The following is a 55,569-nucleotide window of genomic DNA, read 5'->3' as shown; positions in this document are numbered from 1 at the left end:
TCGCGACGCAGGCCGGGGAGCACAAATCCGGCTTCGAGCTGTACTACTCCAGCGCCTACGACCGGTGGGTCTTCAACCAGTACATCTCCGACACCCCCGACTCCAACGCCATCCGTGCCATGCAGGCCGAGGGCAGAACCGCGCGCGGGGGCGAGTGGACCCACCTGGTCGGCGTCCACGACACCGTCGCCAACCAACTGACGCTCTACGTCAACGGCGTCGAGGCAGGCCGCGCGACCGTCTCCGAAACCTGGTACGCCGGAGGCCAGGTCCAGATCGGCGCCGGCTCCTACGAGGGCGCGCCGGATTCGTTCTTCCCCGGCCAGATCGACGAGGTGAAGATCTTCGACCGGCCGGTCTCGGCGGACGAGGTACGGCAGTTGTTCAAGCAGAGCCCGGTGATCAAGGGCCGCTGGAACTTCGAGGAGGCATCGAGCGGCACCCCGAAGACGTCGCCTGATCTGTCCGAAGAACAGAATCCGATGAGTCTGCTCGGCGGGGCGAAGCTGGGCGCTGGGATGATCGGCGCCACCGGGCTGGAACTGGACGGTGTCGACGACTACGCCGCTACCAGCACGGTCCCCATCGACACCGGCGCGAGTTTTACCGTCACCGCGTGGGCCCAAGGAGCAGCGGTTCCCAAGGGATCGGCGGCAGTGGTGAGCAGCGAAGGCACCACCCAGAGCGCGTTCACCCTCCGCTTCGTACCGGATGCGAAGAACCCTGAGGGCCTCGGCCGGTGGGAATTGGCACTTCCGGACGAGGACATCGCCAAGGCCTCCGTGAAGCAGATGGGCAACACCGAATTTTATGATGCTCGCGACTGGAACCATCTGGCGGTGGTGTACGACGGCTTCGCCAAGGAAGCCCGCCTGTACGTCAACGGCCTGCTCCAAGAGGTGGCGTGTGCTGACGGCGATGGCAACGGCGAAGCGGACGATGGCGCCTGCGAGGACCTCATTGCCTGGGCCGACAACGTACTGACTTTCAAGGCCACCAAGTCTCTCCAGGTCGGGCGGGCGAAGACAGCGGGCAGTTGGGGTGAGTACTTCCCCGGGGCAGTCGACGACGTATGGGCCTTCCAAGGCGCCTTGAACGACGTTCAGGTCGAAAAGCTTGCCGGCTCATGGTTCGAACTTCCGACGGAAGTTCCACCGAGCAGCTGAACGGAACCGAGGGCTGCGCCCGGCTGACATCCGCGCCGGGGCGTAGCCCTCGCCCTCCCTGATTTCTCATTCATTCCGCGCCGTGGCTGCCTGCGAGGCACACGGCGCCCGGCAGTGATGGAAACATGACATGAGACCTCGCTCCGCACATCTTCCCAGAGCGTTGTTCCGGCGGACTTCTTTGGCTTTGTCGGCGGTGATGGTCGGCACCATCCTGCAGAGCACCGCACTGCCCGCTCAGGCGGCAAGCAGTAACCTGCCTGGTCTGCCCGCATCAGAGAAGCCCGTGACCGGCACGTACGACAGCAAGGCGGTCCCGCGCACGCGTGGGCAGGATCCCGATGGACCGAAGCGGGAGCCTCTGGCGTCGTGGCCCGGAGCGGGCAGCGACACGCTCACCGTTCCGCAGGCCGAGGCTGCGGAGCCCAGACGCTTCGCCGTCGCCAAGGGCATGCCCATCGGCATCGCGGAGACTGTGGGACGGTCAGCCAAGGCGAGCGCCGCTCAGGGCGGTTCCGTTGTCGAAACGCGTGTTCTCGACCGCAAGCAGGCCGAGCGCGCGGGTGTGAAGGGACTCCTGTTCACCCTCCAGCCGAAAAGGTCCGCCACTAATCCAGGAGCGGAGCCTTCAAAGCTGTCGGCCAAGACCTCGGTAGCGGTCAGTGTGAACTATGCGGACTACGCCGAGGCTTTCGGCGGCTCGTATGCCTCCCGGATGCGGCTGGTGGAACTGCCCGCGTGCGCACTGACGACACCGTCCACCGAAGCCTGCCGTACCGCGACACCTGTCGCCGCAGTCAACGACCCGAGCAAGCGGACGCTTACCGCGAACTCGGTCAGCCTGCGCTCCGGCGAGGCCACGGTCCTGGCTGCCGCAGCAGCCACAGAGAGCGACAAGGGCGACTACAAAGCCACCCCGCTGTCCCCCTCGGCCTCCTGGAGCACCAATCTCAACACCGGGGACTTCAGCTGGTCGTACGACATGCCGGTGCCCGACGTTCCCGGTGCCCTGGCGCCGAAGGTCGGGCTGTTCTACTCGTCCGGCGCCATCGACGGACGCGCCGGCGGGACCAACAACCAGTCCTCCTGGGCCGGTGACGGTTTTGACCTGTGGCCCGGCTCTATTGAGCGTCGGTACAAACCCTGTGCCGACGACGGCGAGAAGAACGCGGACGGCAACAAACCCGGCGATCTGTGCTGGGCCTACGACAACGCATTCCTCACCTTCAACGGCAAGGGCGGCGAACTCGTTCCCCTCGGAGGTGACGAGTTCAAGCTGAAACAGGACGACGGCACCAAGATCAGCCGCCTGAAGTCCACGAACCGCGACAACGGTGACAACGACGGTGAGTACTGGCGACTGACCACCCCGGACGGCACCCGCTACTACTTCGGCTACAACCGCATGCCGGGCTGGACCGACGGCAAAGAGACCACGGACTCGACCTGGACCACCCCTGTATACGGGAACAACAGCGGCGAGCCGTGCAATGCAACCAACTTCGCCTCGTCATGGTGCCAGCAGGCATGGCGCTGGAACCTCGACTACGTCGTCGACCCGCACGGCAACGCGATCGCCTACCACTACACCAAGGAGACCAACTCCTACGGCCGTAACCTCAAGGCGGAGGACGACACCCCCTACGTGCGCGGCGGCTATCTGAAGCGCATCGACTACGGCCTGAAGTCCAACCGCATGTTCGCGGACAAGCCACTCGCGCAGGTGGTCTTCGGGAACACCGAACGGTGCCTGGAATCCAGTACCACCTGTGACGCCTCCACGATCGACGACAAAGCGTTCTACTGGTACGACACACCCTGGGACCTGAACTGCAAGACCGGCACCAAGTGCGACAACGGGCGGCTGTCCCCCTCGTTCTGGACGCGTAAGCGTCTGACGGATGTGACGACGCAGACCCTCAACGCGGACGGCACCTACACCAAGGCCGACTCCTGGAAACTCAACCACAGTTGGGGCAAGGCCGACACCGACTACCAGCTGCTCCTCGACTCCGTCCAGCGCACAGGCCACTCGGCAACCCCCACCGTCACTCTGCCGAAGACCACCTTCGCGTACACCCAGCTCGAGAACCGGCTCGACAAGACCGGCGACGGCTACGCACCGTTCATCAAGTCCCGCCTGTCCACGGTGGTAGACGACGCCGGCGGCCAGATAGACGTCAACTACTCGGCGCCCACGTGTGACTGGAACAACCTTCCGGCACCCCAGTCGAACACCACCCGCTGCTTCCCGCAGTACATCGGCGGCAGCAGTACGGACGATCCCGAACGGCAGTGGTTCAACAAGTACGTAGTCACCTCCACCACCACGACCGACCGGACCGGCGGCGCTCCGGACGCGGTGACCAGCTACCAGTATCTAGGCGACCCGGCCTGGCACTTCGATGACACCGACGGTCTCACGAAGGAGTAACACCGGACCTGGTCCCAATGGCGAGGCTATGGCCAGGTCCGCGTCCAGACAGGGGGCCAGGGCGGCGCGTCGGCGATGAAGTCCCAGCAGGACTCCTACTACCTGCGAGGCATGGACGGCGACCGCAAGGACACAAACGGCGGCACCAAGTCAGTCTCCGTCACCCTCGGGACGGGGGAGGGCGATCCCATCATCGATCACTCCTCCCTGGCCGGCTTCGGATACAAAACCGTCACCTTCGACAAACCAGGCGGCAAGATCCTCGCCAAGTCGGTCAGCCGCCCGTGGCACCACGAGACAGCGAAGAAGGTACGTGACTGGGGCACGGTAACCGCCAACTTCACCGGCACCTCCAACACCAAGAACTGGACCTCCCTGGACGACGGCGCCGGCACCAGATGGCGCACCACCTCGACCGCGATCAAGCAGGACACGGTCGCCGGACGGGTGATCCAGGTCGACAATTTCGGTGACGACGCCACTGCGGACGACAACCAGTGCACACGCACCACCTATGCCACGAAGGCCGACGACACCATCCTCACCCTGCCCTCCCGCGTCGAGACCGTGGCCAAGGCATGCGACGCAACCGTCGACCGATCGAAGGACGTCATCTCCGACGTCCGCACGGCCTACGACGGCACTGCTTACGAGACCGTCCCCACCAAGGGCGACGTGACCGCAACCGCAAATCTGAAAAGTCATGACGGGACGAAGGCCACCTACCTGGAGTCCGGGGCCACCCATGACGGCTACGGCCGTGTCCTGACGAGCACGGACCTGACCGCCAACGTCACCGTCAGCGGCGACGGCGCACCGACAAGCACCACGCGTGATGACGGCCGGACCACCACCACGGCCTACACACCGGCCAGTGGTCTGCCCACCCAGGTCACCACCACCACGCCCCCTGCGAAGGCAGGAGACACGACGACCGCACAGACGGTCACCCAGGATCTCGATGCTCGTGGTCTGCCGTTGAAGGAGACCGACACCAACGGCAACGTCACCGAATCCACCTACGACGCGCTCGGCCGTTCCGCAAAGGTCTGGCTGGCCGACCGGCGCAACACCTCGACCCCCAGCTACCAGTTCAGCTACCTCATCGAAGACGGCAAGCCCGCTGCCGTCGCGACCAAGACCTTGAACAACAACGGCGGGCAGATCACCTCCTACACCCTCTACGACGGCTTCCTGCGCGAACGTCAGACCCAGGCCCCCGGCCCGGACGGCGGCACCCTCCTGACCGACATCTTCTACGACGAACGCGGCCAGGCAGCCAAGACCTTCGCCCCGTACTACACGACCGGCGCACCCTCCGCCGCTCTGTTCAAACCCGCAGACGCGCTGTCGGTCGAGACGCAGACCCGCACCACTTACGACGGCCTGGGCCGGGCGACCCAGATCCAGCAGATAGCAGGAAACGGCGACGGCGGCGCCGTACTCAACACGACCACGACCAGCTACGGCGGCGACCGCACCACCGTCATCCCCCCTGTCGGCGGTACCGCCACCACCACGCTCACCGACGCCCGCGGTCTGACCACCGAACTGCGCCAGCACCACACCCGGAGCGCAACCGCGCCATTCGACTCCACCGCCTACGACTACACCCCGCGCGGCGAGCTGGCGAAGATCACGGACCCGTCCGGCAGCACCTGGACTTACAGCTACGACCAACTCGGCCGCAAGATCAAGGACGTCGACCCCGACCGAGGCACCACCACCAGCGTCTACGACGACCGAGGCCAGCTGACGTCCACCAAGGACGCCAACAACAGCACCCTCGTCAACCTCTACGACAGCCTCGGCCGCAAGACCGAACTACGCGAAGGCTCGGCCACCGGCACTCTCCGCGCCAAGTGGACCTACGACACCGTCAGCGGTGCCAAGGGACAACTCGCAGAAGCCACCCGCTACGTCAACGGCCAGGCGTACACATCCAAGGTCACCACCTACGACCGGCTCTACCGCCCCTCCAAAACCGCAGTCCTCGTTCCCGAAGCCGAGGGCAAACTGGCAGGCACCTACGAGACGGGCACCTCCTACAAGCCCTCCGGGCTCACCGCGGCGGTCAGCTACTCGGCGGCGGGCTCCCTGCCAGGCGGCGTGGTCACCTACACCTACGAGGACGAGACACTACGGCCCGTAGCCGTACACGGCGACGGCATATCCAGCAGCGTCACCTACAGCCTGACCGGCAAGCCCCTTCAGTACAACCTGACTCCAGCAGGCGGCGGTAAGAAGACACAGGTCACCAACACCTACGAGTGGGGCACCCAGCGGCTCGCCACATCCCGCGTGGACCGCGAGGAACAGAATGGCGTCGACCGCAACGTCACCTACCGCTACGACGAAGCCGGCAACGTCCGATCCATGGCGGATGTCTCCCGCACCGGAACCGACAACCAGTGCTTCACCTACGACCATCTCGCCCGACTGAGCGAAGCCTGGACACAGAACACCACCACCTGCGCCAGCACCCCACCAGCAGACAAGATCACCGGCCCCGCCCCCTACTGGCAGAGCTACACCTACGACAAGGCCAGTAACCGCGCCACCGAAACTCAGCACAACCCGGCTGGCGATACCAGCAAGGACATCAAGCGCACCTACACCTACGCCGGACCGGGCAAGCCTCTGGCCCACAGTCTGTCCGCCGTCACCACCACCGGCCCGACCGGCACGGCCACGGACACCTACGGCTACGACCCGACCGGCAACACCACCACCCGACCGGGCCAGAAACTCACCTGGGACGCGGAAGGACACCTCGCCAAGGTCACCGAAGGCACCAAAACCACCGAGTACCTCTACGACCCCGACGGCAACCGCCTCATCAGCCGCACACCCACCGAAACAACCCTCTACCTCGGACACACCGAAGTCACCCTTGCCGCCGGTGCCAACACCACCAAGGCCACCCGATACACCGACCTCGGCGGCGGATACACCGGTATCCGCAAGGACGACAACACCGCCGTCTACACCATCGCCGACCACCACGGCACCAGCCAACTCGCCATCAGTGCCACCGACCTCACCCTCACCCAACGCCGCACCCAGCCCTTCGGGGCACTCCGCGGAAGCGCCCCCACCACCTGGCCCGGCACCAAGGGTTTCGTCGGCGGTACCGACGACAAAACCACTGGCCTCACCCACCTCGGTGCCCGCGAATACGACCCCGCCATCGGAAGATTCATTTCAATTGACTCGCTAATTGAAATGGATAAGCCGCAGTCGCTTAACGGCTACGGATATTCCGAAAGCAATCCGGTGACTCAGTCTGACCCGACCGGACTGGCCAGCAGTATTTCGTGTGAGACCAACTGTGATTCGGACTGGCTCTTCAAGGAGCAGCAGGTTACCCCCGACTTCGTCGGAGGGCAGACCTGGAGCTCCACTTACGGCCAGTGTGTGAATAATTACTGTGGAAACAAAAAATACATAAGTGACAGTGTGAAGTCGGAGCCCAAGAAGTCGGCTCCTCCGCCTGAGCGGCTTCCTGTATACCTAGGGGAGGCGCTTTACGGTCCGCAGCCAAAGATGGGCTGGCGGGAGTTCATACGCCGGGCCCTGGAGGGTCCGCTGTGTAATCCTGGGTACCCCTGCGAGGACCCCGACAACCTCCCGAGGATCGGTGTAGTCCCCATCGTTCCCGGCCCGCTAATGGGGGGGCCTGGTCCTAGGCCTGGTCCTAGGCCTGGTCCGGGGATGAAGCTGCCTGCACAAGGGACAATCTCCCCTAAGGCTGTGCGATTTACGCAGGATAGTATAAAAGGTAAATACAGTGACGGGAGGACCGTTCAGAATACAATTGACGATCTGAAGTCGGGGAAGGTGAAGGCTGGGGACGTGCCGCCGATTCGGGTATTCGAGCGAGATGGAAAGATATACTCCCTTGATAATCGTAGGCTGTATGCTTTCCGGGAAGCGGGTAAGGATATTCGATTCAGAAGGGCGACGTCTGAGGAGGTTTATAGGGAGACCGTGAAGGGGGATAAGTTTTCGACGAGGAATGATGGCGTTTCGATCAGGGTGAGAGGGAATTAGTAATGGACCTCGTAGATGGGCTTGATGATGTCAGGACTCGTGATGATCTGATCGGGTTCCTGGGGGAGGCTGTTGCAGATCTCTCGCGAGGAGGGGCAGGCTGGGAAAATACGTCGCTCGAAGATTTCCTGGAGGCCCTGGCTGCCTGGCTGCAAGATATGCCAGGAGTGTTCGCTAATAGAGGTCAGCCAGTACCGAACCAGCCTGACTGGAACTTGGTAGCACGCATGATCATGGCGGCCAGGATGTACGAGTGATCTGATACGCCGAGACTTCCCGGGGTTGTCCGAGAGAGCGCGACCTGTGCGTGATTGCGGGCAACCCCGACACGGTCTTAGGTTGCTCCGGCCACGAGCCGGCACGTCCCCGTTTCGGTCCGGCCCGCTCGGCGGAACCCGTGGTGAAGTCCGTCCGGCCGCCCGGAAGTAGAAGGGGTCACGCGCGGCGGCACGATGCGAAGGCGGCCCGCCGATCAACGAGCGAGTTCCTCGATGCCAGGTGCGCTGGGCCTGCCGACTGCACGGTCAGCGGCTGGATCGGTGGCGTTGCGCATGGTCGTGAGGCGGGTCGGTAAGCGCCAGCGGATGTCGCCGAGGCTGTTCGGTTCCCAGAAGGTGAGGAATCCGGTGTCCTCGAGCTCGCCGAGGACCTGTTGCAGGTGCGGAAGACCGCGCAGGCCTGCGAGTCGGACGAGTTGTTCGGCATCCCATCTGCCCTCCGTGGCGGTGGTTGTGTGCGCGGTGAGAACGAGTACGGCCAGGCGCCCGGTCGCGCTGAGGTGACGCAGCCGGTTCGGGGGACCGTTCGCAGGGCCCAGTCGGCGGCCCGTACCCGTTCGCCCCGTGCGGGTGTGTGGCTGAAGTCGTCCAGGATCTGCACCGTGACGCTGTGGCGCCCGGATGCGTCCGTGGGCTGCGGGCGGATCCATCCGGCGCTCTCCAGCTCCCGCCACAGGGCGAAATCCCTGTCGACCCGCATGCCGCGCTGCAGGCCGGCGGGGAGCCGGACGCGGCCCGACTTGTCGGCGCGTAGGGCGCACTGCAGTGCGAGGAGGCGCCCCCTCGCGCTGGTGCCCGTCGGTAGTGAGGTGGCCAGGTAGTTGAGCATCTCCCTTACGCGGAGCTGCTCGCAGGACCGTCCCGGCAGTCTTCTGCGCTTCGCCCCGCTCCGGTCGGCAGCAGCACTGGAGGGCAGGGCCGCGCCGGCGGTCTCGGGCACCGTCGCCGCGTCGTGGGTCGCTCCCGCGCACGCGGCGCAGGTGTCGGCCAGCCGCCATACGCGTCCGCCGTGTTCGCGTGCCAGGACCAGCCGGATGGTGCCGGCGCAGCCGCGGTGGCGGGGGTGCCAGCGACAGCTCCGCTGCCGGCACTGGCAGGTCCGCAGGTGCGCCGGGAGGGCATCTCTGCTGGCGTGGAGCGCGAGGTGGGCGAGCGCCGCGGATCTGGCACAGGTGGACGGCGGGAGAGCGCCGTTCACCTCGCACTGGGCGCAGACGAGCAGCGGTCTGCCGTGCTGGGGCCGCAGTTCGACGGTCCAGACGCGCCGCACGGTGATCGTGGGTGTGATGCGCAGCCTCATGGGGCGCGTGTTCCTCCTGCCTGAGCCGCGCCGGTAGGGACCCTCGGCCCTGTACTGGACGGAGGTGGGGGAGTGGGGGCGACGGCGGCACACCGTAGTGCAGATGTCTGCCCTCCCGTTCGGCGCGACGCCCGCGCAAATAGGGCAGAGGTCTGCACTGACAGGGTAGGGTCCTGCACCGTCGGATGGTCAGGTGACGATCTTCCCGCCCGACCCCAACCTCGACGCGCTACGCCAGGAACTCGCGCGCCCGCGGGGCGAGCGCGGATGGACCTACGACGAACTCGCCCGCCGAACCGGCCTGTCCCGCCGCACCCTCATCGAGATCGAACAGGGCCGCACCTGTGCGGTCAGCTCCGGACGGAACGCAGGTGTGTGCGGCCCTGCTTCCGGCGTTGCTCGGCCAGATACTCCGCCGCCTTGTCGAGTCGGCGCTGGCCGGTTCGCGGGGACAGGCCGAGACGCCGGGCGACCTCGGCGCCGGAGAGCTTCTCGTCGGACTCCTCGGCTGCGACGAGCCAATCAGCGACCGTCACAATCTGTTGCTCTACCGGGCTCAGTTCCGGCTCCTGGTGCTGCTGCTCGGGCAGCAGGGCAGTCGCGGCTCCAGCGTCGGTCGCGGCCGACTCCCAGACCGTCGGCTCACCGGAAGCAGGCTCTTCCGCCCGGGCGGAGGGAACATCGAGAGACGTCTGCTCCGGCGCTTCCCCGCCGGGCCGGCGCTCGCCGACCTCCGCCGCGCTCGGCGCCGCCACCGGCTCACGCCGTACGTACGGCTCGTCGGCCACGGGAGCCACAGGTGCGGTGATGGGCTGAGGAGCGGACAGTCCGGAAAACCAGTCGTGCTCGACCAACTTGTCCGGGGCGATGCGGGCGCTGGGAGCGACGGCATCGACAGACGTGACCGGCCGACGATCGGTCACGGGCTCGTCTGCTGCCTGGCCGACCTCCTCGACGCCCGGCGCCGCGGCTATCAGCTTGGTCTCCGGCAGTTCGATTCCGGCCTGGCCGTCCTCGCGCCTGGCCGCTTCACCCTGGGCGGCCTCCGGCGCCCGCTGGCGCTCGCTGACCGCAGGCCCGGCCGGTGCCTCGTCATCGGCGCGCCGCACCGTCACCACGGCGCCCAGGTCCAGGCCTGCCTCTTCCAGAACGCTCGGAGCGGTCTCCGTGAGCGGCACACCGTACCGGGCAAGCCGCAGAGGCATCAGCGCCTCCACCGGCGCCTTGCGGCGCCACAGCAGGAAAGTGGGCAACGGGGAGAGCAGCCACCGGGTGAGCCGTACACCCTCCATGTGCTTGTCGGCAGTGATGTCGGCGATCCGGCCCACCGCGTGGCGCGCGGCCTCCACGGACACCACGAACAAGAGCGGAATGACGGCGTGCATGCCGACGCCGAGCGGATCGGGCCACGACGCAGCGCCGTTGAACGCGATCGTGGCCGCAGTCAGCAACCAGGCGGCCTGCCGAAGCAAGGGGAACGGGATCCGCAACCACGTCAGCAGCAAGTCCAGGGCGAGCAGGACACAGATACCGGCGTCAATACCAATAGGGAAGACCAGCGAGAAGTCACCGAACCCCTACTGCACGGCCAGCTCGCGCACCGCCGCGTACGAACCGACAAACCCGATCGCGGCGATGACGACCGCGCCGGCGACCACCACGGAGATCAGGACGCGGTGCACCCGGGTGAGTACCGGCTTCGTCGTATTCGCGGTCACCCCCTGAACGGTTTCACGCTCTCACGCCCCACTGACGGATGACCCGCTCGGCGAGCGGAGCGGGCACGATCGTCAACTAAAAGTAACCACCGGGCAGCGCGTTGGCAGCCTCCAGAGATCTTTACGGTGACGGACGGCCTGTGCGGGCCGTGCCAGACGGAGTGCTTTGCCCGGATCAAAGCCGAACGCATTGTGCAGCGCGAGGCGAGGGAAGCCGCGGCGCGGGAGGCGGCCGAAGCGGAGGCGAAGAAGAACCTCGGCCTGTTCCGCCGCCGGTAGCCGCAGGCAAGCCCAAGGGGACCCTGGGCAAGCCGCCGGGACCCAGCGAACCGGGCCCCAGGGGCACGGACCAGTCCACGCCCAAACGCCTCTTCCACAGCATGTGGTAGAGGCGGGGCAGGGCCAGCGTGCGCCGCACCCCGCACCCCGCACCCCTTGACCCCCTCCGCGAGCGGCTGCGACTGCGCGAACGCGCCGGCCAACGCCGACTCCACGTCCGCGTTACCGAAACGCGGATGACGCCGCCGCGACACCCACCGCAGGTTCGCCAGCGCCGTCCTGTTCGGCAGCCGAGGCGTCGCCAGCTCCCAGCCCGCCTGCCCGCACGCCTCGCGACACACCGCCATCTGCCGGTCGAACCGCTCGCCCGGCTCGTTCGCCGGCCGGGCGACCACCATCACCGTCGACCCCGAGACGGTCTGCACGAAGAAGTCCGGCACCAGACGCCGCTCACGCCCCCGCTCCCGCCAGACCAGCTGCGCCGACCAGGCGCCGAAGTCGACCACACCGGGGTGGAAGTCCAGCAGCATCGCAGTCGACAGCCGATCCAGCGAACGGCACCCCACGTGGCGTCGGTTGGTCGCCGCCCACCACCAGGTGACGATGCTGCGCTGCGAGGGATGCCGTGTCGGCTTCCACACCTCGCCCCGCTCCGCCAGCGCCACCCCTGCCAGCCGGTCCGCTGGCAGGGTTCGGCGGACCCCGTTGGTGTCAAAGTGAAGGACCCGCAACTCCTTGGCCATGACGCCTCCCTGGTATCAAGTAGTACTCCCTGCGGCGCGCCACAGACAACGGACAGCCAGACGAATAGCACAATGACCACCGCCTCGGAGCGGCAGGCAATGTGATCCGGACAGTCGCGGTACCAGCGCCTTCAGAAGGCCCCAGGGCCCCTTGAGGGCCCCGAGATGCGGGATGTCTGAAGGCTGCGGAACCGCTGCCCACCATGAGGCTCCAGCCGGGCAACATCCATCACGCGCAGAGCCAGCCACGTTGGTTCCGTACGAACCCGATGTGCGTCAACAGCGCTGCACATCCTCAGCCGCTGCGCCCGCACCAGAGCGCACCGAATGTGTTGACAGATACCTTCGCGGACCAAGCCGGCAAGTTCTTCCGGGTCCCGGGAGCGTTCCGCAGTCGGTCGACGTGAACGGCTCACCGACCTTCAACGCGGCCTCGTTGTCCGCGGTGTGCTGCGGTGCCTGGGAGGCGACACGGGCCCAAGGGAGAGACGGGCAGCGGCGGGTTTCGTCGTCCGGGATACTCGATCGGTGACTTCGCAGATGCGTCCGCCCGCGCCGCGCCCGTGTGAGAGCTGCCCCTACCGCCGTGACGTGGCCTCGGGGGTGTGGGCGCGGGAGGAGTACGAGAAGCTGCGCCGTTACGATGCCGCCACGCCTGATCAGCCGCCGCGGCTGTTCCAGTGCCATCAGGCCGATGCGGACAGTACCGGGGGCCGGATCTGTGCGGGGTGGGCAGGCTGCCACGGCGGGAACCTCCTTGGGCTGCGGATTGCGGTGCTTGAAGGCCCTATCGACGAGGCGACCTTTGCCGCGGCAGCCGAGTACCAGTCACCCGTTCCGCTGTTCGACTCGGGCGGCGAAGCCGCCGACCACGGCCGGGCCGGCATCGACCAGCCCGACGCCGATGCCGTCCGCATCATCGGGAAAGTCACTCGGACCCGCAGGGACCTGCGTACATAACCTGCACCCGCAAGGTCCCGTGCCGAATGCAAGGAAGAGATGTGACGACCTTGTCGACCACCGTGACGCCGGACCCGGCCGAGACGGAACGGGAGCTGTGCCGCTGGCTCGGGCTGTACCAGCAGCTGAGGACAGGGGACGGTCCCTGGACGTACCGGAGCTTCGCCGACCTGGTCGCTGCCCACGGAGTGTTCGACGAGCCCGCACCTTTCCCGCACAGTGACCGGCAGCAGCCCTGCCAGTGCTTCAAGACTGCCAGCGAATGGGCCGAACAGCTGGGTGGACCTACGTGGAGGGCTTCGTCCTCATTCCTTCGGCCGCGCCGTTCAGCTGCTTCGAGCACGCATGGGCGTTCGCGGCCATGTCGTAGATTCCGTACGGAATCGCTTTCCCGGCCTGGCCGGGAAAGTCGTGCGTCTTGACCTTCACGGGCTGTCCTGCGGGCCGCCATTCCTGCCCGGCGTTTTGTAATCACCGATCAGTTCCTTCTTCTTGCTGTCCACGCTGATCACCGGGTGACCGGCGTCCCGGTGCTCTCGTGCCTGCCCATTGAGGTAACGGAACTGGGCATCCCTGTCGGGGTGCTGAGCGCCCTTGATGGTCTTGGCGTTGGCCTGCAGACTGAAGCCTTCCTCCCGCAGCAGGCCGGCGACCGTGTCGGCGGAGACCCGGTGGCTCTGCCGGGTCAGCTCCGCTGCCGGCCTTCGCGTCGACCTCCTCGTCCACCGCAGCGGCGACATCGGGTCACCACGCTCGTCGGGCTCGACCAGCGCAAGTAGCGCCGGTAGCAGTCCTGGATCAAGGACCACAGCCCTCTTCCGGCCTCCAACAGGGCGATGACCCTGTCCCAACAGAGCCTGAACAGAACGGAGTTCAGCTGCTTCGCGAGAGACTGTTCCCTCCCGCATCCCGGCCGCGGCAGCGGCAGCGACGAGCCTGATCCCACCATGCCCGAGCGACAGCGCTTCCGCCCCTATGGCCGGCCGACGCTGACGCTCATCCAGATGCGGCAACAACACCTCGAACTTCGCAGCCAGGACGGCCTCGATCCCCTCCGGTCTCCCCGTACCAGAACAACGAGCCCCCGCAGCAGGAAGCCACGACTTGTTTCCCGGCAAGCCCTTGATGGGTCTCTCAGCGGATAAAATTCTGAAAAATATTGAAGGCGGCGACGCACAATCCGATTGTCCCCATGATTCCCCAAATGATTCGAAAAATATCTGGAGAGAATCTTGGGTCAAGAGACCCTCCGGGGGAGTGGGCGGACATGAAATCGTAAACGCGGAGTCCGAAGTTCCGGTAGTCGAAAGCTATGATTGCTCCGATCGTTCCAATCGTAATTCCCCAGCCAATGTAGAGCATGTTGATTCTCCTGTTTTTGCTGCGCGGTCGGCCAGGGATCCCGGGCCGACCGCTGAAATCTTGTGCAGATGGTGCCCCGAGTGGGCTACCAGGTGAATAGCTTCGTTACGCCTGTAACTCCGGATCCTGCGTTTCCGCCTATACCTGCTGTTGGGCCGAATCCCGTTGTGAAACTATGGACGATATCACCTCTGGAGTTCCTGGTGTTAAAAGTTCCTCTGTGGCTGGCGGTTACTCCGAGCCCGTAGCCGACTGATCCGCCAAAACCTGCGGATTCTCCCCGTATTTGGTCTATATCGTCAGCGTTGCTGAACATCATCCCGACGTCTCCACCTGCCGATACTTCGGGGCCGACCTGCCCTTCAAGGGTGCCGGATATGCTGTAGTCGGTTTTGCCGTCGGGTCTGTTGGTCCGGATGAGGCAGCCGCTCACTTGGATGCCGACTGCAACGGTTGCGCCACCGCTCAGGCAGATTCCCGCAGTGTTCGTGTATGTGGGAACGTATTCTTTTATCTGGCCCCAGGCGGCCTTCAGGTTTCCCTTCTTGATGTTCCCCAGGATGCTATTTTTTTGACGCCGTTCCGCTTCGCGTTTCTTGTTGAGCTCGTCTGCGCGCTTCTTGGCTTGGGCCTGTGCGGCGGCGTTTGTTTTTGTGTTGCTTTTTGCTTTGGTCTTTGTGGTGTTGGGGTTGTAGTAGGGGACTTTGTAGGTGGAGGGGTTGGCTTTGTATGCGGCGTATTTCTTTTTGGATGCCTTGTCTTTTTTGGGGGTTTGCTTCCAGGTCCATTTTCCGTTTTTGCCGAGTGTGTATCCGGCGGTCATGCCGCGTTGGTCGGCCCAGTATTCGTCGTTGTAGGAGGCTCCGCCGGCGGGACCGTCGGGGCGCAGGCCGGTGGGGTCGGACTGGGTGACGGGGTTGTTGTGGGCGTAACTGTAGGCGTTCATCTGGGCGGGGTCGTCGAAGTCGATGACGGGGTCGACGGAGAGGAAGCGGCCCAGGGCGGGGTCGTATTCGCGGGCGCCGAGGTGGATGAGGCCGGTGGGGTCGTTGGTGCCTTGGACGAAGCCGCGGGTGCCGGGGATCTGTTCGGTCTGTCCGGTGCGGGGCTGGCCGAAGGGGAGTTGCTTGCGGCGGGTGAGGGCGAGGGTGGTCATGCCGACCGCTGCCATTGCGGTGCCCTGGTGGTCGGAGAGGAGGAAGGAGAAGCCGCTGCCGGTGCGGACGGCGACGGTTTCGCCTTCGTGGGTGTAGTAGCGGACGGCTTCCTTGCTTCCGGTTGCGCTGACCTTGAGTTCGTTGCTGCCGGGGAGCGTGAGGGTCTGGCTGCCGTCCGCATCATTGGTGATCATGCGGTTGCCGTCGGCGTCGTAGGCGTAGCTGGTGGTCCTGCCTGCTTCGGTGAGGGTGGCGAGGTGGCCTTCTGCGTCCCAGGTCAGGGTCTGCTTCTGGTTTCCCAGGGTGCGCTGGGTCGTGTTGCCGGCCTTGTCGTAGGCGAAGGTGCTGGTGCGGCCGTTGTCGGGTCCACCGGTGGTCTTCGCCTGCTGGACGGCGTGGGGCAGGCCCGTCTTGGCGGCGGGATGGGTGTAGGTGGTCGTGGCGTCGGAGCCGGCCTGGGTTCCCGTGACGTGGTCGACGAACTGGGTGCGGTTGCCGAGGGTGTCGTAGCTGTAGGTCTGCCAGTAGGCGTCCGGACCGCCGACCGTGGTCGGCGACGGGGATGTCGCGCAGGCGGACTTCGCGGTCCATGCCTCGCTGAGCCGGCCCAGGAGGTCGGTGGTGAAGCACTGGGTGTCGACGGACTTGGCCGCGTCCTGGCCGCTTGTGGTGGTGATACCGGTGATGTTGCCTGCGGGGTCGTAGGCGTAGGAGGTGTCGTCGATCCGCTGGGGGGCGAGGTCACGGTCGGTGGTCTGCCGGGTCATCCGGCCGGTGTGCTCGTCGTAGACCCGGGACGTGTAGACCTTCTTGCCGAGCGTGCCGTACTCGGTGCGCACCGGACGTGAGAAGACGTCGTGGGCGGTGGAGTTGACCAGGGTGATGGAGCCAGCGGTGGTCTTCTGCGGGAGGTTGCCCTCACCGTAGACGGTGGTCTGGCGTTCGCTCGGCAGGTTCCCGACCGCCGGGTGCCTGATCCATTCCTGGAGCCCGGTGTAGGAGTTGTAGCCGAAGGTCCAGGTGTAGGTGCCCGCGAGCGGTCCCGCCTGGGAGGGCACGGTAACGGTGCTGGAGGTGGGCTGGTACCTGTCGTTGTAGGTGTCCGTGGCGGTGCGGTATTCCTTGCCGTCGAGGTACCGGCTGCTGCTGGCGGGCTGTCCCTTGGCGACGGTGTCGTAGGTCCACTTGGCCAGAAGGATGCTGCCCTGCTTCAGGTCGGTGCTGCGGCCGAGTGCGTCGTAGGAACGGGTGAGAGTGATGCCCCGGGCGTCGGTGGTGGACAGGGGCTGTCCGAGCTTGTCGTAGGCCGTGGTCGAGACGCCCTTGTCCGGGTCATCAGCTGTGACCTGCTGGCCGCGGCTGTCGAAGGTGTACGTCCAGGTGTTGCCCGCGGGGTCGGTGACAGCGGACGGCTCGTCGTACTTGCCGTAGCCGTAGGTCGTCTTCTGCGACGTGGTGCGGGCCGTGTTGGTGTACTCGAGACGTTCGGTGGCCCGGCCGCGGGCATCGGTGATGACGGTGGTCGCGGTTCCGCCCTTGGGCGGTATGACCGTGGTGCGGTCACCGTCGTACAGGGTCGTGGTGCGCCACTTCTCGTCGCCGAAGGTGCGGGAGATCGCGGCGGTGGCTCGTCCCATGCCGTCGTAGAGGGTCTCGGTGGCGGCGGGGATCTTGTTGTCGACGCCGGTCACCAGCGACTTCGACGGGGTGCCTGTGGCGTAGTAGGGCGAGTACGTCTTCCAGACGAAGCCGCGGGTGTCGTAGTGCGTTTCGGTGACGACGCGGTCCATGGTGCCGATCGCGGGGGACTGGGTCTCCCGCTCGCGCAGCAGCCCGTCGTAGAGGGCGAACGACGTTGCGTAGGAACCGTCGTGCTGAAGGGTCTTGGTGGCCACCGCGTTCGCGGCGGTCTTCGAGATGGTGTAGGTGAATTCGGTGGATGGCTGTGCGGCGTGATCGGCCTTGGGCCATCCGGTGTCCCACACCTTCAGTACCCGGCCCAGTCCGTCGTGCACGGCATCGGTCCGCTTGCCGTTCGCGTCGACGGTGGCCGTAGCCGTGCCGCGTGCGGGGGCGTACTCGACGGTGAAGGTGTGGCCGAGGGCGTTGGTCCCGGTCATTGATGTCGGGGGCTCGACGGTGGCGGGGGTGTAGGCGGTGGTGTCTATCCGGCCGAGTGCGTCGGTTTCGGTGAGTTCCCGTCCGTGCTGGTCGTAGGTGGTGATGGCGGTGGTGAGGTAGCCGGTGCCCGCCGCGTCCTGTTCATCGAGGCGGGTGACGTCGCCCTTGGTCGGAGCGGTGGTGAGACTGGTCGCGCTGTCGTAGTAGTAGCGGGCCACGGAGACCAGGTCGTCGGGCAGCGAAGGAGTCGTGCCGCAGGCGGCGGCGACCGTCTTGATCTCGGAAGCCAGGTTCAGGAGATTGGTGCCCGTGTTGGGGTTGTAGGTGGTAGTGGTGCACTCCTCGTCGCCGATCCTGGCTGTGTCACCGATCCGGGATTCGGTCAGAATCTGGCCGTAGGCGTCGAAGGTCCGGTCGGACCGGGTCGTACGCCAGCCGGAACCCACGGCGGTGCGGGTCTTCTCCGACTTGATGCCGGTGGCGTAGGCCGTGACAGGCGTCAGTCCTTCCAGGCGGGACTCGGACGCGGTCACGGCGGAGCGCCACGGCTCGTAGCCGGTCGCGGTGATCAGCTTCCCGCCATCGCCGTCGAACGTGGCCTCTTCCCGGGTCATGCCGGCGAAGGCCTCACGGTCGGTGACGGCTATGCCTTCCTGGTCCTTGACCTGGGCACCGTCGATGCCGCGGAAGTAGCGGTACTCCATCAGCGTCCGTTTGTCGGCGCCGGCGCCGGTGCGGACCTGGAGCCGTCCGTAGCCTTTGCGGTCGTCGTAGGTGAGGTGCTTGGCCTTGGTGAACTCGTCGTCCTTGGACTTGGCCCAGGCGAGCCCGTCGAGGTAGGAGTAGTCGGTCTGCTTCACCGGTGCTCCGCCGGTGTTGTCGGACTCCAGGACCTGGGTGACCACGTAGGAGTGGAACCAGTCCAGGTAGGGCTCGTAGTCTGCGGCCGGCGCGTCCGCAGGGGACCACATGACGGGGTAGCAGCGGCGGGTGTTCGAGGCGGGGGAGGGAACGTCACCGGCCTTGCAGTCGGCGGCCGAGTAGGTGATGCCGATGGTGCCGCCGGTCTCGGTGTCGATGCCGTAGACGCGGTAGCGCACCAGGGGAGGTACGGGGTCGGCGTTGCCGCCGGTGGTGGCGCCTTCGACACGGTTGGCCAGTTGCTGGCCCTTGAAGGTGACCGCGGGCATGGTGACGTCGCCGGTTCCGGTGTGGCCGGTGCGGGTGATCGACTTCAGCCAGAGTGCGGGGTCGGTGCCGTCGCCGGTGGCAGGGAAGTCGTGGGCCAGCTTCCAGGTGTCGACGGCCTGGTAGGCGCCACCGGTCAGAACCGACGTGTCGATCTGGGTGAGCCGTTTGCGGCTCCAGTACGAGGGCGAGTATCGGTCCTTGCACTCGGTGCCGGAGGCGCAGTACTGGTCGAAGGGCACGTCGGGCCAGTTCTTCGCGTTCGCCTGGTCGAAGGTGCCGCAGTTGCTCAGGCATCGCTCGGCGACGGTGAAGTCGACCTTGCCGGCTGCTTTCTTGCCGTACATGGTGTTCGAACGCAGGCCGTACTCGATGCTCTTGAGATAGCCGCCGCGGGTGTACTCGGTGGCGGTGGAGGCGCCGGTGGTGTCGTTGACGTTGCGGCCGTAGGAGTTGGTCTCCTTCTCCCAGTAGTAGGCCATGGCGTCGGAGTGCGGGTCCACGACGTAGTCGAGGTTCCAGCGCCAGGCCTGCTGGCACCAGGAGTCCTTGAACGCGGTGGCGTGGCAGGGCTCACCGCTCTGGTTGCCGAAGACCGGCACGGTCCAGGTGGAGTTGGTCTCCGGCTTGCCCTCTACCCATCCGGGCAGCCGGTTGTAGCCGAAGTAGTAGCGGGTACCGTCGGGAGTCGTCACCCGCCAGTACTCGCCGTCGTTGTCGCCGTTGCCACGTCCGCTGCTGGTGAGCTTGACGGCCTTGGTGCCGTCGTCGCTCTCCATCCGCCACTCGCCCTGGGGATCGTCCTTGACGGAGTCGTCCTTGACGAGCACGCTCGTCTTCCCACCGAGATTGAGGACGGCGTTGTCCTTCTTCCAGCACTGGTCACCGACCTTGCCGGTGGCGTTGCTGTTCTTGGTGTCCTCGGTGCAGGCGATGTACCTGCGCTCGATGTAGCCGGGCTCCATGGACCAGCCGTCACCGACCCAGTTGGCCTGGTTGTTGGTGGCGGCTGTCCGACCGTCCACTGCCTGGGAGGAGTAGGACAGGGAAAGATCAGGCTCCAGCCCGCCGGGCACCTCAGGGGTATCGAGGTCATAGGTCCAGACGAACCCACCGTTGCTCCCCCCGGCCGCCCACGAGGCGGACGGAGCGAGCGAGGTGGCCTTGAAGTCCCCGGACGCACCGGACGCTGCTGCCGTGACCGCCAGAAGAACGGTCTGACGGCTGGCCGACAGGCCCGTGGCCGAGTGCTCGGACGCTGCGGCCCTGCCGACCGGTGCCGTCTCCTGCTCGTTGTCGTCAGCCGCGGCCGGCAGAGAGACCGGCGCTGACACACTCGCCTCATCCGTGTCGTTGACCGTCCGCAGCACCTCGCCCCTACCGCACCCCTTGGCCCGAGGCGTCGTCAAAGCACAGGCGGGCAGCTGCTGCAATGTCAGGCGCGATGCCCAGTCACCGCCGAAGGAGTTCCGGAAGCCGCTGTAGTCGATCTTCACATCGACCGTCCCCGCAGCGCCCTCCAGGGGCTCGACCGCCACGAGGACTCCGTCGACGCCCAGGATCTGAGACGTCTTCTGGTCCAGCACCTGCACCCGCGCCTGCTCAGGGCGCACACCGGCGCGCTGCTCGGCAGCAGAAGGTCCCAACTGCACGGGCAAGGAGCCGGCACGGCCCTTGCCAGCACCGCTGCGCGGCACGGATATCCGCGCGGTGCCCGGTTTCGGCCAGGACCCCTTCACATGCTCCACGTCCTGGCGAGAGGTCTGGTCCGGCCGGGTGAGCCTGTGCTTCGCGGCCGCGGAGGTGGGGACCGGGTCGGGCTTCTTCAGCTTCAGCAGGTCCAGTTCGGCCGCAGCGGCCACCGGAGCGCCCAGCAGACCCACCACGAGATAGGCCACGAGTGATAGCGCGACCCAACGGACAGTGCGTACAGGTCTGTTGACCGCACGCATGGAACGGCGAAGCGACTTCGCCCGCAAACCTGGCACCGATTCCCCCCACGGGAAGTTCATAAAGATGAAGACCAAGGAGGGACCTTAGCAGCATGTAATGAAACGGCAAACAGCCCATCCAGTGAGGAACTTGGAAGGCTGTGGTGAGAGTAGGCGCCGTTATCAGACGGGTCCGTAATCGCGAAAGGCCCGAAGTCGGAAAGATTCACGGGAGCTGCCGTGCCAAGCCTCTGAACTGCCCATCCTCACCATCCCGGTACCGGAGAAAACGGAAGGTAATCGAAGGTTGTGGGATGCTTTATCTTATTTATTCTCTTTGTCGTTCTGGTGGACGCGAGTCTCTGTGATGCTTTCTGCGGCTCGTTTACGGGGCGGGTGATCGGGGTTATAGGGTGCGCGGAATGATGTGCGTAAACCGAAAAGGAAGCGTGATGAGAGCCCGCCGGGAGAGACCGAAACGTGCTGCGGGAAGTGCCATCCTTGCCGCGGCGCTTGCCCTTTCAATAGCCGCTCCACTCGTAACAGCCCTACCTGCAAACGCAGTTGAGGCCCAGGCGGCAGCAACAGAAACCACCGACGAAGCCAAGGCGCTGGTGCAGGCGGCCGAGTCCGGCGAACCTGTGGAGGTGCTGTCGCAGCGCACCGAGGCATCCCAGGTCTTCGCCAACCCGTCCGGAACTTTCACCGAGGAGCGGTTCGCCACCGCCCAGTGGGCGCGCCAGGGCAACCGGCTGGTGGACATCGACACCAGCCTGCGGCGCGGCCCGGACGGAACGATCGCTCCCGTGGCGACCGGCGTGGGACTTGAGTTCTCCAGTGGCGGCGGGGGGCCACTGGCCACGATCACCCGCGACGGACGCAGCATCTCCCTGTCCTGGCCCACACCTCTGCCCGAACCCCTGATCTCGGACGACACCGCCACCTACCCGGATGTGCTGCCCGACGTGGACCTGAAGCTGCGTGCCGGAGCCTCCGGCTTCGCCCAGCTCCTGGTCGTCAAGACTGCCCAGGCCGCGGCCAATCCGGACTTGACGACCATCGCGTACGGCATGTCCAGCCAAGGCGTGGACGTCACCGCGGACGAACACGGCAACCTCAGCGCTGTCAACCCCGGTGGCCAGGAACTCTTCACCGCCCCCACGCCCCGCATGTGGGACAGCACCACAACCGCGCCCGCAGACAGTCCTGCCTCACGTGCAGTCCGGAGCGCGGCAGGTACTGCGGACGGGCCGGCCGGCCCCCCTCAGGCCACCGATGAGTTCGAACCAGGTCACGGTGCCCAGCAGGCGGCCATGCCGGTCGAGGTCAAGGACGGCACGCTGGAACTGACGCCCGACACGGAACTGATGACGGGCACCGACACCCGGTACCCGGTCTACATCGACCCCTACGTCGAGGGTTCCCGCTACTCGTGGACCATCGCCTACAAGAAGTACCCCAACAGCGCCTTCTTCAACGGGGCCGGCTGGGGCGGCTCGGGCTCCTCGACCTCCACCGCGCGCGCCGGATACGAGAACGAGACCGACGGCCTGGCCCGCTCCTACTTCCGCATGAACACCAAGAACCTCTGGAGCACCGACAAGCAGGTCCTCAAGTCGACGTTCCGGATCAAGAACACCTGGTCCTGGTCCTGCACCCACCGGCCGGTCGACCTCTGGCGCACCACCGAGATCGACTCCTCGACCACCTGGAACAAGCGCCCCACCCGCAGAGAGAAACTGGACAGCGTTTCCGACGCCAAGGGCTGGGGATCAGGCTGCCCCGCAGGCAACCTGGCCTTCGACGTCACCGCCGGCGCCAAGGACGCGGCCTCCGGCAAGTGGAACACCATCATCTTCGAACTCGCCGCCAACGACGAGTCCGACGTGTACGGGTGGAAGAAGTTCGACGCCAAGTCCGCCGTGCTCTCCACCGAGTACAACACACCACCGAGCGCACCCACCGGCCTCGACACCATCCCCAGCACGAAGAACTCCAAAGGATGCGGAGACACCGCCCCCTACGGTCTCATCGGCAACACCGACATCTTTGTCACCGCCAAGGGCACCGACAAGGACGGCGGCACCGTGAAGATCCAGTTCAACCTCTGGGCCACCGGACACCACCCCAACGACGACCCCAACGGCGTCTTGATCGTCAACCAGACCGTGTTCGTCACCTCGGGCACCGTCGCCAAACTGAAGATCACCAAAAGCACCCTCAGCAAGCACCTCGGCACAGCCGGCGGCAACTTCTCCTGGAAAGCCCGGGCGGACGACGGCAAGACCACCTCGGACTGGACCCCCGCCGCGGGCAAACCAGGCTGCCGGTTCGTGTTCGACCCCAACCGGCCCAGCACCCCGCCCGTGATCGCCTCCAGCCAGTTCCCCGACGGCACCGACGGCTGGCCCTCCAACACCGCCTCCGTACGCAGCGAAGGAACCTTCACCCTCTCCAGCGGAGGTGTCGCGGACGTCGCCAAGTACGAGTACTGGAGCGACACCGACCCCACCGTGCGCACCGCCACCCCCTCCGCCACAGGAGGAAGCGTCAGCGTCAAACTCACCCCCACCACCTCCGGCTCCAACCACCTCTACGCACGCAGCCTGGACAAGGCCGGCAACAAGTCCGACAGCGCCGACTACCTCTTCTACGCCAACGGCCTCAAACAGGCCGACACCCCCGGTGACATCAACGGCGACGGCAACCCCGACCTGTGGGCCGTCGACCAGGACGGCACCCTCCACCGCTACTACGGCGCCGGAGACGGCACCCTCACCAACAACGCCAAGACCGCCTCCGACTTCAACTGGACCGGAGTGAAGATCACCCACCGAGGCGACTGGACCGGCGACGGATACGAAGACCTCATCGCCCTGCGCCCGGACACCAACACCGGCACCAGCCGCCTGTGGATCCACCCCAACAACGGCTTCGGCTTCGCCTGCACCGACTGCGAGGGCGACACCACAGACAGCCAGGAACTGACCGTCTACGACCCCGCGAACAACCACTGGAGCGACGCCGACGCCATCCTCGCCATCGGCGACGTCGACGGCCCCCTCGACGTCGACAACGACGGCACCCCCGACATCCCCGGCTACCCCGACCTCCTCGTCCGCAACGGCGACCTCCTGTGGCTCTACTACGGAGCACCCGACAACCGCCTCGACACCGACCGCGAACCCGTCCTCATCGGCGCGGACGGCTGGAAGAACATGGACCTCTTCGCCCCCGGCGACACCACCGGCAACGGCCGCGTCGACCTCGGCGCCCGCGACCGCACCACCGGCGACATCTTCATCTACCGGGGAAGCGGCGACGACGGAGACGGCCTCGCCGACCACAGCACCAAGATCCAGGCCGGCAGCCAGTTTACCGTCGCGGCCAACCCCCTCATCACCTCACCCGGCGACGCCGACCACAGCGGAGCCTTCGACATCTGGTACACCCGCAAAACCGACGGCGCATCAAGCCTGATCGCCTACCTCGACCTCGGAACCGACCGCAAGACAAAGGTCCCCGTCGCAGGCGACTGGACCGGATACCAGACCATCAGCTAACAAACCTCCACCACACGATGCACCCCCACCAGAGACACAAGAGCCACCGGTGAGCAGTTCCTGAAGCTCCGGCCCCGCACCCCCACGCTCCTCTCTCGAGGACCGCTACGTGCGGGGCCGGACCTGCACCAGCTCGTAAGCCGACAGGCTCCCGAGGGGTGATTCGTGAGAGGGTGCGGTTCGGTCTGGGACAGGGGGAAGTGTGGGGCTGGTCTATGGCTATGACATCTATCTGCGTCCTCGGAATGTCGCCCGGGTGTTGGCCGGTCTGGTCGAGCTGGCGCCACCGGTGCGTGCCGTAAAGCCACTTGAGATCACCTTGCCCGGCGGTGACCGGCTCGTTCTCCCGTTCACGTCCCGTTTCGAGAGCGAGCCGGTCGACTCCTCTATGAGCAGCACGCTCGAACTCGACATGTCCCTCATGTTCGACGTCGATGATGCACTGTGTGAGTACGCGCAGACGAGCGGCGCTGATCCGGAGGCGGACGGGCGCGTCCAGATCGGGTACATCTACACGACGATCCGGTTCGAGTCCCTTCTGCGTCCTGGCTACACGTCGTTGGAGTGCTGGGCAGCGACGTCGGGGATGAGCCGCTTGTTCGCGCGGTCGGCGAACATCAGGAAGGTGTTCACCGGCCTCACCGCCGACAGCGGAGGAGTGTGCTGCCTGTTCGACACCGGCGACGGCGCCCCCGAGCAAGTGTGCTGGCTCAACGGCGAACCCACCCAGGAGACAGTCCCCGGTCCTCGCTTTCCACATCAGAGAGCCCTTGTGGCGACTTGGTCCGACTCCGAGAAGTGAGCATCGGCACTCCCTCTCCGAGGCCACAAGATCCTGCTACGAGTTCCAAGAAGCCCAGTAAGCACCTGGTCCAGCCCCCGGAGGCTGTGAGCTCCCCCGGACTGTACTTCGCCTGTTCCCGCGGGCCACTTGCCCAGTGTCCCGGCATTCCCCGAACCGGCGAAGCGGATCAGTGACAGAAGCGGTACCGAAGCAGTGCAGCGACGGATGGACGCCCGCCACCTTTCGTCATTCATCACCACAACACCACCCGAGGTCCCTGCCACAGGTGAGGGATACCGAACCTGCCCCGCGCGGCGGCGAGGCAGATCGACGTCATCGTGTGCGCTGGTTCGGCTCCACCCCAGAGGGCGGGCCGTGGAAACAAGCCCGCGCCGGCTGTGCGCCGTCTACTTGGGCCGCTGCCTGGTGGAGGCGAGCGGGTGATTTTCCCGGACGGACAGGTTTTCCCGGTTCTTGTCAGGATTCGGGATTGTTTGTTCGGCGAGCGCGGCGATCAGCCGACCAGTCGTCGTGGGCGGGTAGTGCCACGGGGCGGGGACAGCAGCCAGGTGTTTGATGAGGCGGCCGAGCCGGCTGTGGGCATGCGTTCTCCGGTCGGGCTTGAGGCGGGTGAGCCCTGGCATGGAGGAGTTCGGGCGGCTCCGGTCTCTTGTCCGGAGCAGCCGTCGTAACGAGATCGGCTCGGTCACCGCCCTCACGGCCTGTTCGGGATAGGGGGCGGTGACGGGTCACTTTCGGTGTGGCGTACCTGTCGCGCAGGATAATTGATCTTGGTTGTGACGTGCTGTTGCTCAGCTGTACTGAGTGGTACGTCTGTATTCCAGGGGAGGCTTACGCCTGGCCGAGGCGTTGGCGATGGGCGATGGGTGGGTTGAGCTGGCCGCTTTGCTCTGCGCAGTGAGCTGAGCGTCATGCCGGCTTTTGTGCAGTGTGGTCGGCGCGCCTATAGGCAGGGGAATTGGCGGCTGTTTCCGGCTGGTGCAAGCGGGGTTGTTCAGCGGGCGTGCAGGCGTTGCCAGAGCAGGTCGTGGTCTGCGGGTGCGAGGCGGGGCAGCCGGAGGCGGTCGGCCAGGTGGTGGAGGAAGGCGGTCTGCTGTGCGCGTGTCAAGGGGTGCGGGGGCAGGCGGTCAAGGGCAGCGGCGAGGATGAGGGTCTCGGGGTAGATGACAAGGTTCCGGCAGGTCAGAGCTGGGGAGGCCGGGCCTGGGGGGATGTGGGGGTTGGCGTCGGTGAGGCGGTCAAGGCGGGTGAGCCACCGCTGGTGCAGGTGCTGTTGGTGGTCGTACCAGCGTGTCGTGATCGTCGATGCCCAGCTCAGGGAAGCCGTCGTCGCGCGGCGGGCTGGCCGGGTGAGCTCGGGGACGGGGCGGATGTCGAGAGGGGCGGGGTGCCGGGAGTCGCTGGAGGCCTGCTGGTGGCGGGTGCAGATCATGATCCGGGGCGAGTTGGACGCTGGGTGGATCCACGCGGGGGCGGCTTGGTGGGGGCTGCGGCGGATGGTGCAGGCGGTGCACGCCGGTAGCGGCTGCACGGCGGGCGGGACGGGCTGCCAGCGGGCGATGGCGGTGTGGGCCATGCCGATGGAGGCGGGTGGGGGCTGACGGGCCAGCGCGCGGGTGAGGTGTGCGGGCGGGATGCGGGCGAAGGCGGACAGCCGGTGAGCGGCTTCGGCGCTGAGGTGGATGTCGGTGGCGGGCGGGGACGCGAAGGTCCCGGTGGTGGCGATGTTCAGGCCGTCGAGGAGCTGGGCGGCGGTCAGCTGGTAGGTGTCTGCAAGGCGGGTGAGGTAGGAGGCTGCTGACTCGCGGGGCAGGGGCCTGGTCCGCAGGGCGCCGGGCTGCGGCGGACACATCGTGCGTGCCCGCACCACCGGGCTGCTGAAGGCGTGCGCGGTCACCGGCTGCTGGGTCGGGTGCGGCGGCTCGTCGGGGTTCGGGGCCGGTAGTGCTCCTCGGCGAGGTGGTCCAGCGCGATGGAGTCCAGCAGTGCCTTGGTGATGCGTTCGGTGCCGTCGAGGATGGCTTCGATGGCCGCCTGGCGGATGAGGCGGGCCAGGCTGCCGATGCGGCCAGCGGTCCGTTCGTGCAGGTAGGGGGCGAGCCTGGGCAGACTGCCGGTGCGGTGGGAGCGGAGGTCGAGGGCCGCTTCCAGCGCGGCGATCAGCTCACGGAACGGTTCCCGCCCGCCGGCGCGGGCGGGCAGTGCCCCGCAGTCGATGAGCGAGGCGCGTCCGGCCAGCTGCGCACCGCGGACCCCACTGAACACCGTGCTGGTGGTGACGTCGATGCCCGCGTACACGAACGTGGCGCCGACGCGCTCGGTGAGGTCCTTGAGCCAGTCGGCAGCCTCCGCGCCGCTGGAGCTGCGGGGGTTGAGCCGGTGGATCTCGTCGATCAGCACGAGCTTGACGCCGGCCGCGGTGTAGGTGTGGCAGACGGCGGTCGTGATCTGCGCGGTGGTCATGCGGGCGGTGACGGGGATACCGAGGTAGCGAGCGAACTCGCAGGCCAGGGTCTTGGCGGTGGCGCCGGGCGGCACCAGCACATACGCCACGGGCACGCTGGTGTCGCCCGGGGCGGCGCGGCGGGTGTGGGCCAGGTGGCAGGTCCGGCCGACCTCGAGCAGCGCGGTGGTCTTGCCGGTGGTGGCCGGACCGGTGACGATCAGCGACGGGCGGGCGGTGACGCTCTGGCTACGGCCGAGGATCATCAGCGTGCGCACGCTGCGCGAGAGGCTCTCGATGGCCGGGGTCCGCACGGTGACGAACTGCGAATGGTAGGCCAGGCGTTCCTCCACCGAGCGTGCCGGCTGGCCCGGCTGCGGGGGAGCGGGCGGGGCGGCGTGGGCGAACCGGGCGAACGCATCGAAGGTGGTGACCGTTCCGGGGGAGGCGTCCTCGGCGGCGGGTGTGGTGTGGGGGCTGGTGGTCACCAGTGCTCGGCCTCCTCAAAGGCGTCATACAGCGCGTAGCGGCCCGCAGGCGCAGAGAGTTCATCCCGGCCGTCGGAGTGGCCGTCAGCATCAGGAAAGTGGGCTTCGAGGACGTCGAGACTGTCCTCGGCTGGCGTGTCGTCATCCGCCGTCTGCGGGCCTGGCGTGCTTGTCGCCGCCGAAGGGCCCGCCGCCGCTGCCGAGGGGCCCGCCGCCGCTGCGGCGGGTGCGCCGGTGCCGGGCAGGGGGCGGGCCCTGCGCAGGACCTGGTCGGCTGCTTCGGCCAGGTCGGCCTCGTGCCGCTCGCGGCCTGCGCGCCGGCCCAGGGCGGCGCGGATGTGGCGCCATGCAGCCTCGCTCATCGGGGCGTGGACGTGGTCGCGGTGGATCCACGGGATCTCGTGCAGGCGCCCGTCGGGCAGGCGGATGTAGACCTGCCGCACGTCGTGCGGGTTGAGGTGGACCTCCCACCTGCCGCCGGGGCCGGTGGGGCAGGGACGGCCGCGGTGCTCGTTGAGGACGACGTGGTCGTAGGTGCGGTAGTTGATGCGGATGCCGCGGCCGGTGATCGGGTGGAAGCGCACGGGCAGCAGTTCCAGATAATCGGCGCCGGTCAGCGGCAGCGGCACGTACCCGCAGGTGCCCAGCAGTGCGCTCCACATCTCGTTCGGGGCCAGCGCCTTCTTGGGCAGGACCGGGTGGCGCAGCCCGTCGTGGGGGCGGTGCTGCCAGCACGCGGTGACCCACTCATCCAGCAGCTCCTGCAGCTGAGCCACGCTGAAGCACGCTTCGTCCTCCACCGCGTGACCGCGCTCAAGAACGTGGGAGCCGGTGTAACCGGCGACGTGCTGCGCGAACAGCGAGTTGATACTCCCGAATGTCCGCTCGACGGCACCCTTGGCGGCCGGCGAGCGCGGCGGGGCGGGCTGCACACTGACACCCAGGGTCTCGCAGGCGGCCAGGAACGCGGCGGAGACGAACACACGCCCCCGGTCGATGACGATCGTCTCGGGCACCACCACCGGCCGCGCCGCCGCCTGCTCCAGGCGCGCATCGACGGCGAGTAGCCGGTCGTAGGGGACGGCCGCATGGGCCAGGCGCAGATGTTCGGGCCAGCCGGGCCGCGCCGGGTGGGGCACGGCCATCTCCGCCAGCAGCAGGGCCGCGTCCACCGCCTGGGTGCTCTCCTCGCGCAGCACGGCCGCCACCACCGACCGCGTCGCCACGTCCAGGGCGATGGTCAGCTCCGGGCGCACCGGGCGGCCGTCCTCGCCCACGGCCATCACATCCAGCCGGGTGGTGTCGACCTGCACCAGCTCGCCCGGCCGCAGCGCCACCGTCGGCGTGAACGGCCGTACCGGCGTGGTGGTGGCGGTGCGGGCGGGACGGCCGGGATGCTCCAGCGGATCGGCCAGTACCCGCACCAGCCGGTTGAACGTCGACGGCGCAGGCAAGGCCACCACGCCCGGACCATGGGTGTCGGCGAGGATCTGCCCGGCCAGCTGACGCAGCCCCTTCAGGGTGCCCTTGGAGCGGCCGCGCTGGCGGCGCAGCGCCTCCAGCACGGCGGCCACCACCCGCTCATCGGCCCGACCCGTCGCACGCGAGGGCTTGCGCTGCGGGATCAGACCCATGAGGCCGCCCGCGTGATAGCGGGCGCGCATGCGGCGCACGGTGGCCCGGCTGACCTGCGGCCAGCCCAGCTGTGCGAGTTCGTCGGCCTTGGCCTGCTCCCGCTCGGCCATCGACCGCTGCTCAGGGTCGTATTCGGGCCGGGGCATCCCGCTGCTTGCCGGGCCGCCGGGCAGCCCGGTCTCGATCTCGCGGATGTGCCGCTGCCAGGCCAGCGCCCGCTCCCGCTCCCGTGCGGGTACCGACTCCATGAGCCCCCACGGCACCACCCCGGGTGCGGGGGAGTCCACCACCGCGAACGTGGGATCGGCGAACAGGAACGAGGCCAGCACCGACGCTGTCTGCCCGTCCTCGTCGACCAGACGCACCGACGCACCGGCCACGGCGGCCACCTGCCAGGCGCGGCCCTCGAACGTCACATACGCCCCCAGCTTCACCTGCCGGTGCCGGGCAGCGGCCACTGGGCGGCCGCCGTGCGCGCTCACCACTGCCCGGCCTCCGCCTGCGCGTCCCACAACCCGAACTCCTGCCCCCCACTGGCGCTGCCGTCGGCAGCCGGGCCGCTGCCCGGTTCAGGTACAGCCATCGCGTCGGCTACCTGGCTCGTCGGCCTGCCGGCTTGTGCCCGCGCTCTGGTGCCTGGATCGGGTCCGGAGATGGTTCCGCCACTCGTGCGGCCGGCGAGGACCTGCGTGATCCGGCGGTGCACGGTGGCGTCGAAGGGCCGCTGCGCATGCGCCTGGTCACTCCAGCGCAGGGGGTACAGGAGGCCGTCGGGCAGCCGGATGTAGACCTGCCGCACGTCGTAGGGGTGATGGTGCACTTCCCACCGGCCGTCATCCGTGGTGGGGCAGGACCGTCCGCGGTGCTCATTGAGGCACTCATCGTCATACCGGCGCCGCCCAAGGCGCACCCCTACGTCGGTGACCGCCTTGCGGCACACCGGCAGCAGCTCGGCGAAGTGCTGCCCGCTCAGCGGCAGCGGCACCGACCCGCTCGCACCGAGCAGCACCCGCCACATCTCATCGGGCGTCAGGGCTGCTCTGGGCAGCAGGGGATGCCGCAAGGCCTCCTGGGGGCGCGTGTGCCACCTCGCTGTGATCCACTCGTCCAGCAGGTCCTGCAGGTGCGGCAGGCTGAACCAGCCTCCCGCCGCTCCCGCGTCGTCCTCCCCGGGCCCGGCGTCAGGTCGCGCGGCGTCGGCCAGACCGGCCGCATACCGGGTGAAAGCTCCGGCGAGCACGCCGAGCGTGTGCCCGCGGGCGCCGGGCTCGCTGTGCACCCGTCCACGGACGGATTCCACACTGACGCCGAGGCCCTCGCACACGGTGAGAAACCACGAGGTGGCAGCAGGCCCTGCGCCGTCCAGGACCAGCGTCTCCGGTACGGCCGCCGGCCGTGCCGCCGTCGCCTCGAGGCGGGCCTGAAGCGGCATCAACCGCCGCGGCCAGCCCTCGTGCGCCCGGCCCAGCAGGCCTGGCCAGCCCGCGCGCAGCGGCCGCGGCACGGCCATCTCGGCCAGCAGCACCGGCAATTGGGCACCGGACTCCTGCGGGTGCAGCACGGCGGCCAGCACGCAGCCGGTGGCCTCATCCACCGCGGCCGTCACCGACACCGCAACCAGACCCCCGTCCTCGCCCACCACCCCCACCCCCAGACGGGCGGTGGCGACATGAACCCGCTCCGCAGGCCGCAACGCAGGCGGCGGGCCGCCGCTTCGCCGCGGGCCGGTGGCGGTGCGCGCCGGACTGCCCACCGGCTCGGCCGGATCCGACAGCGCCTTCACCAGCCGGTACATCGACGCCGCCGACGGGATCTTCACCCGCTCCGGCCCATACCTGGCGCCCACAATCCGCTCCGCCCGTTCGATCACCTGCTTCACGGTGGCCGCCTTGCGACCACGAACGTCCCGCAGCGCCTCCAGCACGGCCGCCACCACCCGCTCGTCGGCGCGGCCGGTCGCCGACCGGGGGCGCACCGTCCGATGGTCGACCAGCCCCATCAACCCCTGCTTGTGATAGGCCAGACGCCGCCGCTGCACCGTGGCCCGTCCGACCTGCGTCCAGCCCAGCGCGGCCAGCTCGGCGGCCTTGGCGTGCTCGCGCTCGGCGAGCGTGAAGCGCTGCGGATCGTAGGCGGGCCTCGGCTCGCCGCCGCTGCCCGCTCCGCCGGGCAGCCCGGTCTCGATCTCACGGATGTGCCCCAGCCAAGCCAGCGCCCGCTCGCGGACGGCCAGCGGCAGCGCCTGCCACACCTCGGACGCCGGCAGCTCATCGGCGCATCGGCCGACGACGGCGAAGTCCTCGGCGGCCACCAGCAGGGAGGCCAGCACACACCCGGCGGCCCCGTCGTCGGCAGCCAGATGCACCCGCCCGTCGACCAGGCCGGTCACCTGCCAGGTGCGCCCCTCGAACGTGATCCGCGCACCCACCTCAACACGCCGCCCGCCCGGGACGGCCATCACCTGCCTGCTCAACGTGCCTGCTGCTCCCGCTCAACGCCCGCCGCCGCGCCAGGCCAGACCATGGTGTGCTCGCCCAGCGGCCGGGACAGGTCCGCGGCCAGCCGCCCGCTCCACAGCGCGTGGTAGAGCACCGGCAGCGCGCTCAGGACCTCACCGGCCGCCGCGGTTCCCGCCATCAGCGGCCGCGGGGCGGCGAACGCCTCCAGCACCGCCTGCTCAAGACCGCCCGCATCGCGGTAGCGGGGATGGCGGTAGCCGGCCAGCCACCGCACATTCGCCCCGAACACCCGCTCCGGCGGCGCCAGGCGCCGGTAGGTGAAACCCACCGCCGCACACGCCGACTCAAGGACCGCGGCGGCTCGTTCGGCCCGCTGCCCGGCGGGCCCCGCCGTGGCGGGGCAGTCGGCGAGCAGGGCGCTCCCGTCGGCGTAGCGGGCGAACACTTGCGAAACCCAGGTGAGGACCTTCCTGCTGCCGGGATCCCGCCAAATCAGCTTCACCGGCCGCGCAGACAGGCCCACCACTTTCGGGTCACGGTCCAGGAGCATCAGCTGCGTGCACATCGCTTGCGAGCCGTGCGGCACGTGCCCGTTGGCGGTGGCCGACCACCACCAGCCCGGGCCCCACCTGCGCCCGGGCACCACCGGGAAGGCTGCCACCGGCTGGAGCTGTTCGAACCGAACGGCCACGGCGGCCTCGACCCAACGACGCTGTACGAGAGTGCCGCCAGCCCCGGCGAACTCCGCCTCCACCGCACCCGGTTCCGGCACCCGCGAGGACCTGCCCGCAACGGCAGATAAGCCGTCCTGGCTGCTGTCGATGATCACGTACTCCACACAACGTCATCCCGGCCACGGCGCGCAGGCGAACCGGCCGGTAACTGCAACTGCCGTGCCGTGAAGTCCGGTTGTCCTGTGAGGGGGCCAGCATGCCGCCTGGGGCGTGCCGGTGTCAGTGCGCACCTCTGCACTTTCCCGCTGGCCGCTGCCCTGTCGCGGCACAGGCCGGGTCCTGGCCCGGCCCGCCCCGGCCACAGACAGGGTGAGCAGGCGCCGGATCGGCTTCGCCGCTACCCCAGAGACGACAGCGCCCATCCCGAGTCGTCCTCGTCAAGACCGAACCGGATCAGGGCGCCGGACGGCATGGCCGCACCGCGTGCGAGCGTATCGACGAAGGAATCAGCGAGCGCGTCGACCCGCTCGCGCCCAGTACCTTGGCCGTCGTCACAGATGCCGGAGTCGAGCCACAGAGGGTCGCGGTGTCCCGTGACCTTCAGCACGATCTTGAACGTCTCCCAGTCGTAGGGCGGATCGCTCACGCTGATGCCCACGACGGTGTCGCCGCGCACCAGGTCATTCCGAACGCGTACCCATACATCGCGTTTGGCCACTGCCCCCACTTCCCGCCCCTGTCACATCAGCAGCCCGAGCGTAGCCGCCCCGCTTTCTGGCTGAGCCGGACAGGGTCCGCCGAGGAAAGGCTCAGCCCGCGGCTTTCATGGGCCCTGTGCCGCCCGGGGCCTGGCGGCGGCCGAGGTCAGGAGTGGCGGAAGCCACGGTCGGGGTCGCGGGCCTGGCGGGGACGGAAGGGCTTGAACCAGTCCGCGGCGGCCAGGTTGGCCAGTCCGAGGGCCTGGTTGATCTCGTTGCCCCTGTCCTCGATCCCGTCCAGGGAGGCGTCGAACAGCATCAATACGTCGTGGTCCTCGAACAGGACATCCGAGCACCAGTCCCAGTCGAGGTCACGGCGGTCCTCACCCAGACCCTGCACTGTTTCCGCGACCAGGCGCGGCCGGTTCCGGGTCAGCGACTTGGCCCGGTCGATTCCCAGGTGCAGGGCCATCTCCTCGCCGGTGCACAGCGGGCGGACGGTGCCCGTCTTGGTGAGGTCGGCGGCCAGGTCGTCGAAACAGCGGGCCATCTGCCGCCGCCACTGCCGGTCCTGGCCAAAGGTGATCGGCGGCAGCGAGCCAAGGACACGACCCTCACCGCGCCGAAGCGGCGCATCGCCCACGGCGGCGACGTCCTGCCAGACCTGCTCAGACAGCTCCTCGAGCGCCACCCGCAGCACCGCAGCGGTCCGCTCCGTAAGCTCCTCGTCCTCCTCGCCGTCCTCATCCCAGCCGTCGCCCTCGTCGTCGTCTTCGTCCCACTCCGCCGGCCGGCCGTGGCGGGCGAGGGAACGCAGACGGCTGCGCACGCGCTGCGCGGCCTCTTCGGGAGCGGCCAGGGCATTGTCGATGATCTGCAGCTCGTCGGAGAAGTCCTGCGCGCTCAGCAGTACGCCGGCCTCGGCGAGCAGGGCCGACCCCGCATCGGTGCAGGCGTTCTTGGCGGGCAGGACCACGGCGAAGTAGTTGTCCGTCAGCCGGTCGATGACGGCGGCCACCACCACGGCGACGACCACAGGGTCGGCGAAGGCCTCCTCCAGCTGCAGCCCGTCGACGACGAGGACGCTGGAGGCCGACTCGATGAACTCCTCGAACTCGTACGTGAACCGGCCTTCCTCGTCCAGGAGCTGGGCGGCCACCAGAGCCGGGAAGGACTGCTCGTCGGTCATCCGCTCGCGCAGATTGTCGGACTTCCAGTACAGGCCGCGTACGGCCCTCAGGCTTCCCACCGGTGTGCTGGCCGCGGTGATGCGCACCTCCCAGGTCTGCACCCCCTGTGCGGCAGGGTCCAGCAGCTGGTGGGTGTGGTGGAAGTCGAGCGCCAGCTGGGCAAGGTCCGCCCCCGCTGCCGCCGGACCCGGATGAGTACTCAAGGTGCTCCCTCGGCGCCGGTCCCAGGGGCCGCCGCCTACCGCGGCCCCGCCTGAGCCTAGTGGCCGCACACCGTCGGTTATCCCGCAACGGATACCCCTGGGGGAAACGCCGGCCAGCACCGCCCTGCGGCTTAAGACACGACGCACCGGCCGCTGCGCGTCTCAGTCCTCATCCTGGCCCGCGGTGATGATCTCCGCCAGCTCCCGGGCGGGCAGGCGTGACCACGCCGCCACGTCCTCCAGCGCTACCCCCGCGGCGACAGCCGCGGAGGCAGTGCCCACGAGGGCCTTGTCGATCAGGGCGGCACTGTGACTGAGGTGCTGAAGCAGCGTGCGGGCCACCTCGGCGGTGGTGCCGCTGTGCACGCCCCGCAGCTCCACCAGCTGCTCCCGCGCCTGGTCGATCAACTGCTCGAGCTGGAACCGGTGCTCGGCGCTCACTGCGGCACGCCACCGACTGCCCGAGCCGCCCGACTGCTGCTCGGCCGCCATCACGCGCAGCTGACCGGCCATCGTGGCGGGCTGCTGTTCCCGCTTCAGCCGCCACGGATCGTCCCTCCACCCGGGCGGCCCGCCATCACCGCGCCGCCGGCGGACGACCGCGCCCATCCAGGCGAGCAGCGGCCCCCCGTAGTCCACCGCCGACAGCGGCCCCAGCCAGTCACGTCCCACCCGCTCGCCCAGCCTGCGGCAGAACGCCCCGTCGGCAGCCAGCGGCCGCGGCCGCCGGCCGCCGCTGTCCCTCCACACCAGCTCGGCCATGGCCGGATCCAGCAGCGCGTCCGCCACGGCCACCACCTCCGGGAAGATGACCGGATCCCGGCCCACGATCCGCCACCGCTCAAAATCCGTCCCCGCGTTGCCGCCCGCCACCTGGTGCAGCCTGTGCGGCCAGATCTCCTCCTGCTCCCAGTGCAGGGCCTCCTCCCACCAGCGGGCCACGACCGCGTGCGCCAGGGCGAACACCTGACCGGGCTCCGCTCCGGCCCGCCCCGCACGGCGCGCCACCCCCGCCCACCGCCGCTGCGCGGCCGCTACCTCCGGGAGACCGCGCAGGTCAAGGTGTTCCAGCGGCTGGTCGGCGTCCGCGTCCAGCAGCCACCGCCCGTGCCGGGCACACACCCGCTCCCAGCGCGGCAGATACCGCACCGCCCGCACTGTCTGCCCGGTGCGCCGCGCGATGCACGACCGGCAGGCGAACGCCGCTTCACCCGCCACCGAGCCCGCCGCCCGCCACCGGGCCTGCGCCAGGGCGGCCTCCCGGCCGGTGCTGATCTTGGGATCGTCCACGGTGAACGCGGGCAGAGCACGCGCCAGCACTGCCTGCTGAACCCCGCACAGTTCGGCGAGCACAGCCCGCCCGGCTTCGTTGAGCACGATCTCTGCATCGGCCCGCACGCCGCCGCCGTCGTTGCGGGCGGGGGAGTTGCGGCACGTCCACAGCCGCAGCACACCGGCAGCCGGCAGGCCGTAGCGGTCCGCGGCCCGGCTGATCAGCGACGAGGTCAGCTCCCCGGCCAGCGGCACGATCCGTAACGCTCCTGCTGCCACAGCTCCCCCTCCAGTGCCCGTTCCTGCTTCCTGCCCCGCCTCCGGCCCTATCCGGCTACAGCTCAAACTGGAGGTCGACGATGTCCTTGAGTTCCACTTCGAGGCCGTGGGCACGGCGGCCGCCATCGCGGAAGTACACCTCGCCCAACGCCTCGGCAGCGAGTTCGCGGAGGTCGTCCTCGTCGACGCCTGCTTCCTGGGCTTGAAGGAGGCGGGCGGCGTGCCGGGGCGGCAGGGCCAAGGTGAGGTGACGCACCCGGGCCTGGTCGGTGCTGCCGACGGCGGCGGTGTAGCCGAACCGGGCCTGGACATCGATCATGATGCCGGTCGTAGTGGCTGCGGCCTCTTTCGCCTTGGCGCGGATCTGCGGCTGCCAGCGCGTGCGCACTTCATGTTCGAGGCGCTCGGCGAGCTCCGGGCGGGGCCTTTTGATCTGGTTCTTCACATACCGCTCCACCGTGCGCTGGCTGATGCCGAGCAGCGCGGCCACCGGCATCGTCCGGCCGCCGTGCTTCTTGAGGAGGTAACGCATCTGCGCCCCGGCGGACTTGGGGACGGGACGTGTGAACGCGCCCTGTACCGCCCTGTCGAGTTCTTCCCCGACCGTGACCATCGCCTGTAACGCTCCCTATTCTCCGGTGTCCTTGGCGGTGACCTCGCCGGTCTTGATGTAGCGAGCGAGGTTGGCGACATGGCCGTCGGCGCCGAGCTGCTCGAGCACGTCCGCGCCCCACAGCACGCTCTGGGTGCCCTCGTGCTTGACCATCCCCGGCGAGACCCCCAGCCGGAAGCTGCCGGGCACGGTCTTGCCGTCGGCGCCGTAGGGCAGCACGTCCAGGGGGCTGGGCCCGTCGGCCGCGTACACGGCGCAGTCGGAGAGGACCGCGACCGGGTAGCGGCCGGTGGCCGCCGCCAGGGCGAGCATCTTGCGGTGCATGTTGACCCGGGCCCGGGAGATGACGGTCGCGCGGATGTCCGGCCGCCAGGTCGGGCGGGCGAGGGCGGGCCAGGCCTGGCCCGGCTTCCAGCTGCCCCCGCGTGCCTTCTCCTGCAGCTTGCCGATGCCGCCCTTGACGGTCATCTTGACCGCGTCCACCACGATCCCCAGCTCCGGATCACGGCTCTTGTAGCCGTCCATCGCCTGAAGGAGCTGGTGCGGGGGCAGCTTCTCCGCGACGCCGAGGTCCGCCATGGTGGCGACGTAGGCATCGCGCAGCAGCTTGTACCAGCCGTCCAGGAACCGGCCGCTCTCCCGGCGCACCCAGGCCTCGGCGGGCGCGACGTCGTAGCCGAGCTCGACGGCGTAGGCCACGGTGGGCGTTGCGTACCAGGCCGGACCGGTCGGGCGCTGGCCGCTCGGCGTGAACGGGCTGGGCAGCAGGCCACCGTCGAGGTCGCGCCACTGCTTGCCGACCTTCACCCGGGACAGGTCGACGTGGGAGAGGTCGACCAGCCAGGAACCGGGCACCGCTGGGTCGAAGACCGGATCGGTGACGTGCTCGGGCGGCGATGACAGCCCGACGACCGCACCGTTGGCGGCTGCACCGAAGGCGAGGTTCACGTCGATGCCGACCAGGTAGCGCTGCATGCACTCGGTATCGGTCATATCCCGCGCCCAGTCGTAGGCCTCCTCGAACAGCCGCTCGCCGGGGCCGCGCTCGTGGAAGCGGGGCAGATGGGCCAGGACGGGGTGTCCGTCGGTCGCCTCGCACGGTGCGGGGTCCATCGGCTGCGTGCCCAGTGACCCGGGCCGGTGCTCGCGGTGCCGCTTGCCGTTCTCGTCCGGGTCGCTCGCGCGGGTCGGCGGGTTGAGCGCGGTCATCAGCTGCAGCCCCGTCACTGCGGTGGAGCCCACCGGCGTCATCACCCGCTGCGCGAACACCCCCAGCACCCGGGCGAGCTCCGCCGGCTGAAGCTGCGCGGCGTGCCCCCAGGCGCGGCCGTCCAGGGCACGCCAGGAGGGAATGCACAGCTGCACGCACTGGCGGCGGCTGCCCTGGGCGGGGCGGTAGATCCGCGCCCACGGCCCCAGCCCCCGCTTGGTGAGCTGCCAGTCCGCGCGCTCCAGCTGCTTGATGACCTTGTGTCCCTCCGGCAGCCGCCCGGCGAGCCGCTCGGCCTCGGACAAGGCGGCGGGCAGACCGTAGCGCTCGCACGCTGCCGCGGTGAGCACCAGCAGCGGGTCGCCGTCCTTGCCCGAGCCGTGCAGCTTCTCCGACCCCAGCCGCGCCTCGGTGAGCGTCCACTCCACCAGCGCAGGCAGGGACTTGGCGGGCACGTCCAGGATCAGACCGCCGACGCCGTAGCCGGTCACCTGTCGCTCGGTGTCGGCGTCGAGGACGAGCAGCGGACCGTGCGCGTAGACACCGCCGGGCGCGGGGGTGTTCGCCGGGGCGGCCTTCCTCGCCGCGGGGCGCCGCGAGCTCTGCGGCGCCCGTTCGGCACGCGGCAGCGACACAGCGGCCGGTGCCGCATGCCGAGCGGGCGCTGGGGGAGCAGCCGGGGGCTCCTCGGCCTCCGCCGTGGCAGTAGCTTCCGCTGCCCCGCCCGTGGACCCAGCCTGCGCTGCGGTCGCTGCGGTGGTGAATGTCTGCGGCGCCGCGGTGCCCGGGTCCTCCTGCGGGCCGCCGGTGCTCTGGGGGGCGGGGTAGAGCGTGGCGAGCTGCTTCAGCAGGCGCGCGTACGCCTCCCGCTCCGGCGGCCGGGGCTCGGCCTTGCCCGACTCCCAGCCGCCCACGGTCGCCCGCCGCACGCCCAGAGCGGCGGCCACCTCGTCCAGGGTGAGCGCGTGCGCCTGGCGCAGCCGCCTGCGCTCAGCCGGCGGCGGCAGCGGGGAGCGGGACGCGACCAGCGCGTCGACCGCGTCGAACAACTCGGACATGGGACACCTCCGTCCCTGACTCTACCCTGAAACGCACCTATCGCGTACTAGTAGCGTATGGATCACGTACATTGAGCGTACGAACGGTGTTCTTGGTGATAGCGTCCGGTCAACGGACTTGGATGGAGCCAGCGGCCTGTAGCGCACGTGTGCTCGGGGGCGGGTCGACGTGGCGCGAGCGCATGCGACGTGTTCGAGGGGGAGCGGTGACGGCAGCGAGTGACGGCTGGGCGGGCATGGGCTGGGACTGGACGGATGCCGACGGCATCCGCCGACGCCTGGACCAGGGAGCCGATCCGGAGAGCTGGAACGGGAGCAGGCCCCTGCATCGGGCAGCGGTGTTCGGCTCTCCGGAGGCTGTGACGGAACTGGCCCGCCGGGTTGCGGATGTGGACGCGCTGGAGAACGGGGTGACGGCACTGTGGGAAGCCGTCCTATCCAGGAAGCAGGCCAACGCCCGGGCGCTCGCCGCCGCCGGGGCCGATCCCTGGCGGCCGTCGCTCGGCGGCTGGTCGCCGGGGCGGCTGAGCCTGGCCGGACCGACGCCCGAGCTGTTCTCGGTGCCGGAAGGGGTGTCCCTGAGCGACACCGAGCGTGCGGCAGCGCAGGAGGCCCATCGCCTCACCACGGCATTGGGCGAGTTCTACTACGACGGCACGGGCCTGGCCTGTGTGGCGGGCATCGACGCGGCCGAGGCGGTGCGCCGTCTTCAGGCGACACCGGCACGCGGCGAACTCATCGACGAGCTGTTGAAGGATCCGTACGCGTACGACATGGACGAGAGCCTGCAGATCATCGGCGTGACGTCCGTGCCGGGCGGCTGCGTCGTCACCCAGCCCTGGGGATACGCGCCGAGCATGCCGGGCGTGCTGGCCCGGCTGTCCGCCGGCACACTCTGCTACGGCCTGTACGCCAATCCCAAGAGCGGCAACCAGGGCAGCATCGCCCGTCATGGAATCATCGAGGGCTCGGACCTGCACCCCGGCGGAGGACCGGACGAGAGCGACACCTCCGCGCAGGTGCTGGCCTCGTACCTCTACCAGAACAACGCCGTCGCCTACGCCTGCGCCTTCGCAGGCCTGCGCCTCACCGACAGGCGCGCCGTGGCCGGACCGCCCGATGCGTGGGTCGAACTGCCACGCCGCGACTACTGGAGTCACTGACTCGGAAGAGAGCTGTCATGACGGTGGTGGAACTGCCGCGCCCCAGCCGCCCCGAGCGCGCGCGGCTCTTTCCCGACCAGGCGGAGGCGGTCAAGCGGCTGGCCGGGCATCTGCGGCGTGCGGGAACGCGGGGTCTGTTCGTGTCGGCGACGGGGACCGGCAAAACGCTGGTGGCGATCCGGGCGGCGGATGAACTCGGCGCGCGGCTGGTGCTGTTCGTAGTCCCCACCCTGGACCTGGCGGCCCAGACGGCTCTGGCGTGGCGGCGTGACGGTCATCTGGAGCACATGGTGATCGTCTCCTCCCTGGACACCAGCGCCCGCGACGACCTGGTCGCGGCCCGAGTCATGTCGACCACCGACCCGCACGCGCTGGGCGGGCTGATGTCGGTGGTGGGGGACGGCGAGGACCAGATCCCCGCTTTGACGGTGATCTGCACCTACGACTCCCTGAACAAGATCGAACAAACCCAGAACACGGGGTACGCGGTGCCGCCGTTCGACCTCGCGATCATGGACGAGGCACACCGGATCGCCGGCCGGGCCGACAAGAAGTGGGCGATCGTCAACGACGGCAAGCGCATCCACGCCGACCGCCGCCTCTACATGACCGCCACCCCCCGCATCTTCGCCGCCCCCGAGCTGGCCGAGTCCGCCGACACCACCCGCCCGCGCCGCCGGCGCGCCGCCCGGCCGGACGGGGACGTGGACGCGTTCGCCAACTCCATGGACAACGAGGCCGTCTACGGCAAGAAGGTCGTCGAATACCCCCTCGCACAGGCGGTGGCGGACGGCAGGGCCGCGGACTACCGGATCGTGGTGCCCACCCTCACCGACACCGATCTGCGGCGCCGCCTAAACCTGCCCGTCCCGGGCAGCACGGCCCCAGGCGGCGCCGCCGCTAAGGAGGAGAAGGACGACGGTGCCCTGCGCACGACCGCCCTCCACCTGGCCGTCCTGCGCGCCATGATCGAGCACGGCCTGAAGAAGGTCCTGGTCTACTTCCATCTGGTCTCCGACGCGCGTCGCTTCGCCCGCGAACTCCCGCACACCCTGCGCCTGCTGGCCCGGACCGAGCCCGGCCTCGTCCCGGACATCACCCCCCAGCTGTTCTTCGCCCACGGCGAGCACACCCCCGCCCAACGCGCCGGCATCTTCACCGCCTTCGCCGCCGCCGACGTCGCGATCCTCGCCAACTCCAAGCTGATCGCCGAAGGCGTCGACATCCCCAGCGTCGACGCGATCGTCTTCGCCGACCCCACCCGCAGCGTCGTGCGCTGTGTCCAGGCCCTCGGCCGCGCCCTGCGCCTGGACGTGTCCGGCAAGACCGCCTCGCTGATCGTCCCCGTCTACATCCCGCCCGGCGCCGACGGCGAGAACATCCTGGGCACCGCCTACGAACCGGTGTGGGCGATCGCCTGCGCGCTGGCCAGCCACGACCACCGCATCCTCGAACGCCTCCCCGACAAGGCCAACCGCCTGCCCAAGGAGACCAGTGACGTCATCCAGCGCCGCTGGCACTTCGACTTCACCGTCCACCCCGAACGCATCGCCCAGGCGATGGACCTGGTCTCCTTCGACCCTCGCGACACGGCCGTCTCCCGCTCCCGCCGCCTCGGCCTGGCCGCCGCCCGCTCCTACCGCGACAGTTACGGCCACCTCGACGTCCCCGCCGACTACACCGACCCCACCGGCTACCGGCTCGGCACCTTCATCACCACCATGCGCGACGCCGCGAAAGCAGGCCGCCTCGAGGCCGACTGGACGGCCGAACTCGACGCCCTGGACATGATCTGGGACAAGCACGACGCCGCCTGGCGCTCCCGCCTCGCCGCCGCCGCCGATTACCACCGCGCCCACGGCCACCTCGCCGCCCCCGCCACCACCCCCGTGGGCGCCTGGCTCGCCGAACAACGCCACCTCGCGGGCAAGAAACAACTCGATCAAGGTCGTGCCGACGCGCTGACCGCCCTCGCTCCCGACTGGCGCCTCCCGCACGGCGCGGACTGGCACCGCAAGTACCACCTGCTGCGCGCCCACCTCGCCACCGGCGCCGACCCTGCCGCCCTCACTCGCGACACCCTCCTGGCCGGGGTGAAGATCGGCTCCTGGCTGCACCGCCAGCTCACCACCTGGCCCACCCTGGACCCCGGACAACAACAACTGATGACCGCCCTCAGCCTCACCCCCGACACCAACCCGTTCACCCCCGCCCGCCGCACCCGCCGCACCTTCGAACAGACCGTCCAGCTCCTGGAACTCTTCCTGCACCGCGAAGGCCGCGCCCCCGCCGCCCGCGAGAGCATCCGCGCCGACGGCGACACCGTCAAGATCGGCGCCTGGCTCGCCAAAGCCCGCACCAAACACCGCACCGGTCAACTCCCCGACCACCACGTACGCCTGGTTGCCGCCCTGTTCGACGGCGACTGGGCGACCGAGGATGCCGCCCCGGCTGTCCTCACGTAGGCGGTTGCCGAGCGATCGCCGCGTTGAGGCCTTTGCACGTGATCGGCTCTCCGCGGCCGGTCATCCCGAGCGCCTTCTTCTTGCACAGCCGTCGGCGGTGTGTCCGCCAGGTCTCTCAGCCCGGTGCCGCCGACTGGTTGCCGGTGCCGTTCCCGTCTGGCAGGGGACGGCTGACGCGGAGCGTGGGCGGCGCGGTGGTCCACGCCCCTGGTGTGCAGGGCTTTCAGCTACCTGGCGGCGTCATCCTGGCGGGTGCCGTCGCCTGACCGGGCTTCGGCGTCGAGCAGGTCGGCGGCCTCAGCGAGTTGGCGGGCGCTGTCTCTGAGCAGGCCCCAGGCGTGGTTGTGGGCTGCCTGGACGCAGGCGGCGAGGTGAACCTGCAGCGCGGTGTCCGCGTCGGCGGGCTGCTCTTTTGCCGGCGTGTGCTGCTCCGTGCCGGCCGGGGGCGCCACCGTGGGGGAGTCCTGGCGTGCGGTGCGGCGTTGCTCGGCGGCGCGGATGGATGCCCGGAAGCGTTCGACTTCGCGCAGGCGCGCGGCCCGCGAGGCCTTGCCACCGAGACTGCTGGTCTTGCGCTGCCCCTTCGGCTTCTTGTCCTTCGGGCCGCCGTGGTCCCCGCTGGTGAGCTGCACGCGTTTGGAGGAGCCGTCCCGCCGCTGCCGTCCGCCGCTGGTCATGTTTCCACGCTACCCGAGGGCATGCCCGGCCGATCATGGAATCCGTTCACGAGGCGGAGCGGCCGACCGCCCAACCCGACGGCCAGCCCGTACGGGCAGTGCGTGTTTCTTGGGTCATCGCCTGCGGTGGCGCCAATGCTGGTGGACCTTGAGGACCTCGTAGCTCCATGCTGTCCGCTGCTGTGTGGTGTTCGTGCCGCAGGGCAGGCCGAGGTGTTCGGCGATGACGGGGAAGCGCGGGTGCATCTGCCGGTTGCCGCTGGTGACGAGGGCGGCCAGGAGCGGTTCGCCTTCGTGGCGGTCTTCGTCGACCAGCCACAGGATCACGGACTCGTCGTCGGGGTGGAGCCGGGGCAGGCTGGGCAGGCGCTTGCGGATCCGGGGCCAGCTGGTGGTGGTGCCGGCCTTCGCGGTCTCTTCCAGCAGCGGCCGCAGCCCGGTCGCGATCTCGTACAGCTTCGCGGTATCCAGCAGGCCGGGCTGAGCTGGGCGAGAGGGTTGTTCGGCCGTGACCACCGCGGGGGTGGGCCGTGCCGCCGGCCTCGTGCGCGGGAACAGGGGCTTCCTCGGCCGGTCCTGCTGCTGTGAGGACCGGGCCGGCTTCGGCTTCTCCGTCCGGCCGGCAGACGTCGGCCGGGGCGGTCCACCGATGCCTCGGCCGGGGCGCGATGCGACGGCTGGCGGGGCGGACGACGCCTGGAGCCGCTCCGCCTCCTGCCACCTGCGGGAGGCGAGGATCTCCTTGTAGGACTGCAGGAGTGCCCGCTGCTGTCTGGTCTCGCTGGGCGGCGCCCCTGCAGCTTGCTGCCAGGCCAGCGCGTACAAGTCGGCCGCAGCCGCGACGGAGAGCCCGTCGATGGCCCGCTTCAGTTCTGTCAGCGTGTGGTTCAGTGTGCGGCGCACCGTGGCGATCTCCATCGCGGAGCGCGGCGGACGGCCGGTGGTGCGGCGACGGAAGTCCGTCTGCCAGTCGGCGCCGCCGCTCAGGCGCACCCGGTTCCTCGTCACGTTCACTCCCCCCTCAACGCCCCCTGGGACTTGGGGACATCACACGTGCTACTGCACCCCGCTGCGGCGTCCGACCGTACGTGAGAGCCCTGATTTACCCGGGGTTGGCCGTCGCCAATCCGCGTGGCCGTACGGCGCGAGGACGTACGCGACGCGAGCAGCACGAATGGCAACGGTCGGCCAGGCTGAGGCGGCGGTCACCGGGGAGCCGGACGCCGACCTCGAGGAGCGCACCCGCCGGTGAGGTGTGCTTCGCGGTGCCTGCTGAGGTGCTGCCCGCCGGGCGCACATCCTTCGACGCCGACCGGACGGCGACGGCCGCCCCTGGCTCGGCGGTACGCGGGGCGAGCCCGGTGAAGGTCAGAGCAGCTGTTCCTGGGCGCCTTCAGGAGGGGGACGAGGGCGGTGTGACAGCGGACGCGCGGACGGCGGCGGAGGCGAGTGCGGTGCGCAGTTCACCGGCGGGTACGCGGGATGCCGTGACGCGGTGACAGCGTCGCGGCCGCACCGTCAAGATCACCGCCTGGCTCGCCAAAGCCCGCCAACTAGGTGGTCGCGCCGGTGGTTCGTCGTCGGGTTTCGCGCAGGTGGAAGTCGATGTACCGGGCGAGGATCAGTGCGTCTTGCGGGTCGTCGGCGTGGAAGGAGATCCGGCGCAGCAGGCGCACGCTGTCGAGCGCCACGCCCTCGCGGGCGAGGACGAACAGGAGGGTCAGGAGGGCGGAGCGGGCGTTGCCGTCGTCGAAAGGGTGGAAGAAGCAGACGTCGAGGAAGGCGCGTGCGGCCCGGGCGGTCAGCGGGAGGGGCCGGGCGGCGTCCTTGACGCTCTCGGCGAGGCAGGCGTCGAGGCGGGCGCGGGTGTCCGGGGCGATGCCGTAGCGCTCCCGGCCGCCCTTGGCGAAAGCGGGCAGGCTGCGCAACGGCGGCGGCCCGGGCGTGGCCAGGACGTGCTGTTGCCAGCGCTGGATCAGGTCGAAGCCCAGCCGGTCGCCGCGCGCGGCGTCGGCCCGCAGCAGTTCCAGGGCGGTGAGCAGGCCTTGTCCGCGGGCGGGATCCAGGCTGGCGTCGAAGGTGCGGACCTCCTCCGCCATTCCGTCACGGACTGGTGTCACCGGTGCGTCTCCAGTGCTGTCGGCAGCCTCATGCCACGGCACGGCGTCCCGCACGGCGAGCCAGCGCTTCAGGTGGTCGGGCAGCGGCGACTCGCAGGCTCGGGCGGCCGCGTCCGGCCGTACGGTAGCCGCGAGCTGTTCGGCGATGTCCTCGACCAGCACCGGGTCGGGGCCGGTCCAGCTCTCGAACCGCCCACCGATCGCCTGCTGGACCAGGTGCTCGGCGTCGTCGGCTGGGATGCCCCAGCGGCTGAGGAACCAGCTCAGTACCTGATGGCAGTGCCCGTACCAGCCGCTGCCGCAGCCGGTGCGGTCGGTGACGTGCAGGATCAGGTTGCGGGCGGTGCGGTCCCACAGGATCCGCTGGTCGTCGATACCGGCCAGGTCCAGCGGGTAGGCCTCGAACCGTGCGGCCAGGCTCTCCAGCCACTTCCGCCACTCCCGCAGCGCCGCAGTCACCCGGTCGAGGGTCTCGTCCGCCGTGGTGACCGAGTCCTGGGGGCAGCACCAGCTGCCGACCGGCCCTCCGTCGAAGTCCCCTTCGTCGTGCGCCCACCGCCAGCCGGTGACCCAGCGGCCGTAGTGCTCGGCCAGCGCGTGGGTCATGGCGTCGCACCAGGGGGCGGCCTCCTCCCAGCCCCAGTCGTGCAAAGCCCGGTCACTCGGCGGTACGTCGGGGCGTTGGGGCACTCGCCCGGCCGGCCCGAGCGATCTGACCCCCCGTGCCGCCGCCTCGCTGTCGAACGGATGACGGGCGGGGTCCACCTCATCCCAGGTCAGATTGCGGGGGGACAGCTCCATGAACACCGCGCAAGTCTCTTGCCTCACCGGCACCGGTTCAACCCGATTACCGAACCACGCAGTCACACCTGCCAGGCCGTATCAGAACGCTCACGGTGCTCCCTCCTCGTCCGCGCCGCAACGACGGCAGCGCGCCTGGCTGCAGGAGGGGTAGGCGTGCTCGGGATATGTCTTCCCCTCGCGCGGGCGGCAGTGGTCGGTCAGTTCGGGCAGCGTATGCTTCGCTCCGCCGATGGGCGGAATGTAGCTGGTGAATCCGGATGCGGCTACGGGGTCCTCACTGTGGGGTGTCCTCGGGGAGTGTGGCGTCGAGGACGTCGGTGACGTGCTGCTGCGGAGTGCCGCCGGAGCCCAGGGCTTCCAGCCGGTCGGCTTCGGCCCGCAGGGCAGTGGCCTTCTCCAACCACATGCGTTCGTCGTCGGTACGCGGCCCGGCGGTAAGCGGTGGTACCCGGCGCTCGAGATCGTCGGCGCGTGCGCGCAGTTCGGCCGGACTACTCATGGTTGCCTCTCTCCATTGTCTGTCGAAGCGTGTAAGGGGGGGACGATGGTGGTGGGCTTGCGGACCGAAGAACGGGCCGTGCCCTCCCGTACGACCGGGCCCGCGAGGACCGAGGCGTAGGCGAGCGTGCTCACTCTGGGGGAGTCTGCCTCTGGGGGGTGACGCCCAGCGCTGCCCACCACTTGGTCAGCTGTTCTTTGCTCACCAGGCAGGTGTTGAGTTCCCAGCTCGGGTGCCCCTGCGGCCGGATGTGGCTGAGGACGTCGCGCAATGTGTCCTCCAGAGCCTCGACGCGGCGGGCGTCGGCTGTCTCGCCGGGCACTGCCGTTGCAGCCTGGGGGAGGGCGGCCACGAAGGTGCCTCTGCCGTGCACGATGTCGACCAGCCCCTCGGCACGCAGTACGCGCAGCGCCGCCTGAGCGGTGCCCCCGGCGATGGCGTAACGCTTCCTGGCCGAACACCAGGCCGTCTTCGACGAGGCCGAACAAGCCCAGCAGACACCCCGGGGAGCACACGCGGCCTGATGGACCTGCACATCGACGTTCCCTGGATCCTGCAAGTCGCCGAGGCCGCCGGCGCGGACGATCCGGCCCCAGACGACTACGGCGTTCCCGTCTCGGCGGTCGCCCGCCACCGGGCCGAGATTTTCGAGCAGCCCGTCTACGGCGGCCCCTACGCCAAAGCCGCCGCCCTGGTGCACACACTGGGCCGGTGCCGCTGGCTGGAGCGCTCCAACATGGCCGTCGCCGCCGCGTCCGGCGTCATGTACCTCGAAGCCGCCGGGATCTCCGTCAAGCCCGGCCGTGAGGACGCCATCGCTCTGAAGGACCTGCTCCTTGACCCCGCCTGCACCGCGGGGAAGATCGCCGCTCTGCTGCGGACCTGGCCCACCACCACCTGACGCCCGCAGGCCCGCCAAGGACACTCTCCTGGCCGGAGTCATTGGTGGCCGCGGCCCGGGACAGGGAGCCGGCCAACGCGGGGGTGTGTGCGGCGCCGCCATCAGCCCCCTCACGCGTGCCCCGAGAGGGACTGACAGCATCCGCTCGTGCCGGGACGGCGATACACCGGCGGCTGATCGGATGAGGAAGGGCTTCCGCCGTTCACGTCCAGATGAGCCGGTCCGGCCGCCGCTGACGGTGCCCGGCGGCGGCAGCATCGGCGGAACACAGGGCGCACCGCCGGGCGGGTCCAGTCCCCCCACGACCGGCTCGCCCCGGTGGGTTGCCCCACGCTGCAGGGGGGAGCGGTCCGGTCCGGCCCATGAGCTCTCCCAAGGACCATCTGCCCCGCCGCCCGATCCGCTCGCGCCTCACCGCCCTCAGCTGCCCCGGATGATGGGGACTCGCGGGCGGCGCAGTGCGCTACGTTCGTGCCGCATGGAAGCCACCTCTCAACTGCGTCAGGCCGTCCTTACCTGGCTTGAGCAGGCACGCGACCTGCCCTCCATACCCCAAGCCATCACCGATGTAGCCCCGTCGACGCAGCCAGAGTTCGAAGCCGTGATCAACGCGGTCGTGAGTGCCGCGCCGAAATCCGAGCACCGCGACCTCTACGGCAAGGTCGACGGTGACTGGCTGCCCCGATGGTCCACGCTCCTGGGAGTATCAAGGCTGGGTGACGCGACCCGTCTAGTGGCCCAGGGGGCGACGGTGCCGGTGGAGGACATCGCGGACAGCTTCGTCGCCTTCTGCACGGCCCCCCTCCGGCAGCCGAGGACTGGCTGCTTCTCACCGGCGAACTCCCCCTGGGCACACGGATCCCGCTGGGCCGCTACATCCTGCAGTCCTTCACCGCCGACGAACTGCGGCAGCTAGGCCCCATGCCGGCCCTCCAGGGCCTCCAGCCGGGCGGGCTCGACCTCGATCTCCTGGCCGGTGCGCCCTTCGTCCACGCCCCGAACCCCGAGCGCGCGCCGGACCGCAGGGACGCGGGCTGGTTCGACTTCGCCGGTCCGCGTCCGGAAGCCCTGCACTGGAGGGCGCTGCTGCCGCTGATCCTGTGGAGTGAGGAGCTGCTGCACGTCGACGCGGTGTTCGGCGTCGAGCGCGGCCGTTACTTCGACCTGAACCGAAAACAGGTGCCCACCACCATCCAGACTTACGAGGACCGTCCCGGCATCCCAGAAGAAGTCGAAGTCCGGGAGAGCGGCAGCTTCTATGTCGCTCCAGCGGCTCTGCCGCGGCTGCAGGCCTTCTGTTCCGCCGTGACAGCGAAGATCGACGCTGTCATGGAGGGCATCCACAGCGGACGGAGTCTTCCCAGGAAGCGCGCCCGCCGCTTGGAGCGCGCCGCCCGTCACCTGCTGCAGGCCTACCAGCGCACCTACCGGGACGACGGTGTGTGGGACGAAGAAGCCGACGAGCGGCTTCTGGACTACGTCATCGCGCTGGAAGCCCTGATGGTCAGCCCCGACGACAAGCACGAGGGCATCAGCGAGAGGATCCGGACACGGACGGCGTCCCTGTTCCCCAGCCCTCTGCGCGAGGGCGTCGCGAGCAGAGTGCAGAAGGCGTACAGCGCGCGATCGAAATACGTACACGGAGACGTGCTCGTCGACCAGCAGGGGGCGGAACTGGGTGAGCTCAGGCTGCTCGTCCGGCAGGTCGTCCTACGCTGGCTCATCCTCACCCCCTGCGACACTCAAGACCTCGCACCTCGTCTCGACGCCGCAGCCGACTGCACCAGCTGCTCACGCGCCATCGACGAGCCCCTGCGCGCCTTCTTCCAGGCATCACCGCCACAGGAGGACATCCAGGCCTGAGACAGCACCGCCTCCGGTGCCGCTGGCCGGCATCTGTGCTCGCCGCAGCCCGGATCTCCGGTGGGGCAACGCTGCGGTCAGTGCAGCACAGTGCGAGTTGCACCGACCACGGCATCAGGGGGTGACGTGCGCGCCGTCGAGCCGCCGGTGCACCATCGACAGCGTGGTGAGCAGTTCCAGCAACTCCTCGTCGGTAACCGTGCGGTGAAGGCGCGGCTCGTGCGCGGCCGGGTTGCGGTACATGCTGAACAGACCCTTGACCAGGTTCGCCAGCCCTTTCTGCTCATCCAGCTCGGGCCCCGTGGCGTTCGCGTTGATGGCCACCCGGGCCGTTCCGTGGCCGGGCATGAGCACTGCGTCGACCAGCCGCGCCCCATCCAGGCCCTGGCCGGTGAAGGTGCGCAGCCGGTCGGCCACCGACTTGACCGCCTCCAGGCTGGCGTGGAAGGGGTTCTTGGCCAGGATCTCCAGGGTGCAGTAGCGCAGCACCTCCGGATGCGTGGAGCGGCGGCGCAGTTCGGCTCGCAGGGAACTGGCGTGCCGTGCGGCCTCGCTCAGCGTGGCGGCCGCAGGCCCCCTGGCCACCTGCCCCTGGTCGTTGACCCGCAGCCCGACATGGACCAGGACCTCGTTGAGGTCGTCCTGTCGGCGTGAGAACGTGTGGGGCTGCTGAACGTAGCGCACCGGGGCCATTGCCACTTTGATGAATGCGATCACGCAGTTCGACGCACCCTGGCGCGCCTGCTGCGCCAGCAGCGCCCCGGCCAGCCGGTCTCGCTTGTTGCCGCCGTCGGCATCCGGCACCTTCACGACGGCCAACAGCTGTCCGATCTCCCGTCCCGTCAAGCCGTGATCGGTGTCGCCGAGCACACCTGCCACCGCCGCGACGACCGTCGCCGGCCAAGGCTCGTGACGTGTTGCCATGTCCCGTCCCCTTCCCCTCGTCCCATGGGCAACCGACCAGGATGACACGGGCGTGAAGGGCAGATCCCCCCTTTCTTCTGCGTCGTGGCAGCGGCGTGTGCGGCAGAGCGGCTGTCGGCGGAGTGCCGCCCCGGTGTGGCTATCACGCCAACTCGCCGCTGTGGAACCTGTCTCGAAATGGCTGTACCGACTCGCTTTCCAGTCGTGTACTACTGGGCAGCAATAGCGTTGTAGCCATCTACAGCAGTGAAGTCGAGAAGGGGAACACGTTGGTCTACGACATTCGTCCGCTCGCCAACGGCCTGCGCACCGACCACCCGGTGCCCGGTCTGCCGTTCGTCGACGACTCGCACCTGCCGCTCGACGACGGCCCCGACGCCATCGAGGCCGTCGGCCGCAACAAGGGTGAGGGCATGTGGGGCCGTTGCGACCCCTCCCGTGAGGGAGGATGGCTGGCCTTCACCACCGACCCGATCGCCCACCACCTGGGCTGGGCCGTGCGCTACCACCCCGACCACGGGCGCACCGTGCTCCTGCTACGCGACGAGGACACGGCCAGCCTGCACACCTACTGGACGGGCGCCCCGCTGCTGTTTCGCGCCGGGGGCTACTGGTGGGACGGTGAAAGCTGGTACCGGCCCGGCCAGATCTGGGACCCGGTCACCGAGGACTACGCCCGCCACAAGGCCCGCGCCACGGCCACCGTCCACGCCGCCGACATGCTCGACGGCCGCGCCCACCCGGACCGCGCACACGTGCACAAGGTGGCCACCTTCGACCCGGCCACCGCAGCACCGGACAACTGGATCGATGACCTGACCCGGTGGGCGCAGCACCACCAGAAACAGGACGATCCCCTGCCGCTGGACAAGTGCGTCGTCGACCTGGCCAGCCCCGAACTCGCCGGGGACCGGCTGCTCGGCGTACCCGAGATGGCCGCCCTGGGGGGCATCACGGCCTCCACGCTGCGCGGATACATCTCCCGTGGCGAGAACGACGTGCCACCGCCCCAGGCGACCGTCGGCGGCCGGGCCCAGTGGTCACGCCCGGTCGCCGAAGACTGGGCCGAAGCCCGCCGCCGCTCCTCCGAGGGGCTGCGGGATGCCATGTCGGCCGGCGACCGTCACCGCCTCGCCCCGGGGGCGGCCCAGGTCCGCGACCGGTTCAGCGAGACCTTCTTCAGCTTCCTGTGGAAGCGGCCCGACATCCGCAAGCGCTGGGTCCTGCGCCAGCGCAACGAGCCGAGCGTGCGGGAGGTAGCCGACCAACTGGCCTTCGAGGTCGCCGACAGCCTCCGCCAGATCATCCCGACCGATGCCCTGGGACCGACCATCCGCCACGCCGTCCTCGAGGACTTCGCCAACTCGCTCCGCGTCCGCGAACGCCGGGGCGGTCAGCTCAAGGCCTTCGACCTCATCCTGTCAGTGCCCCTGGCCAAGATGCTCAGCTGGTTCATCCAGCACTTCCCGACCTCGGCCCAGTGGTACATCGGCGAGATCATGGGCGAGGCAGATAAGCAGCTCGACATTCCTGCCCAGGTGACGGGCGAAGCGCTGCGGCGGTCCGCGACCACGAACGGGGAACTCGACGGGCAGGCCGCGAAGGAGTTCTTCTCCCGTGTCGTTCCGCGCGAGCCGGAGGACTGAGGTCCTTCACCGATGGTGAGGAGTGCCAAGCCAATCCCAGTGGCTTGGCGCCCTTCGCGCACGGCTGTACTGGCGAGCGGAGCCGGCCCGGGAGCGCCAGGGAGCGGCCAGCATCCGCGAGGCGGTCGTCGACCGGGCCGTCCGCACGCGATCACTCAGAGCGTCAGGACCGGTCGCGTGGAGAAGTCTTCGTACATGTCCTCTCCGCCTGGTCCGTAGACGAACTCGGCCATGGCGGGGTTGCGGTTGGCGGTTGCCAGGGGGAGCCAGGCCAGGAGGTGGCCGTAGCCGCCGCACACCGACTCGCCCCCGTCGCCGCCGTGGACCGCGGTGACATTGCTGGTCAGCTCGGTGCGGTAGGTGTCGTAGGTGATGTGCAGGCCGAAGGCGTTCAGCTCGTTGTGCGGGCCGGTGTCGTCTCCGTAGGGGATGCGGTCGAGGGGACAGTCGTCGCCCCACCGGAACAGGGTGTCCGACCCGGCGCCGCAGGCGTGTTCCCACTCGTCGGGGCTCGGCATCCGAAGACCACGGACGGAGAGGGCAGCCGGCATGTCGGCCGGAGGTTCGGTCAGGTTCTCGTCCTCCACGGCCATGAGGATGGTGTCCAGGTGAATGCTGCGGCGGGCGCTGAGGATCCGCGCGAGGTGGGCCTGCAGATCGGGCCCGTCACCGTAGCCCTGTTCCAGGCTCTCGGCGTAGTCGGCGGCCTGCTGCGCGGTCGGCTTCCAGGTGTTGAGGTCGAAGCCCAGGGACACCTGGCCTCCGGGTATCAGGGCGAACTCCTGCCCGTCCCGCTCGATCCGGACGCGGTGCAGCGGGGCACCGAGGTGTTCGGTGGCCTCGAAGAGTGACACCCGGCCGCCCACGTGGTCAGCGGCACTCTGGGCGATCCGCCGGGCGGTGACCTCGTCGAAGGTCCGCCACAGGTCGAGAGTAAGATCAGCGAGCGACATGGCCGGCAGTGTGGCACGCGGCACTGACACTGGCGCGGAGAGACGGCCCAGTCGGTGCCTCGGCCTTCGCGGGTCAGCCCGTACCGTTGAGGTAGTGCGTGTCGGGACGCTGCCGGGGGATGCCCGGATGAATCCGGCGCTTGAGGACGCTCCAGCGGTGCCGGGCGCCTTGCCGCGAGACACGCCAGGCGCGCCCGAGGTCAGCGAGGCTGGCGCCCTTCTCGACGGCCCGTGAGGCGTAGATCAAGCGCAGATCGTCCAGCGCCTTTTGGTGGTCTTCCAGCGCTGTCAGCAGAGCCAGCATGGCTTTCTTGTCGCTCTCGACACCCCACGAGGTGGACGACCGGCTCAGCGGCATAGCGAGGCCGGCCCGGACATCCCGGGAGCTGGCCGACTTCGCCGCGTGCCCCTGGACCAGCGTGTGCAAGAGGTGCAAGCAGTCCCGGTGATCCGCCATGCGACAAGAGTACTTGTCGCCCCGTCAGGTCAGTTCAGGCTGCTGACCTGCGTAGACGTCAGATGCTCTTCCCTTTCCCCCGGCAGTGCTCCAAAGTTTTCCGCAACCCACCCCTGCCCAAAAACTCGGCGGGGAAGGGACAGTTCGGGCGAAGGAGACACCTCTCTCGCCCTTTTTCATGCCCGCATCCGGGCGCGCCCCTGTGCGTCGCCCCGCTGCCGCATCACCCCTTCATCGGCCCCGCTCTCGCCACCGAGTGGGGCCTTCTTCATGCCCGCGCCCCCGTCGCGGACCATCCCCGGAAAGGCACACCCATGCCCGACATCTCCCACGACCCCGTCTACCTCTGGCTCACCGGCGCCCGCCCCACCACCGCGGGGACCGGCGCTCCGACCCCGGGGGCCATGCCGGCCCGCCGGCCGGCTGCCGCTACCGCTTCCGACATCGCCCGCCGCGAGGGCCTCGACCTGGGCGACCTCTCGCCCTACCAGCGCAGCGACCGGCGCGCCCGACGGGGCAGGGGCGGCCGCAGGCCCACCGTGCTTCAAGCCGTGACCCGCTTCGCGACGACAGGGCTGCGGATCCCGCGCGAGAGGGCCGTCGCGCACGCACAGCGCTGGGCAGCCTCCTCCATCACTGAGCCCGACGAGGCCCTGGAATGGATCAGGCTGCTGGGCCTCGCAGGTCTCGACTCGGCGCTGCGCCTGCGACGCAAGGGCGTCACACCCGCCATGGAGAAGACCCGCCGGGAAAGCGAGGAAAAAGCCCGGCGCGACGCCCGGGCCGCGCAAGACCGCGTGTGGGCCGAGATCGCCGCACGGTACCGCCCCGGCATCGCGGCCCAGCTGCGGCTCAACGGCTGCACCCCGGACATGCTCGACCGCCTCATCAACGGCAAGACCGTCGACCAGCTGCTCCGCGAAGGACGTCCCGTCCAGATCGTCATCAACGCCCTGCGCGACACTCACGGCTGAACCCTGCGGGGCGCTGCACCCTATGCGGACGCGCCTGCTCGGGCAGTCCCGCCGCGCCCCGTATCTCGGTGAGGACCTGCAAACAGGCAGGTCCTCACCGAGCACATCGGCAAGCGGCGCTCAGGGGAGGCAGACAGGGCACTCTGCCCGCGACCAGTCCGCTGGTATCAGCCCTTCTCGCCCGGCCGCGCGGCGAGTCGGCGCACGGCGCGCCTGATCGAGCCCAGCTCCTTCAGCACCTGGTCCATCGCGGAGTCCATCAGCATGACCGGATCGTCCGCGGACCAAAAGCGCACGACCTCTCCCACCTGATGCTCCCAAAACTCGTCCTCCTCGGCATGTTCGAAGCCGAGCTGTGACGCCAGGTCGGCAAAGCCGGACCCGGGCCGGCCAGTTGCCTTGCCAATGACGAGTGCCGACAGCAGCGGCCGACCATGCTGGTGCTCGTACACGCTGATGTGGCCGAGCTTCGGGTAGAGACCGCGCATCTGGCCCTGCGACGTGTAGGGGTCCAAGCCGTGCGGGTCAACGCGCTGTGCGAATTCCTTGTAGCCGATGCAGGCGGAAAGCGGGTCGACCGGATCGCCGGCCTTCGCAAGGGAGCGCAGAAGGCGGTGCATGTCGCGTTCGATGGGTGTGAGCGTGAGCACGCGAACTCCTCATAAGGAGAGGACCCGTAGGTCCGGATGTCCGTGGACGTAGCGCCCGTAGGCGTACCCCGACGGTAACTCACCTGAGTCCGGCCCAGCTAGGCCGTGTTTTAGGAAGCGCGGGCGGCCAGCCATTTGGTGAGGTCGCCCGCGATCTGGTTGATGGCGGTCTCGACGCTGACGTCGTGCTCGC

33 protein-coding genes and 5 pseudogenes are annotated in these 55,569 nt (G+C 68.9%); 15 read left to right on the top strand and 23 right to left on the bottom strand.

Translation table 11 applies throughout. The annotated features are described in order from the left end of the window. The 4 genes and pseudogenes from AB0P17_RS36340 to AB0P17_RS36325 all read left to right on the top strand — a co-directional run. On the top strand, positions 1 to 1,166 hold a 1,166-nt coding region (locus AB0P17_RS36340), incomplete at its 5' end, for a LamG domain-containing protein (RefSeq protein WP_365818022.1). Positions 1,167 to 1,296: 130 nt separating this feature from the next. After that, positions 1,297 to 6,903 (top strand): annotated as a pseudogene (locus tag AB0P17_RS36335) (RHS repeat-associated core domain-containing protein); the annotation flags it as partial. Positions 6,904 to 7,655: 752 nt separating this feature from the next. Further along, complete coding sequence (locus AB0P17_RS36330) at positions 7,656 to 7,910, top strand: hypothetical protein (RefSeq protein ID WP_365818020.1); 255 nt, start codon at positions 7,656 to 7,658, stop codon at positions 7,908 to 7,910. Positions 7,911 to 9,424: 1,514 nt separating this feature from the next. Then, positions 9,425 to 9,574 (top strand): annotated as a pseudogene (locus AB0P17_RS36325) (helix-turn-helix transcriptional regulator); the annotation flags it as partial. 7 nt (positions 9,575 to 9,581) lie between these two features. Here AB0P17_RS36325 and AB0P17_RS36320 read toward each other — a convergent pair. Beyond that, positions 9,582 to 10,949, bottom strand: a pseudogene (locus tag AB0P17_RS36320) (DUF2637 domain-containing protein). Positions 10,950 to 11,075: 126 nt separating this feature from the next. Between AB0P17_RS36320 and AB0P17_RS36315 the strand changes: the two are divergent. Continuing rightward, positions 11,076 to 11,228 (top strand): hypothetical protein, encoded by a 153-nt coding sequence (locus AB0P17_RS36315; RefSeq protein ID WP_365818026.1) that lies wholly within the window; start codon positions 11,076 to 11,078, stop codon positions 11,226 to 11,228. 155 nt (positions 11,229 to 11,383) lie between these two features. On the opposite strand, the pseudogene AB0P17_RS36310 reads toward AB0P17_RS36315, so the two are convergent. Then, a pseudogene (locus AB0P17_RS36310) lies at positions 11,384 to 11,971 on the bottom strand (TnsA-like heteromeric transposase endonuclease subunit); the annotation flags it as partial. Positions 11,972 to 12,499: 528 nt separating this feature from the next. On the opposite strand from AB0P17_RS36310, the gene AB0P17_RS36305 reads away from it, so the two are divergent. Next, positions 12,500 to 12,931: a DUF6283 family protein gene (locus AB0P17_RS36305; protein WP_365818018.1), complete on the top strand. Its 432-nt coding sequence runs from the start codon at positions 12,500 to 12,502 to the stop codon at positions 12,929 to 12,931. Between the two features lie 351 nt (positions 12,932 to 13,282). Here AB0P17_RS36305 and AB0P17_RS36300 read toward each other — a convergent pair. Further along, positions 13,283 to 13,968, bottom strand: a pseudogene (locus tag AB0P17_RS36300) (ISAzo13 family transposase); the annotation flags it as partial. A 410-nt stretch (positions 13,969 to 14,378) separates the two neighbouring features. Continuing rightward, positions 14,379 to 20,657 carry an RHS repeat-associated core domain-containing protein gene (locus tag AB0P17_RS36295; RefSeq protein WP_365818016.1) on the bottom strand — a complete coding sequence of 2,093 codons (6,279 nt, stop codon included), beginning with the start codon at positions 20,655 to 20,657 and terminating at the stop codon, positions 14,379 to 14,381. A gap of 647 nt (positions 20,658 to 21,304) precedes the next feature. Between AB0P17_RS36295 and AB0P17_RS36290 the strand changes: the two genes are divergently transcribed. Then, a complete protein-coding gene (locus tag AB0P17_RS36290; protein ID WP_365818014.1) occupies positions 21,305 to 24,253 on the top strand; it encodes an FG-GAP-like repeat-containing protein in 2,949 nt (982 codons plus the stop codon). Between the two features lie 202 nt (positions 24,254 to 24,455). Beyond that, positions 24,456 to 25,055, top strand: a complete 600-nt coding sequence (locus AB0P17_RS36285) for a hypothetical protein (protein WP_365818012.1) — start codon at positions 24,456 to 24,458, stop codon at positions 25,053 to 25,055. A 997-nt stretch (positions 25,056 to 26,052) separates the two neighbouring features. Here the strand turns inward: AB0P17_RS36285 and AB0P17_RS36280 are convergent. From AB0P17_RS36280 to AB0P17_RS36235, 10 genes are all read right to left on the bottom strand, one after another. After that, entirely contained in the window at positions 26,053 to 26,955 is a 903-nt protein-coding gene (locus AB0P17_RS36280) for a TniQ family protein (protein ID WP_365818010.1), read from the bottom strand. Beyond that, positions 26,952 to 27,989 carry a TniB family NTP-binding protein gene (locus AB0P17_RS36275; RefSeq protein ID WP_365818008.1) on the bottom strand — a complete coding sequence of 346 codons (1,038 nt, stop codon included), beginning with the start codon at positions 27,987 to 27,989 and terminating at the stop codon, positions 26,952 to 26,954. Before AB0P17_RS36275 ends, AB0P17_RS36280 begins: the two co-directional genes overlap by 4 nt. Beyond that, complete coding sequence (locus tag AB0P17_RS36270) at positions 27,986 to 30,109, bottom strand: transposase (RefSeq protein WP_365818006.1); 2,124 nt, start codon at positions 30,107 to 30,109, stop codon at positions 27,986 to 27,988. Before AB0P17_RS36270 ends, AB0P17_RS36275 begins: the two co-directional genes overlap by 4 nt. Then, complete coding sequence (locus tag AB0P17_RS36265) at positions 30,103 to 32,097, bottom strand: transposase (protein ID WP_365818004.1); 1,995 nt, start codon at positions 32,095 to 32,097, stop codon at positions 30,103 to 30,105. Before AB0P17_RS36265 ends, AB0P17_RS36270 begins: the two co-directional genes overlap by 7 nt. Beyond that, positions 32,094 to 32,912: a TnsA-like heteromeric transposase endonuclease subunit gene (locus AB0P17_RS36260; protein WP_365818002.1), complete on the bottom strand. Its 819-nt coding sequence runs from the start codon at positions 32,910 to 32,912 to the stop codon at positions 32,094 to 32,096. Before AB0P17_RS36260 ends, AB0P17_RS36265 begins: the two co-directional genes overlap by 4 nt. A gap of 242 nt (positions 32,913 to 33,154) precedes the next feature. Continuing rightward, positions 33,155 to 33,433: a hypothetical protein gene (locus AB0P17_RS36255; RefSeq protein WP_365818000.1), complete on the bottom strand. Its 279-nt coding sequence runs from the start codon at positions 33,431 to 33,433 to the stop codon at positions 33,155 to 33,157. Between the two features lie 188 nt (positions 33,434 to 33,621). After that, positions 33,622 to 34,848 carry a hypothetical protein gene (locus AB0P17_RS36250; RefSeq protein WP_365817998.1) on the bottom strand — a complete coding sequence of 409 codons (1,227 nt, stop codon included), beginning with the start codon at positions 34,846 to 34,848 and terminating at the stop codon, positions 33,622 to 33,624. A gap of 162 nt (positions 34,849 to 35,010) precedes the next feature. Further along, complete coding sequence (locus tag AB0P17_RS36245; RefSeq protein WP_365817996.1) at positions 35,011 to 36,399, bottom strand: TniQ family protein; 1,389 nt, start codon at positions 36,397 to 36,399, stop codon at positions 35,011 to 35,013. 55 nt (positions 36,400 to 36,454) lie between these two features. After that, complete coding sequence (locus tag AB0P17_RS36240; RefSeq protein WP_365817994.1) at positions 36,455 to 37,012, bottom strand: XRE family transcriptional regulator; 558 nt, start codon at positions 37,010 to 37,012, stop codon at positions 36,455 to 36,457. A gap of 15 nt (positions 37,013 to 37,027) precedes the next feature. After that, positions 37,028 to 39,280, bottom strand: coding sequence for a helix-turn-helix transcriptional regulator (locus tag AB0P17_RS36235; RefSeq protein WP_365817992.1), 2,253 nt, complete (start codon positions 39,278 to 39,280; stop codon positions 37,028 to 37,030). A 206-nt stretch (positions 39,281 to 39,486) separates the two neighbouring features. Here AB0P17_RS36235 and AB0P17_RS36230 point away from each other — a divergent pair, with 206 nt between their 5' ends. Both AB0P17_RS36230 and AB0P17_RS36225 read left to right on the top strand, forming a co-directional pair. Beyond that, entirely contained in the window at positions 39,487 to 40,443 is a 957-nt protein-coding gene (locus AB0P17_RS36230; RefSeq protein ID WP_365817990.1) for an ankyrin repeat domain-containing protein, read from the top strand. Positions 40,444 to 40,460: 17 nt separating this feature from the next. Next, a complete protein-coding gene (locus AB0P17_RS36225; RefSeq protein ID WP_365817988.1) occupies positions 40,461 to 42,908 on the top strand; it encodes a Helicase associated domain protein in 2,448 nt (815 codons plus the stop codon). 227 nt (positions 42,909 to 43,135) lie between these two features. On the opposite strand, the gene AB0P17_RS36220 is transcribed toward AB0P17_RS36225, so the two are convergent. From AB0P17_RS36220 to AB0P17_RS36200, 5 genes are all read right to left on the bottom strand, one after another. Then, positions 43,136 to 43,585: a hypothetical protein gene (locus AB0P17_RS36220; RefSeq protein ID WP_365817986.1), complete on the bottom strand. Its 450-nt coding sequence runs from the start codon at positions 43,583 to 43,585 to the stop codon at positions 43,136 to 43,138. Positions 43,586 to 43,699: 114 nt separating this feature from the next. After that, positions 43,700 to 44,593, bottom strand: coding sequence for a hypothetical protein (locus AB0P17_RS36215; protein WP_365817984.1), 894 nt, complete (start codon positions 44,591 to 44,593; stop codon positions 43,700 to 43,702). 545 nt (positions 44,594 to 45,138) lie between these two features. Further along, on the bottom strand, positions 45,139 to 46,506 hold the full coding sequence (locus tag AB0P17_RS36210; RefSeq protein ID WP_365818024.1) for a Fic family protein: 1,368 nt from the start codon (positions 46,504 to 46,506) through the stop codon (positions 45,139 to 45,141). Between the two features lie 277 nt (positions 46,507 to 46,783). Beyond that, complete coding sequence (locus AB0P17_RS36205) at positions 46,784 to 47,008, bottom strand: hypothetical protein (protein WP_365817982.1); 225 nt, start codon at positions 47,006 to 47,008, stop codon at positions 46,784 to 46,786. A gap of 130 nt (positions 47,009 to 47,138) precedes the next feature. Beyond that, entirely contained in the window at positions 47,139 to 47,543 is a 405-nt protein-coding gene (locus tag AB0P17_RS36200; RefSeq protein ID WP_365817980.1) for a hypothetical protein, read from the bottom strand. Here AB0P17_RS36200 and AB0P17_RS36195 point away from each other — a divergent pair. The 3 genes from AB0P17_RS36195 (at position 47,532) to AB0P17_RS36185 (ending at position 49,772) form a co-directional block, all read left to right on the top strand. Next, positions 47,532 to 47,909 carry a fic family toxin-antitoxin system, toxin component gene (locus AB0P17_RS36195; protein ID WP_189307438.1) on the top strand — a complete coding sequence of 126 codons (378 nt, stop codon included), beginning with the start codon at positions 47,532 to 47,534 and terminating at the stop codon, positions 47,907 to 47,909. The two genes, AB0P17_RS36200 and AB0P17_RS36195, sit on opposite strands and share 12 nt — an antisense overlap. A 478-nt stretch (positions 47,910 to 48,387) precedes the next feature. Then, a complete protein-coding gene (locus tag AB0P17_RS36190) occupies positions 48,388 to 48,825 on the top strand; it encodes a hypothetical protein (RefSeq protein WP_365817978.1) in 438 nt (145 codons plus the stop codon). 5 nt (positions 48,826 to 48,830) lie between these two features. After that, a complete protein-coding gene (locus tag AB0P17_RS36185; protein ID WP_365817976.1) occupies positions 48,831 to 49,772 on the top strand; it encodes a hypothetical protein in 942 nt (313 codons plus the stop codon). Between the two features lie 114 nt (positions 49,773 to 49,886). On the opposite strand, the gene AB0P17_RS36180 is transcribed toward AB0P17_RS36185, so the two are convergent. Continuing rightward, entirely contained in the window at positions 49,887 to 50,696 is an 810-nt protein-coding gene (locus AB0P17_RS36180) for a TIGR02391 family protein (protein WP_365817974.1), read from the bottom strand. Positions 50,697 to 50,965: 269 nt separating this feature from the next. Here AB0P17_RS36180 and AB0P17_RS36175 point away from each other — a divergent pair, with 269 nt between their 5' ends. Further along, positions 50,966 to 52,342 carry a hypothetical protein gene (locus AB0P17_RS36175; RefSeq protein WP_365817972.1) on the top strand — a complete coding sequence of 459 codons (1,377 nt, stop codon included), beginning with the start codon at positions 50,966 to 50,968 and terminating at the stop codon, positions 52,340 to 52,342. 155 nt (positions 52,343 to 52,497) lie between these two features. Here the strand turns inward: AB0P17_RS36175 and AB0P17_RS36170 are convergent, their stop codons facing one another. Continuing rightward, the gene (locus tag AB0P17_RS36170; protein WP_365817970.1) at positions 52,498 to 53,295 is read right to left on the bottom strand and encodes a hypothetical protein; all 798 of its coding nucleotides are present in this window, start codon (positions 53,293 to 53,295) and stop codon (positions 52,498 to 52,500) included. A 73-nt stretch (positions 53,296 to 53,368) separates the two neighbouring features. Continuing rightward, positions 53,369 to 53,752 carry a hypothetical protein gene (locus AB0P17_RS36165; RefSeq protein WP_365817968.1) on the bottom strand — a complete coding sequence of 128 codons (384 nt, stop codon included), beginning with the start codon at positions 53,750 to 53,752 and terminating at the stop codon, positions 53,369 to 53,371. Between the two features lie 314 nt (positions 53,753 to 54,066). Between AB0P17_RS36165 and AB0P17_RS36160 the strand changes: the two genes are divergently transcribed. Next, positions 54,067 to 54,726: a hypothetical protein gene (locus AB0P17_RS36160; protein ID WP_365817966.1), complete on the top strand. Its 660-nt coding sequence runs from the start codon at positions 54,067 to 54,069 to the stop codon at positions 54,724 to 54,726. Positions 54,727 to 54,893: 167 nt separating this feature from the next. Here the strand turns inward: AB0P17_RS36160 and AB0P17_RS36155 are convergent, their stop codons facing one another. Further along, positions 54,894 to 55,376 (bottom strand): hypothetical protein, encoded by a 483-nt coding sequence (locus tag AB0P17_RS36155; RefSeq protein ID WP_365817964.1) that lies wholly within the window; start codon positions 55,374 to 55,376, stop codon positions 54,894 to 54,896. Between the last annotated feature and the right edge of the window lie 193 nt (positions 55,377 to 55,569).

The sequence above is a fragment of the Streptomyces sp. NPDC088124 genome, assembly GCF_040685895.1.
Lineage (GTDB): Bacteria > Actinomycetota > Actinomycetes > Streptomycetales > Streptomycetaceae > Streptomyces.
The sequence above is the reverse complement of the archived record's forward strand: the minus strand, read 5'-3'. Positions and strand labels throughout refer to the sequence as shown.

Bases quoted from the DNA above. Each gene is read 5' to 3' on its own strand.
- AB0P17_RS36180 (WP_365817974.1), bottom strand. From the start codon at position 50,696: ATGGCAACACGTCACGAGCCTTGGCCGGCGACGGTCGTCGCGGCGGTG.
- AB0P17_RS36185 (WP_365817976.1), top strand. From the start codon at position 48,831: ATGCCGGCCCTCCAGGGCCTCCAGCCGGGCGGGCTCGACCTCGATCTC.
- AB0P17_RS36235 (WP_365817992.1), bottom strand. From the start codon at position 39,280: ATGTCCGAGTTGTTCGACGCGGTCGACGCGCTGGTCGCGTCCCGCTCC.
- AB0P17_RS36225 (WP_365817988.1), top strand. From the start codon at position 40,461: ATGACGGTGGTGGAACTGCCGCGCCCCAGCCGCCCCGAGCGCGCGCGG.
- AB0P17_RS36195 (WP_189307438.1), top strand. From the start codon at position 47,532: ATGGACCTGCACATCGACGTTCCCTGGATCCTGCAAGTCGCCGAGGCC.
- AB0P17_RS36170 (WP_365817970.1), bottom strand. From the start codon at position 53,295: ATGTCGCTCGCTGATCTTACTCTCGACCTGTGGCGGACCTTCGACGAG.
- AB0P17_RS36160 (WP_365817966.1), top strand. From the start codon at position 54,067: ATGCCCGACATCTCCCACGACCCCGTCTACCTCTGGCTCACCGGCGCC.
- AB0P17_RS36240 (WP_365817994.1), bottom strand. From the start codon at position 37,012: ATGGTCACGGTCGGGGAAGAACTCGACAGGGCGGTACAGGGCGCGTTC.
- AB0P17_RS36330 (WP_365818020.1), top strand. From the start codon at position 7,656: ATGGACCTCGTAGATGGGCTTGATGATGTCAGGACTCGTGATGATCTG.
- AB0P17_RS36210 (WP_365818024.1), bottom strand. From the start codon at position 46,506: ATGGAGCTGTCCCCCCGCAATCTGACCTGGGATGAGGTGGACCCCGCC.
- AB0P17_RS36205 (WP_365817982.1), bottom strand. From the start codon at position 47,008: ATGAGTAGTCCGGCCGAACTGCGCGCACGCGCCGACGATCTCGAGCGC.
- AB0P17_RS36220 (WP_365817986.1), bottom strand. From the start codon at position 43,585: ATGACCAGCGGCGGACGGCAGCGGCGGGACGGCTCCTCCAAACGCGTG.
- AB0P17_RS36190 (WP_365817978.1), top strand. From the start codon at position 48,388: ATGGAAGCCACCTCTCAACTGCGTCAGGCCGTCCTTACCTGGCTTGAG.
- AB0P17_RS36165 (WP_365817968.1), bottom strand. From the start codon at position 53,752: ATGGCGGATCACCGGGACTGCTTGCACCTCTTGCACACGCTGGTCCAG.